50 protein-coding genes, 1 tRNA gene, 2 pseudogenes and 1 riboswitch are annotated in these 56,190 nt (G+C 70.4%); of the genes and pseudogenes, 37 read left to right on the top strand and 16 right to left on the bottom strand.

Annotated elements, in window-relative coordinates; genetic code table 11:
- Positions 1-42: 42 nt before the first annotated feature.
- The 8 genes from ACFVXC_RS38330 (at position 43) to ACFVXC_RS38295 (ending at position 7,570) form a co-directional block, all read left to right on the top strand.
- Complete coding sequence (locus ACFVXC_RS38330; RefSeq protein WP_389915510.1) at positions 43-612, top strand: DinB family protein; 570 nt, start codon at positions 43-45, stop codon at positions 610-612.
- 264 nt (positions 613-876) lie between these two features.
- Positions 877-2,202 (top strand): PP2C family protein-serine/threonine phosphatase, encoded by a 1,326-nt coding sequence (locus ACFVXC_RS38325; RefSeq protein WP_389915507.1) that lies wholly within the window; start codon positions 877-879, stop codon positions 2,200-2,202.
- A 70-nt stretch (positions 2,203-2,272) separates the two neighbouring features.
- Positions 2,273-3,838, top strand: coding sequence for a CHASE3 domain-containing protein (locus tag ACFVXC_RS38320; RefSeq protein ID WP_389915685.1), 1,566 nt, complete (start codon positions 2,273-2,275; stop codon positions 3,836-3,838).
- The gene (locus tag ACFVXC_RS38315) at positions 3,835-4,284 is read left to right on the top strand and encodes a response regulator (RefSeq protein WP_389915504.1); all 450 of its coding nucleotides are present in this window, start codon (positions 3,835-3,837) and stop codon (positions 4,282-4,284) included. Before ACFVXC_RS38320 ends, ACFVXC_RS38315 begins: the two co-directional genes overlap by 4 nt.
- Before the next feature lie 75 nt (positions 4,285-4,359).
- Positions 4,360-5,004, top strand: coding sequence for a class I SAM-dependent DNA methyltransferase (locus ACFVXC_RS38310; RefSeq protein ID WP_389915501.1), 645 nt, complete (start codon positions 4,360-4,362; stop codon positions 5,002-5,004).
- 102 nt (positions 5,005-5,106) lie between these two features.
- Positions 5,107-5,226: transfer RNA gene (locus tag ACFVXC_RS38305), tRNA-OTHER, on the top strand.
- A 52-nt stretch (positions 5,227-5,278) separates the two neighbouring features.
- Entirely contained in the window at positions 5,279-5,767 is a 489-nt protein-coding gene (locus ACFVXC_RS38300) for a cupin domain-containing protein (protein ID WP_389915498.1), read from the top strand.
- Between the two features lie 108 nt (positions 5,768-5,875).
- The gene (locus ACFVXC_RS38295; RefSeq protein ID WP_389915496.1) at positions 5,876-7,570 is read left to right on the top strand and encodes an ABC-F family ATP-binding cassette domain-containing protein; all 1,695 of its coding nucleotides are present in this window, start codon (positions 5,876-5,878) and stop codon (positions 7,568-7,570) included.
- On the opposite strand, the gene ACFVXC_RS38290 is transcribed toward ACFVXC_RS38295, so the two are convergent.
- Positions 7,567-8,277, bottom strand: coding sequence for a hypothetical protein (locus ACFVXC_RS38290; protein ID WP_389915493.1), 711 nt, complete (start codon positions 8,275-8,277; stop codon positions 7,567-7,569). The genes ACFVXC_RS38295 and ACFVXC_RS38290 overlap by 4 nt on opposite strands.
- Positions 8,278-8,590: 313 nt before the next feature.
- Between ACFVXC_RS38290 and ACFVXC_RS38285 the strand changes: the two genes are divergently transcribed.
- A complete protein-coding gene (locus ACFVXC_RS38285; protein ID WP_389915490.1) occupies positions 8,591-10,330 on the top strand; it encodes an alpha-L-fucosidase in 1,740 nt (579 codons plus the stop codon).
- A 3-nt stretch (positions 10,331-10,333) separates the two neighbouring features.
- Here the strand turns inward: ACFVXC_RS38285 and ACFVXC_RS38280 are convergent, their stop codons facing one another.
- Both ACFVXC_RS38280 and ACFVXC_RS38275 read right to left on the bottom strand, forming a co-directional pair.
- Positions 10,334-10,999, bottom strand: a complete 666-nt coding sequence (locus ACFVXC_RS38280) for a maleylpyruvate isomerase N-terminal domain-containing protein (protein WP_389915488.1) — start codon at positions 10,997-10,999, stop codon at positions 10,334-10,336.
- A gap of 52 nt (positions 11,000-11,051) precedes the next feature.
- Positions 11,052-11,771: a hypothetical protein gene (locus tag ACFVXC_RS38275; protein ID WP_389915486.1), complete on the bottom strand. Its 720-nt coding sequence runs from the start codon at positions 11,769-11,771 to the stop codon at positions 11,052-11,054.
- A gap of 156 nt (positions 11,772-11,927) precedes the next feature.
- Here ACFVXC_RS38275 and cbiE point away from each other — a divergent pair, with 156 nt between their 5' ends.
- The 3 genes from cbiE to ACFVXC_RS38260 all read left to right on the top strand — a co-directional run bounded on the left by cbiE (position 11,928) and on the right by ACFVXC_RS38260 (position 14,878).
- The gene (gene cbiE, locus ACFVXC_RS38270) at positions 11,928-13,202 is read left to right on the top strand and encodes a precorrin-6y C5,15-methyltransferase (decarboxylating) subunit CbiE (protein WP_389915682.1); all 1,275 of its coding nucleotides are present in this window, start codon (positions 11,928-11,930) and stop codon (positions 13,200-13,202) included.
- Positions 13,199-13,951 carry a precorrin-4 C(11)-methyltransferase gene (cobM, locus tag ACFVXC_RS38265; protein ID WP_389915484.1) on the top strand — a complete coding sequence of 251 codons (753 nt, stop codon included), beginning with the start codon at positions 13,199-13,201 and terminating at the stop codon, positions 13,949-13,951. The genes cbiE and cobM overlap by 4 nt, the downstream gene beginning before the upstream one ends.
- Before the next feature lie 90 nt (positions 13,952-14,041).
- The gene (locus ACFVXC_RS38260) at positions 14,042-14,878 is read left to right on the top strand and encodes a GAF domain-containing protein (protein WP_389915482.1); all 837 of its coding nucleotides are present in this window, start codon (positions 14,042-14,044) and stop codon (positions 14,876-14,878) included.
- A 19-nt stretch (positions 14,879-14,897) separates the two neighbouring features.
- On the opposite strand, the gene ACFVXC_RS38255 is transcribed toward ACFVXC_RS38260, so the two are convergent.
- Positions 14,898-16,013, bottom strand: a complete 1,116-nt coding sequence (locus tag ACFVXC_RS38255; RefSeq protein ID WP_389915480.1) for a cobalt-precorrin-5B (C(1))-methyltransferase — start codon at positions 16,011-16,013, stop codon at positions 14,898-14,900.
- An 11-nt stretch (positions 16,014-16,024) separates the two neighbouring features.
- Between ACFVXC_RS38255 and ACFVXC_RS38250 the strand changes: the two genes are divergently transcribed.
- Positions 16,025-16,780 carry a cobalt-precorrin-6A reductase gene (locus ACFVXC_RS38250; RefSeq protein WP_389915477.1) on the top strand — a complete coding sequence of 252 codons (756 nt, stop codon included), beginning with the start codon at positions 16,025-16,027 and terminating at the stop codon, positions 16,778-16,780.
- Between the two features lie 13 nt (positions 16,781-16,793).
- Here ACFVXC_RS38250 and ACFVXC_RS38245 read toward each other — a convergent pair whose 3' ends face one another.
- The 3 genes from ACFVXC_RS38245 to ACFVXC_RS38235 form a co-directional block, all read right to left on the bottom strand.
- Positions 16,794-18,305: a precorrin-2 C(20)-methyltransferase gene (locus ACFVXC_RS38245; RefSeq protein ID WP_389915474.1), complete on the bottom strand. Its 1,512-nt coding sequence runs from the start codon at positions 18,303-18,305 to the stop codon at positions 16,794-16,796.
- Positions 18,302-18,928 (bottom strand): precorrin-8X methylmutase, encoded by a 627-nt coding sequence (locus ACFVXC_RS38240; RefSeq protein WP_389915679.1) that lies wholly within the window; start codon positions 18,926-18,928, stop codon positions 18,302-18,304. The genes ACFVXC_RS38245 and ACFVXC_RS38240 overlap by 4 nt, the downstream gene beginning before the upstream one ends.
- 63 nt (positions 18,929-18,991) lie before the next feature.
- Positions 18,992-20,317: a precorrin-3B synthase gene (locus ACFVXC_RS38235; RefSeq protein WP_389915471.1), complete on the bottom strand. Its 1,326-nt coding sequence runs from the start codon at positions 20,315-20,317 to the stop codon at positions 18,992-18,994.
- Positions 20,318-20,365: 48 nt separating this feature from the next.
- Positions 20,366-20,518: riboswitch (cobalamin riboswitch) on the top strand.
- A gap of 68 nt (positions 20,519-20,586) precedes the next feature.
- On the opposite strand from ACFVXC_RS38235, the gene cobN reads away from it, so the two are divergent.
- Positions 20,587-24,183, top strand: coding sequence for a cobaltochelatase subunit CobN (gene cobN / locus ACFVXC_RS38230; RefSeq protein WP_389915676.1), 3,597 nt, complete (start codon positions 20,587-20,589; stop codon positions 24,181-24,183).
- Positions 24,184-24,267: 84 nt separating this feature from the next.
- Here cobN and ACFVXC_RS38225 read toward each other — a convergent pair whose 3' ends face one another.
- Positions 24,268-24,921, bottom strand: coding sequence for a YceI family protein (locus ACFVXC_RS38225; RefSeq protein ID WP_389915470.1), 654 nt, complete (start codon positions 24,919-24,921; stop codon positions 24,268-24,270).
- A 252-nt stretch (positions 24,922-25,173) separates the two neighbouring features.
- Between ACFVXC_RS38225 and ACFVXC_RS38220 the strand changes: the two genes are divergently transcribed.
- On the top strand, positions 25,174-26,385 hold the full coding sequence (locus tag ACFVXC_RS38220) for an aromatic acid exporter family protein (RefSeq protein WP_389915467.1): 1,212 nt from the start codon (positions 25,174-25,176) through the stop codon (positions 26,383-26,385).
- Positions 26,386-26,458: 73 nt separating this feature from the next.
- On the top strand, positions 26,459-27,712 hold the full coding sequence (locus ACFVXC_RS38215; protein ID WP_389915464.1) for a cation:proton antiporter: 1,254 nt from the start codon (positions 26,459-26,461) through the stop codon (positions 27,710-27,712).
- Between the two features lie 120 nt (positions 27,713-27,832).
- Here ACFVXC_RS38215 and ACFVXC_RS38210 read toward each other — a convergent pair whose 3' ends face one another.
- Together ACFVXC_RS38210 and ACFVXC_RS38205 are read right to left on the bottom strand one after the other, a co-directional pair.
- Complete coding sequence (locus ACFVXC_RS38210) at positions 27,833-29,176, bottom strand: hypothetical protein (RefSeq protein WP_389915461.1); 1,344 nt, start codon at positions 29,174-29,176, stop codon at positions 27,833-27,835.
- Positions 29,177-29,597: 421 nt separating this feature from the next.
- The gene (locus tag ACFVXC_RS38205; RefSeq protein WP_389915458.1) at positions 29,598-30,914 is read right to left on the bottom strand and encodes a phosphatase PAP2 family protein; all 1,317 of its coding nucleotides are present in this window, start codon (positions 30,912-30,914) and stop codon (positions 29,598-29,600) included.
- A gap of 292 nt (positions 30,915-31,206) precedes the next feature.
- Here ACFVXC_RS38205 and ACFVXC_RS38200 point away from each other — a divergent pair, with 292 nt between their 5' ends.
- Together ACFVXC_RS38200 and ACFVXC_RS38195 are read left to right on the top strand one after the other, a co-directional pair.
- Positions 31,207-32,172 carry a Ku protein gene (locus ACFVXC_RS38200; protein ID WP_389915455.1) on the top strand — a complete coding sequence of 322 codons (966 nt, stop codon included), beginning with the start codon at positions 31,207-31,209 and terminating at the stop codon, positions 32,170-32,172.
- Between the two features lie 172 nt (positions 32,173-32,344).
- The gene (locus ACFVXC_RS38195; protein WP_389915453.1) at positions 32,345-32,764 is read left to right on the top strand and encodes a DUF3592 domain-containing protein; all 420 of its coding nucleotides are present in this window, start codon (positions 32,345-32,347) and stop codon (positions 32,762-32,764) included.
- Here ACFVXC_RS38195 and sigJ read toward each other — a convergent pair.
- Positions 32,761-33,666, bottom strand: a complete 906-nt coding sequence (gene sigJ, locus ACFVXC_RS38190) for an RNA polymerase sigma factor SigJ (protein ID WP_389915450.1) — start codon at positions 33,664-33,666, stop codon at positions 32,761-32,763. The genes ACFVXC_RS38195 and sigJ overlap by 4 nt on opposite strands.
- A gap of 132 nt (positions 33,667-33,798) precedes the next feature.
- On the opposite strand from sigJ, the gene ACFVXC_RS38185 reads away from it, so the two are divergent.
- The 3 genes from ACFVXC_RS38185 to ACFVXC_RS38175 all read left to right on the top strand — a co-directional run bounded on the left by ACFVXC_RS38185 (position 33,799) and on the right by ACFVXC_RS38175 (position 36,490).
- Positions 33,799-34,164 (top strand): hypothetical protein, encoded by a 366-nt coding sequence (locus ACFVXC_RS38185; protein WP_389915447.1) that lies wholly within the window; start codon positions 33,799-33,801, stop codon positions 34,162-34,164.
- Positions 34,165-34,338: 174 nt separating this feature from the next.
- Positions 34,339-35,682, top strand: coding sequence for a fibronectin type III domain-containing protein (locus tag ACFVXC_RS38180; RefSeq protein WP_389915445.1), 1,344 nt, complete (start codon positions 34,339-34,341; stop codon positions 35,680-35,682).
- 142 nt (positions 35,683-35,824) lie between these two features.
- Positions 35,825-36,490 carry a histidine phosphatase family protein gene (locus ACFVXC_RS38175; RefSeq protein WP_389915442.1) on the top strand — a complete coding sequence of 222 codons (666 nt, stop codon included), beginning with the start codon at positions 35,825-35,827 and terminating at the stop codon, positions 36,488-36,490.
- Positions 36,491-36,502: 12 nt separating this feature from the next.
- Here ACFVXC_RS38175 and ACFVXC_RS38170 read toward each other — a convergent pair whose 3' ends face one another.
- Positions 36,503-37,105, bottom strand: a complete 603-nt coding sequence (locus tag ACFVXC_RS38170) for a TetR/AcrR family transcriptional regulator (protein WP_389915439.1) — start codon at positions 37,103-37,105, stop codon at positions 36,503-36,505.
- Between the two features lie 167 nt (positions 37,106-37,272).
- Here ACFVXC_RS38170 and ACFVXC_RS38165 point away from each other — a divergent pair, with 167 nt between their 5' ends.
- Both ACFVXC_RS38165 and ACFVXC_RS38160 read left to right on the top strand, forming a co-directional pair.
- Positions 37,273-38,838, top strand: a complete 1,566-nt coding sequence (locus ACFVXC_RS38165; RefSeq protein WP_389915436.1) for an MDR family MFS transporter — start codon at positions 37,273-37,275, stop codon at positions 38,836-38,838.
- Between the two features lie 92 nt (positions 38,839-38,930).
- Positions 38,931-40,109: an FAD-dependent oxidoreductase gene (locus ACFVXC_RS38160; protein ID WP_389915434.1), complete on the top strand. Its 1,179-nt coding sequence runs from the start codon at positions 38,931-38,933 to the stop codon at positions 40,107-40,109.
- Here ACFVXC_RS38160 and ACFVXC_RS38155 read toward each other — a convergent pair.
- The gene (locus ACFVXC_RS38155) at positions 40,103-41,359 is read right to left on the bottom strand and encodes an MFS transporter (protein WP_389915432.1); all 1,257 of its coding nucleotides are present in this window, start codon (positions 41,357-41,359) and stop codon (positions 40,103-40,105) included. The two genes, ACFVXC_RS38160 and ACFVXC_RS38155, sit on opposite strands and share 7 nt — an antisense overlap.
- 111 nt (positions 41,360-41,470) lie before the next feature.
- Here ACFVXC_RS38155 and ACFVXC_RS38150 point away from each other — a divergent pair, with 111 nt between their 5' ends.
- Positions 41,471-42,031 (top strand): TetR/AcrR family transcriptional regulator, encoded by a 561-nt coding sequence (locus ACFVXC_RS38150; RefSeq protein ID WP_389915429.1) that lies wholly within the window; start codon positions 41,471-41,473, stop codon positions 42,029-42,031.
- A gap of 4 nt (positions 42,032-42,035) precedes the next feature.
- Here ACFVXC_RS38150 and ACFVXC_RS38145 read toward each other — a convergent pair whose 3' ends face one another.
- Both ACFVXC_RS38145 and ACFVXC_RS38140 read right to left on the bottom strand, forming a co-directional pair.
- Positions 42,036-42,908, bottom strand: coding sequence for a class I SAM-dependent methyltransferase (locus tag ACFVXC_RS38145; protein ID WP_389915426.1), 873 nt, complete (start codon positions 42,906-42,908; stop codon positions 42,036-42,038).
- Positions 42,909-43,016: 108 nt separating this feature from the next.
- The gene (locus ACFVXC_RS38140; RefSeq protein ID WP_389915424.1) at positions 43,017-43,607 is read right to left on the bottom strand and encodes a helix-turn-helix domain-containing protein; all 591 of its coding nucleotides are present in this window, start codon (positions 43,605-43,607) and stop codon (positions 43,017-43,019) included.
- A gap of 96 nt (positions 43,608-43,703) precedes the next feature.
- On the opposite strand from ACFVXC_RS38140, the gene ACFVXC_RS38135 reads away from it, so the two are divergent.
- The 9 genes from ACFVXC_RS38135 to mnhG all read left to right on the top strand — a co-directional run bounded on the left by ACFVXC_RS38135 (position 43,704) and on the right by mnhG (position 52,902).
- Entirely contained in the window at positions 43,704-44,750 is a 1,047-nt protein-coding gene (locus ACFVXC_RS38135; RefSeq protein ID WP_389915422.1) for an NAD(P)/FAD-dependent oxidoreductase, read from the top strand.
- Between the two features lie 71 nt (positions 44,751-44,821).
- Complete coding sequence (locus ACFVXC_RS38130; RefSeq protein WP_389915419.1) at positions 44,822-45,685, top strand: class I SAM-dependent methyltransferase; 864 nt, start codon at positions 44,822-44,824, stop codon at positions 45,683-45,685.
- A complete protein-coding gene (locus tag ACFVXC_RS38125) occupies positions 45,682-46,377 on the top strand; it encodes a GNAT family N-acetyltransferase (protein ID WP_389915416.1) in 696 nt (231 codons plus the stop codon). The genes ACFVXC_RS38130 and ACFVXC_RS38125 overlap by 4 nt, the downstream gene beginning before the upstream one ends.
- Positions 46,378-46,538: 161 nt before the next feature.
- Entirely contained in the window at positions 46,539-49,430 is a 2,892-nt protein-coding gene (locus ACFVXC_RS38120; protein WP_389915414.1) for a Na+/H+ antiporter subunit A, read from the top strand.
- Positions 49,427-50,002: a Na(+)/H(+) antiporter subunit C gene (locus tag ACFVXC_RS38115; RefSeq protein ID WP_389915411.1), complete on the top strand. Its 576-nt coding sequence runs from the start codon at positions 49,427-49,429 to the stop codon at positions 50,000-50,002. Before ACFVXC_RS38120 ends, ACFVXC_RS38115 begins: the two co-directional genes overlap by 4 nt.
- Positions 49,999-51,624, top strand: coding sequence for a Na+/H+ antiporter subunit D (locus ACFVXC_RS38110; protein WP_389915409.1), 1,626 nt, complete (start codon positions 49,999-50,001; stop codon positions 51,622-51,624). The genes ACFVXC_RS38115 and ACFVXC_RS38110 overlap by 4 nt, the downstream gene beginning before the upstream one ends.
- Positions 51,621-52,229: a Na+/H+ antiporter subunit E gene (locus tag ACFVXC_RS38105; RefSeq protein WP_389915407.1), complete on the top strand. Its 609-nt coding sequence runs from the start codon at positions 51,621-51,623 to the stop codon at positions 52,227-52,229. The genes ACFVXC_RS38110 and ACFVXC_RS38105 overlap by 4 nt, the downstream gene beginning before the upstream one ends.
- Positions 52,226-52,534 carry a monovalent cation/H+ antiporter complex subunit F gene (locus ACFVXC_RS38100; RefSeq protein ID WP_389915404.1) on the top strand — a complete coding sequence of 103 codons (309 nt, stop codon included), beginning with the start codon at positions 52,226-52,228 and terminating at the stop codon, positions 52,532-52,534. Before ACFVXC_RS38105 ends, ACFVXC_RS38100 begins: the two co-directional genes overlap by 4 nt.
- Positions 52,531-52,902, top strand: coding sequence for a monovalent cation/H(+) antiporter subunit G (gene mnhG, locus ACFVXC_RS38095; RefSeq protein ID WP_389915402.1), 372 nt, complete (start codon positions 52,531-52,533; stop codon positions 52,900-52,902). The genes ACFVXC_RS38100 and mnhG overlap by 4 nt, the downstream gene beginning before the upstream one ends.
- 160 nt (positions 52,903-53,062) lie before the next feature.
- Here the strand turns inward: mnhG and ACFVXC_RS38090 are convergent.
- Positions 53,063-53,437, bottom strand: a pseudogene (locus ACFVXC_RS38090) (carboxymuconolactone decarboxylase family protein); the annotation flags it as partial.
- Between the two features lie 96 nt (positions 53,438-53,533).
- Here ACFVXC_RS38090 and ACFVXC_RS38085 point away from each other — a divergent pair.
- The 4 genes and pseudogenes from ACFVXC_RS38085 to ACFVXC_RS38070 form a co-directional block, all read left to right on the top strand.
- On the top strand, positions 53,534-54,442 hold the full coding sequence (locus ACFVXC_RS38085; protein WP_389915400.1) for a pirin family protein: 909 nt from the start codon (positions 53,534-53,536) through the stop codon (positions 54,440-54,442).
- 8 nt (positions 54,443-54,450) lie between these two features.
- A pseudogene (locus tag ACFVXC_RS38080) lies at positions 54,451-54,819 on the top strand (transposase); the annotation flags it as partial.
- Positions 54,820-55,410: 591 nt separating this feature from the next.
- A complete protein-coding gene (locus ACFVXC_RS38075) occupies positions 55,411-55,830 on the top strand; it encodes a p23/wos2 family protein (protein WP_389915398.1) in 420 nt (139 codons plus the stop codon).
- A 146-nt stretch (positions 55,831-55,976) separates the two neighbouring features.
- Positions 55,977-56,190 (top strand): hypothetical protein (locus ACFVXC_RS38070; RefSeq protein WP_389915395.1); only part of this gene is annotated, 214 nt, incomplete at its 3' end.

Here is a 56,190-nt window from a genome sequence, read left to right as displayed (position 1 = left end):
GGCCGCGAAAGTCAGTGGCGCGCCCGCTCCGCGCGGACGACCATGGCGCGCATGAGCGACGAACCTGAACGGTGGAGCCGGGCAACCACCTACCCCGACATGTGGGCCGACCCGGACGACGACCCCCGCAACAGCGACGGAGTCAGCCCGGACGGCGAGCTGGCCACGCTGGAAGACTTCCTGACGAACTACCGCATGACCCTGCGGATGAAGTGCGACGGCCTGGATGCCGAGCAGCTGGCCCGGCGGTCGGTTCCGCCGTCGACGATGTCGCTCCTCGGCCTGCTCCGGCACCTAGCCGAGGTGGAACGGGACTGGCGCAACTGGATCAGCGACGGAGACCCGCTGCCGAAGCTGTACGGCAAGCGCGACGCGGACTTCGACGGAGCTGTCGGAGAGCAGGCCCAGGTCGACGCCGCATACGCCGATCTGGCGCGCGAACAGGCCGCGACGGACGCCGCGCTGGCCCGGCATCCGGATCTGGGTGAGCGCCTGGGGAAGGACGGATTCGCCGTCCGGGAGCTGATGGTGCACAGGATCGAGGAGTACGCCCGTCACTGCGGGCAGGCCGACCTGTTGCGCGAGTGCATCGACGGCAGGGTGGGCCAGTGACGCATGGGCCGCTGGGCCGGTGACGGCGGGTCAGTGGCAACGGCCCGGGTATCGCCCCCGCCGGACACGTCCTTCCCGTAACCCTCACGGCACATGCCTCCGATGAGACCCCCACGCACGTCCGCCGCTCGGTGACTCCCGGCTTGCGGGTTCGCTAACGAGCGGTGTGCGCGTTGTGCGAAGATCCGGTGACCGCAGTGGTTGGCGTCGGCAACGGCCGCACAGCCTGGCGGACTTACCGGGTGGGGAAGGCGGGAGCTGGCGGTGGCCTCACAGCCGTGGACTTCAGGCACGCGTTCAGCCGCCGAGAGCGACACCGCAGCGGACCGGCAGGTGCCGCAGCCGTCGGTGCTTCTGGTCGAGGACGACCCCGGCGACGCCCTCCTGGTCGAGGAACTCGTCGCCGACAGCGCTTTGAAGATGCGCCTTCAGTGGGTGCGTTCCATGTCCGAGGCGCGTGAGGCGCTGGCCTTCCGGATGCCGGACTGCGTGCTGCTCGACCTGCATCTGCCGGACGCCCGAGGGCTGGAAGCCGTCTCCGTGATCCAGTCCCAGGCCGAGCACGTCGCCGTCGTCGTGCTCACGGGCCTCGCGGAGGAGGAGACCGGCCTCGCCGCCGTGGCCGCGGGGGCCCAGGACTACCTCGTCAAGGGCCGTGTCGAGCCGGAGCTGTTCGGCCGGGCCGTGCGCTACGCGATCCAGCGCAAGCAGGCCGAGCAGGCGGCCGTCGCCCTGCAGGCCAGCCAGATGCAGGCACAGGAGAACGCCAGGCTGGAGCGGGGACTGCTGCCCAGGCCGCTGCTGAGGAGCGCGGGTGTCGACGTCGTGGCCCGCTACCGGCCCGGTCGCGCCCGAGCCCTCCTCGGCGGCGACTTCTACGACATCGTGCAGAGCGCGGACGGCACCGTGCACGCGCTCATAGGGGACGTCTCCGGCCACGGGCCCGACGAGGCGGCCCTCGGCGTGGCACTGCGCATCGCCTGGCGCACGCTGGTGCTCAGCGGCATCACCGGCCCCGAACAGGTGGTTCGGCTCGAGGAGATCATGCTGGCGGAGCGGGTGAAGCCGTACGTCTTCGCCACGCTGACGAGTCTCTCCGTCCCGGCGGGGGCACAGCACGTGCGGGTGACGCGCGCCGGCCATCCCGGGATGCTGCTGCGCACCGTCGATGGCCGCGTCGAGTGGGTGGAGGCGGCCGGTGGACCGGCCCTGGGCGTCGCGCCGGGCGTTCTGCTCTGGCCGGTCGAGGAAGTGCCTCTTCCTGTCGGCTCGGCACTGGTGCTGTTCACCGATGGTCTCTTCGAAGGGCATGTCGGCAATGGCCGCGAGCGGTTGGGCGAAGCAGGACTGCTCGGCCTCGCGAGGGAGTTGACCACGCTGGCACCCGAGGATTTCGTCGACACCCTGATCCAGCGGGCCGAGGACCTAGCCGAGGCACAGGGCGGTCTGGCCGACGACGTGGCCGTGGTCCACCTGCGCTGGAGTGGCGCCGAAGAGGGGAACGACGGGAACCCGGACGCGGACGGGCGGACGGAAACCGTGGTCGGGGGCCGACACAGGAACAGCATCGGAGAGCAACGCCGTGGCTGAGACGACGAGCAGGGCACGGATCGGCCGGCGTCTGACGGTGCGGGGCTGGTTCCAGCTGGTGCTGGCTCTCATGGTGCTCCTGGTGGTGATCGGCACCGTGGTCGGCGCCCGCCTGCTGGGGCAGACCGCGGAGGTGACCGACCAGTTGGTCGACCGCCTCCAGCCGGCCCGCACGCAGGCGTACCGTCTGCAGACCGCTCTGGTGAACCAGGAGACCGGCGTCCGGGGCTACGCCATCACCGCCGACCGCCAGTTCCTGGATCCCTTCACCCAGGGAAAACGGGACGAGGCCCGCGCTGCCGCTCGGCTGCGCGACCTCGTCGGAGACCGGCCCCGGCTGATGGCGGACCTCGACGCGGTCCAGCGGGAGGCGGCGGACTGGCGGCGAGCGTACGCCGAACCGCTGGTGTCCGAGGTCACGCCCGGTGAACCACGCTCGGTCGCCGAGGAGAACGCGGGGCGCGGCAAAGAAGTATTCGACGGAATCCGCACGGTGTGGTCCGCGCAGAACGCCGACCTGGCCCGGGCCGTCGAGGTCGGCAACGACGAGTTGGACCGCACCCGCTCGGTGCGGACCGTGATCCTCGGCGCCATGGTGGCGGTCTTCGTCCTCGCCGGGGCCGCCCTGGCGTTCCTGGTGCACACACTGGTGGCCCGTCCCCTGGCGGCTCTGCGCGTCTCATCGCGTCAGGTGGCGCGCGGCGACTTCGACCACGTCATCACGGTCGAGGGACCTCCTGACCTCAGGGCGGTGGCAGCGGACGTGGAGGACATGCGGCAGCAGATCGTGGAAGAACTGGGAGCCTCACGCCGCCAGCAGAACACGCTGACCCAGCAGGCGGCCGACCTCGACTCCCAGGCCGTGGAACTCCGGCGCTCCAACGCCGAACTGGAGCAGTTCGCCTACGTCGCCTCCCACGATCTGCAGGAGCCGCTGCGCAAGGTCGCCTCCTTCTGCCAGCTCCTCGACAAGCGGTACGGAGACGCGCTCGACGACCGGGCCAAGCAGTACATCGACTTCGCGGTCGACGGCGCCAAGCGCATGCAGGTCCTCATCAACGACCTCCTCACCTTCTCTCGCGTCGGGCGCCTCAACGACGCCCGGGTGCCCGTCGACCTCGACCAGTCCCTCAGTAAAGCGCTGGCCAACCTGGACGCCTCCGTCCAGGACACCGGCGCGCTCGTCGAACGCCCCGGGAACCTGCCCGAGATCATCGGCGACCCGACGCTCCTCACGATGCTCTGGCAGAACCTCGTCGGCAACGCCGTCAAGTTCCACCACCCCGAGCGCCCGCCGCGGATCCGGATCACCTGCGAGGAGGACGAGAGCTCGGGTACCTGGAACCTGCGCGTCACCGACAACGGCATCGGAATCCCGCAGGAGTTCGCGGAGAAGGTCTTCGTGATCTTCCAGCGACTGCACGGCCGCGACACCTACGGGGGCACCGGCATCGGCCTCGCACTGTGCAAGAAGATCGTCGAACATCACGGCGGCCACATCTGGGTCGACAGCGGATATGCCGGAGGAACGCGTATCTGCTTCACCCTGCCGTCCGGCACCGACATCGACGCTGACACCGACGCCGACACCGCGGAGGACACCGCACCCCGCACCGAGGAAAAGGCCCCGACATGACCACTCCTGCTGCCACGCCGATCGATGTGCTTCTCGTGGAGGACGACCCGGGCGACGAGCTGATGACGCGCGAGGCGTTCGAGGACAACAAGATCCGCAACAAGCTGCACGTGGCCCGGGACGGCGAGGAAGCGCTCGACTTCCTCTACCAGCGCGGTGAGTACGCCCGAGTACCGCGTCCCGACCTCATCCTGCTCGACCTCAACCTCCCCAAGTACGACGGGCGCCAGGTCCTGGAGAAGATCAAGTCGGACCCGGACCTGAAGGACATCCCGGTGGTGGTACTCACCACGTCGGCGGCGGAGGAGGACATCCTGCGCAGCTACAAACTGCACGCGAACGCCTACGTCACCAAGCCGGTCGACCTCGACCAGTTCATCGCGGCGGTACGCCAGATCGACGACTTCTTCGTCCAAGTGGTACGCCTGCCACGCCGCCACGCCTGAGGGGCCACGCCACCACCCCACGTCCTCGGAATCCACGTAGCCACGGAGGTACGGGCGGGACTAGATTCCTCGCTCGTGACTGAGATTCCCTCCTACCTGAGTACGACGGCCGATGCCTACGATGCCGTCGCCGTCCTCTACGACGAATTGTTCCGCGATGCCCTCGACGCCCATCCGCTGGATCGTTCGCTGCTCGCCGCGTTCGCCGAGCTAGTGCTGACCAACGGGGCCGGACCCGTGGCCGAGTTGGGATGCGGCCCTGGGCAGGTGACGGCGCACCTGAGAGATCTGGGCCTGGATGTCTCCGGTGTCGACCTGTCGCCGGTGATGATCGATCTCGCCCGTGGGAACTTCCCGGACCTGAGGTTCGATGTCGGTTCCATGGACGCCCTTGACCTGGCCGACGGTGCGGTGAACGGCATCGTGTCGTGGTATTCGATCATCCACACGCCGCCCCGGGACCTGCCCGCGTACTTCACCGAGTTCCGGCGGGTACTCGCACCCGGCGGTCACCTCCTGTTCGCCTTCTTCGAGGCTGATGAGGAGCCGGTCACGCCGTTCGACCACAAAGTGGCGACCGCGTACCGGTGGCCGATCGACACCCTCGCGGGAATGGCCCGCGACGCCGGGTTCGCCGAAGTCGGCCGGATGCTGTGTGAGCCGCAAGAGGGCGAGCGGCAGTTCCGGCAGGGGCGTCTGCTGATGCGCGCGAGCGAGTGATCCAGGCGGACGCGTGGCGATCGCGCGGTGATAATGAACTCGCCCGCGGCGGGCGCTGAAACTATTCTCACCGGAGCGGGATCGCGAGGTCCCGTAGGTTGCGGCGCCGTGGCAGAGCGGTCCATTGCGATCGGCGTGGGGGAAGCCCCTCTCACGCCGACTGACGGGAGCCGGGCGGGCCTTGCCCTTCCCTGTCCGCGGGTTCGAATCCCGTCGGCGCCGCGGCCGACCCAGAGTCTGAGTCCGTCGCTCGCCTCCGCTGACTGGAGCCCGCATGAGCACCCCCGCCGCCGCTCCGGTGTTCGTCGGGCCCGAACAGACCGCGGCCGTCGGGCGAGGGCAGATCAGTGTCCTGTGGTCGCTCGGCGACCGTACGCGGGATCTCGACGCCGCCGTCGTGCGGCTGGCTCCGGGCGCGAGCATCGGCGAACACGCGCAGGACGACTCCGGCGTCCTGCTCACCGTGCTGACCGGCACCGGTGAACTCCGCACCCAGGAGGCGAACTGGCAGCTCGCTCCCGGTGCCCTCGCCTGGCTTCCCGCGGGGATCACCCGCCGCGTGGACGCGGGGGAGGAGGGGCTCGTCTACACGACGGCCCACCGCCGCCGCCCGGCCCGTGGTACCGGTAGGGATACCGCCGGTGGCTTCGACGGGGGAGAGCCGGTGTGTCTGCTCGGCCGGGTCTGTCCCGAGTGCGGCCGTCTCGCCGCCGAACGCGATGCCCTCTACTGCGCCCGCTGCGGAACACCGTTGGCCGACTGACGGGCCCACGCGAAAGGCGACAAGTCGACCGGTGGCGCGACTCTCCGCCCGCCCACCCATGGTCCTCCTCCATCGGTTCTCGGCAACGTAAGACAGGAGCCCCTCACGATGTCCGAAACGAACGCGGGTCATCCCGGCGCGCAAGACGTCCTCTCCGGTGACCACCGCTCCGCGCACCTCCTCGCCGAGAACGTGCACTGCGTGCTCGGCGACCGGACGGTGCTGCGCGATGTCTCGCTGAAGGTGTCCCGGGGCGAGCGGGTAGGCCTGATCGGCGAGAACGGCCGGGGCAAGTCGACGTTGCTGCGCGCCATCGCCGGTGAACTGCCGCTGCAGCGAGGTCAGGTCGTGCGGGCGGTCGCGGGACAGGTGGGGTTCCTGCCGCAGGAGCCCGGCTTCCTGGCCGGTGCCACCGTCGACGACGTGCTCGCGCGGGCGACCGCCGAGTTCCGTGACATGACCGAACGCATGCGCGCAGCCGAACAGTTGATGTCATCGGGCAAGGACGACCTGAGCGAGGTGCTCGGTGAGTACGGGCGGCTCCAGGACGAGTTCGCCCGACGCGGTGGCTGGGAACTCGACGCCCGGGTCGGCGAGGTGTTGGACGCCTTCGGTCTCGGCGCCCTGGACCGGCTACGGCCCACCGAGACCCTGTCGGGCGGTGAGCGATCCCGCCTGGCGCTCGTCGAACTGGTCCTCGCCGAACCGGCCGGGCTGCTCCTCGACGAGCCGACGAACCACCTCGACGACCGCGCGGTGGACTGGCTCGTCCCGTGGCTGGCCCAGTACCAGGGGCCCTGCCTCATCGCGTCGCACGACCGCGTACTGCTTGACACCGCCGTCACCGCCATCGTCGACCTGGACGGCCCTCGCGGCACCACCGTGCGCTACGGCGGCGGCTACCGCGACTACCTCGACGAACGCGCCGCGGCGCAAGCACGCTGGTGGCAGCAGTACCGCGACTGGCGCCAGGAACTGGCGGAGACCCGGCGACGGCTCGACAAGGCCGGCAGGTCCGGCCGCACCTTCGGCGGGATGCGGGACAGCGACAAGCTGTCCTACAACCTCGCCGGAGGCGCTGCCCAGGCCGCCGCGGCCCGCGCGACGCGCGCGGCTCGGCAGCAACTGGGGCGGCTCCTTGACGAGGAAGTGCGGCGCCCGCCCCAGCCACTGGCCTTCACGGCGCCGGAGAGCGAGGGTGCCGAGCCGCCCGGCGGCGTGCTTCTGCGGGCCGAAGGCCTGGTCGTCGGCGATGTCGTGCGTGGCGTGGACCTGGAGCTCGCTCCTGGTTCGCTGCACGTGATCACGGGACCGAACGGCGCGGGCAAGTCCACGCTCCTGTCCGTCCTGGCAGGCCTTCGGGCCCCCGACGCGGGGACGGTCGTACGTGGACCGGGGCTGCGCATCGGGTACTTGCCACAGGAGAGCGACTTCTTCCACGAGCGGCGCGGCGTACTGGACACCTTCGCCGCACACCGCGCCGCCTACGTCGACGACGCCGCGCGGGAACTGACCCGGTTCGGTCTGTTCGGGATCGCGGACTTCGACGTTCCGGTGAACCGGCTTTCCGTCGGCCAGCTGCGAAGGCTCGAACTCGCGCTGCTGTTCTCACGGCGCCCCAACCTCCTGCTGCTCGACGAGCCCGGCAACCACCTCAGCCTGGCGCTCGTCGAGCAACTACAGGAAGCCGTGCGGCGGTTCACGGGACCGGTGGTGATGGTCACTCACGACCGAGCCCTGCGCGAGCACCATCGCGAGAGCCTGCTGGAGCTGGCCGAAGGGCGGCTGATCCGGCCGGTCTAGTTGTCCACGTCCCCGTAGGCCGTGCCGACCTTGAGTCCGTCGACCCAGTTGATGACGCGCTTGTCCTTGACCTCGGAGCCGTAGGAGCCGAACCGGGTGTCGTTGCCCAGATCGTCCCAGGTGCGACCGGAGAACTCGGCGACCTTGGTGCCGTTGTAGAAGGCCGTCACCCAGCCGTCGGTGGCGTCGGACGAGGTGTGGATGCCGAGCACGATGCGCTTGTACGTACTGGTCGTGACGGGTGTCGACCACTTGAGCGTCCACTTCTCGCCGACCTCGATGTGGAACAGCTTGAGCACGCCGCCCTCGACCTTCATCAACACCGGGTAGTTCTGCTGGTGTTGATCGTTGGTGCCGTACGACTTCCACTGGAAGATCGTGCCCGCGTCCGGGGTGTTGGTGGAGGTGTCCCAGCCGATCCAGTACGTCGAGTTGTTCTTGAACGTGTACCGCGAACCGCCGACGCTGATCCCGTGGGCCTCGCAGCGCTGGAGGCCGAGCGGCTTGTTGAACTTGAAGACCTGGCCGCGGCCGTCGCCGTTGTCCTGTGTGGAGACGCTGCCCGGGGAGTCGCAGAGGGTCGATGAGAACACTCCGGTCCCTCCCGAGGCGTCCCCGTCCCAGATGACGGAGGCGTCGGCGGGAGCGGCGGTGAGCAGGACCAGGGAAGAGGCGGCGGCCGTGAGCGCGCCGTTTCGCTTGCGCATGTGGGGGCTCCTTGCGAGTGGGGGGAAGGGGCTCGCGTGGCTGTGTGCCATCCGTGCGACGGGTGGAGGGTAAACGGTTTCTAGCATGGCTGTGACTGAACACTCAATAGGGAAGTGCCAGTTGAGCGTCGTGACATAGAAACCGGTATCTGTCGCAAGCCGGTCCGTCGGGGGTGGTGACGTCGCGCCATCGTGCCTCTAACATCCGATGTACCCGTCCCCATGTCTCCCTCGTGACGCGCAAGCCGCTCAGAAGGGCTCTTAACGTCCGATGAATCAAGCGAACCTGGGGCAGTTGCAGAGGAGATTCGTGATGCGCAAGGTGATCGGCGTCATGCTCGCCCTCCTGCTCGCCGCCGGAGCAGCAGTGGCAAGCCCTCCCCCCGCGGTCGCCACGCAGGCGGACCGGGCCGGCGGCCCACATACGCAAGGCATCCCCGGCGAGATCGAGCCCAGCGACGACAAGGACCTCGCGGCCTGGCAGCGGCTCCAGTTCGGGATGTTCATCCACTGGGGGCTGTTCTCCGAGCTGGGAGGCGTGTGGAAGGGTGAGCCGGTCACCAAGGGCTACAGCGAACAGATCCAGATGTGGGCCGACCTCTCCGAGAAGGAGTACCTGGAAGTGGCCGAGCGGTTCCGGCCCGACCGGTTCGACCCCGCGGAGATCTGCTCCCTCGCGAAGCAGGCGGGGATGCGCTACGTGGTCATCACCAGCAAGCACCACGACGGATTCTCCATGTTCGACACCGACACCACCGGCTACGACGTCGTCGACGCGACCCCCTACGGCAAGGACCCGCTGAAGGCGCTCGCGAACGAATGCCGCAGCCAGGGGCTGAAGTTCGGCTTCTACTTCTCGCTCGTCGACTGGCACCAAGGCCATGACTTCGACGGCGACAACAACAATCCGATCCCCGCATCGATGGAGCCGGTCATCGAGGGGCAGCTCCGTGAGCTGATGACGAAGTACGGCGACATCGCCGAGGTGTGGTTCGACATGTCCTCGCCCACCGCCGCTCAGAGTCGGAAATTCGCCGGGATCGTCCGTGAACTCCAGCCGAAGGCAGCGATCAACAGCCGGGTGTGGAACAACAAGGGCGACTTCCGCACACTCGGCGACAACGAGATTCCCGCGGTGGCGCTCGACGGCGCCTGGCAGACGCCCGCGTCGATCTACCACGACACCTGGGGCTACCGCAGCTGGCAGAAGCGGGACGACCTGCCCGGCAAGATCAGGGACCTTATCGGCGGACTGACCGGCGTGCGCGCCCGTGGCGGCAACTACCTGCTCAACATCGGCCCGCGCGGCGACGGTTCGGTCGTGGAGTTCGAGGCGGACGTCCTGCGCGGCATGGGCGACTGGCTGGAACGTCACCCCGACGCCGTACTCGGCGCATCGGCCACCCGCTTCGGGGGTCAGCCCTGGGGCGAGGTCACTGTCAACGACCGCGATCTGTTCCTGCACGTGTCCAAGTGGCCCAAGTCCGGTGAGCTTCGGCTGCCGGGCCTGGCCACCTCCGTACGCGAGGTCCACGAGGACGGCTCGAAGGACCGGCTCGACTGGCGTCGGGACGGGGACGACCTCGTCGTGACGCTGCCCAAGAGCCCGCGCGACGATGTGCTGCCCGTCGTGAAGGTCGAACTCGGCGGCAAGCTTCGGATCATTCCGGAGCACACGGTCGCCCTCGGCCCGGACAAGGCCGCCGTCCTGGACGCCGCCGACATCGAGCACGGCTACAGCTACGCGGACGACGGCAGCTATTCGAGCACCCACCGGACCACAGTGCGGCACACCGGCCACATCAGCGCCACCCGGGCCGAGCGGCTTTCGGTGGCGGTCCGGGGCGAGGCGAGGCCGGAGGCGGTCTACCGGGTTCAGGTCGGCAGGCACTCCCGGGTGGTGAAGGGCGCGGACCTGACCCGGCGCGCCGTCGGCCCCTTCGCCGTACGAGGAGGGAAGGTGACCCCCGTGACGATCACCCTGGCAGCGCCGGAGCACGCGGGGGAGGAACTCGGCCTGCGCCTGGACTCGTTGCTGGTCACAGCCGGGTGAGGGTCATCCGAGTACGAGTGGGAGTTTCGCGGCCAGGCCTTCAGGGCCGCCCAGTTCGGTCTGTTCCGCGTCGGTGGGGGCGCGCCGTCCGGTGCCGATGAGCAGCGCGTCCGTGTCGGAGAACGACGCGGGGAACGCGGCGCCGGCGATCTCCTCCAGCATCTCGCGGCTCCGGGCGAGGCCCTCCGCGGGCGGTCCGGCCACGTGCGGGAGGTGCGCGATCAGGTCGAGGTGGTGCAGGGTCCATTCCATGACGTACGTCATGAGGTAGTCGCCCGCGGTGAGGACCTCGTCGCGGGTGCTCACCCGGGCGCCGGGATCGGCGAGTTCGGCGGCGCGGCCCGCGGCGGAGCCGACGTCGTCGAGGTGGAACTTGAGCAGCCAGGGCTCCTCGTACGCGGCGGCGAGGCGGACGGTCAGCGCGTCGAGCGGGTCCTCACCGGTCGGCGGCGTAGTGGTGACGTCCCAGTAGGTCAACGCGGTACGGGTCGGCTCCCTGTCGGCGGGGGTCACGAGGGTGATCAGAACGTCCTGGGCGTCGATGACGAGATGGCACGCCAGGTCCCGCACGAGCCACCCGGTGCAGCCGGAGGGGCGTGCGAAATCCGCGTCCGGGAGTTCGGCTACGGCCGTGCGCAGTGCCGTCCATGAGCGCGAGAAGAGATCCACGCCGCAAAGGTAGTGCGGTGCCACAGAGCCGGACAACCGCATTTGAGGCGCCTCACGTGGCCGGGCCGGGCCGTTCGGTGCCGGACTCGCCCCTCCTTCCATGGGGAACGGTCCCGCCGAGCCACGGCTCCAACTCGCGCCGCGTGACCCGTAGCACCTCCTCCCTGGACAGCTCGTCGGCCCGCTCGACCACGGCGAGCCCCCACCCCTTCCGACGGACCGCGCCAAGTGCCACCGCACGCTCGCGCAGTAGGTACCGCACTGCCGAAGCGACGTCGGTCACCGGAGGGGTCACCTCATAGCGGGAGAGCTTTCCGACGAACCAGTCGAGCCACTGCTCGCCTTCTCTGTTCGCGGCCCGGGGGAGCGCGGACGCGGCATTCCCATCGAGGAAGACCATGACCGGGCCGACCGGCGCGAGCACCTCGGTGAGGTCGGTCATGAACGCGTCGATCGCTTCTTCGCCGTGCCCCATGGCCAGCAGTGTCGGTACGTACGGCACCAGCGCGTCCGCGACCACCACGTCGTCGCCGCTCGCCACGACGGCGTGGACGAATTCCGCGGTCGCCGCGGTCAGCGTCCCCAGGCCGACCGTGCCGGTCGCCTTGAATTCCTCAGCCACCGCGGCGTACTGCGGCCGGGTCAGGATCTCCTCCTCGTGGAAGTGGTCCACCCGCAGTCCCGTATCGCTCAGCCAGCGGGCAAGCCCGCCACACAGCGTCGACTTGCCCATTCCGGGAGATGCCCCGCACACCGAGATCAGTAGCGTCATGCCCGCCGACCCTACGCCGACGGCCCCCGGCCCCCATGGGGCCACCTGGCCGGTGCCCGAACGCGGCCGGACAGTAGAGTTCGAGTGCGCCAGCCCCCGAAGACCGAGGTACCGTCCGTGACCCCCGCACCCACCACACCCCCCCTCCCGCCTGCAGTGAGCGTGGTGGGCATCGGAGCCGACGGGTGGGCGGGACTGCCCGACGCGGCGCGCACGGAACTCACCGGGGCCCAGGTCCTGATCGGCGGTCGGCGCCAACTGGACCTACTCCCTTCGCGGTGCACGGGACGGCGCGTGCCGTGGCCCTCGCCGCTGAGGCCCGCGGTTCCGGGCCTGCTCGCCGCGCACGCGGGCAGCAAGATCGCCGTCCTGGCCAGCGGCGATCCGATGTTCTACGGAATCGGCCGGGCTCTCACCGAGGTCCTCGGCCCCCAGGGGCTGCGCATCCTGCCCCACCCGTCCTCCGTGTCCTACGCCTGCGCCCGCGTCGGCTGGCCGCTGGAGGACACCGAGGTCATCACGCTGGTCGGGCGGCCCGCCGCCCGCCTCGCCGCGGCCCTGCACGACGGCCGACGGCTCCTTGTGCTCAGCGCCGACGCCTCCACACCCGCCGTGGTCGCCGCGCTGTTGCGCGAACACGGCTTCGGACCGAGCCCGGTCCGCGTCCTCGAACAGCTCGGCGGCGAGGGCGAGGCGTACGTCGAAGGAATCGCGGGCACCTGGGCACATCCGCCCGGGGACCCGCTGAACGTCATCGCGATCGAATGCCGACGCGCCCCCGACGCCCCGCGCATCGGCGCCGTCCCCGGACTGCCGGACGACGCGTACGAGAACGACGGGCAGCTCACCAAGCGCCACGTCCGGGCCGCCACCCTCGGCGTCCTCGCACCGGCACCCGGAGAGCTGCTGTGGGACATCGGCGGCGGATCGGGGTCCGTGGCGATCGAGTGGATGCGGACCCACCCCTCCTGCCGGGCGGTCACCGTGGAGCGCGACCCGGCACGGGCGCGGCGCATCGAGCGCAACGCCGCGCACCTCGGGGTGCCCGCCCTGCGCGTGATCACCGGCCGGGCACCTGACAGTCTGGCCGAACTGCCCACGCCCGACGCCGTGTTCATCGGGGGCGGCCTCACCGCTCCCGGCCTTCTCGACGCCTGCTGGGAGGCGCTGCCCGTCGGTGGCCGCCTGGTCGCCAACACCGTCACGCTGGAGTCCGAGGCGCTGCTCGCCGAGCGGTACCGCCGACACGGCGGTGACCTGGTCCGCCTCGCCGTCGCGCACGCCGTGCCCGTCGGCGGCTTCACCGGCTGGCGCCAGGCCATGCCGGTCACCCAGTGGTCCGTACGCAAACCGTCGACGACCCCGAGCCCGACCCCCACCGCGGAACGCTCAGCAGAAGCCCCCGCGGAACCCTCAGGAGACAACAGATGACCGTGTACTTCATCGGCGCGGGGCCCGGCGCGGCCGACCTGATCACGGTGCGCGGCGCCCGCACGCTCGCCGCCTGCGGGGTGTGCCTGTACGCGGGCAGTCTGGTGCCCCGCGAACTGCTCGCCGAGTGTCCGAAGGACGCCCGCCTGATCGACACCGCGCAACTGGACATCGACCAGATCACCGCCGAGCTCGTCACCGCGCACGAGCAGGGCCACGACGTGGCCCGTCTGCACTCGGGCGACCCTTCCGTCTTCAGCGCCGTCAACGAGCAGATGCGGCGCCTCGACGAGGCGGGAGTGCCCTATGAAGTGGTGCCGGGCGTGCCCGCGTTCGCGGCCGCCGCGGCGGCGCTCAAGCGGGAGCTGACGGTGCCGACCGTCGGCCAGACCGTCATCCTCACCCGGATCGCCAACCGGGCCACCGCGATGCCCGAGGGCGAGGACCTGGCCACGCTGGGACGCAGCGGTGCCCTGATCGTGCTCCACCTGGCCGCCAAGTACGTGGACCGCGTGGTCGAGGAACTCCTGCCGCACTACGGGGCCGACTGTCCGACGGCCGTCGTGGCCCTTGCCTCCCGGCCGGACGAGCTCATCCTGCGCGGGCCCCTCGACGAGATCGCGGAGCAGGTGAAGGCGGCGGGTGTGATCCGTACCGCCGTCATCATGGTGGGCCGCACGCTGGGCGCCGAACAGTTTCGGGACAGCCATCTCTACTCGCCGGGGCGCGAGCGCCACGCCTGCCAGTGACCTTTCGTTTCTGGCCGAATCGGTGCCATCGCGGACCGGTCCGGTGAAGCGCCCCCGGCGCGAGCGGCCTCGGCCATACCGTGGGCGGACATGTGCAGGGGGAGCGGGCTCACGGGTGGGGCGGGCGTGGAGTGGCCCCAGTCGTCGCGGTCCGTGCGGGTCGGCGTCGCCAGGATGGACGGCCGGAGCACGATCCGCGTGGCCGGGGAGCTGGACGTAGCCTCCGTGCCGGTCCTGGCCCGCGAGCTGGACCGCGCCGTGGAGGAATCCGCCGGCCGCGTGCTGCTGGACCTGAGCCGGGTGACGTTCTGCGGGACGGAGGGAGTGGCCCTGCTCCTCGACACCCGCCTGCGGGCCGCCGCCGCGGGCGGCGGCCTGGTGGTGGAGCGGGCCCACAGTTCGGTGCTGCGCCCGCTTCTGCTGAGCGGGGACGAAGAGGGCCGCCGGATCGCCCGGGAACTGGCGACGACGCCGCTGTCGGAGAACGACCGGCGCCTGCGGCTGTCCGTGGTGTCGGCGGCGCTTTCGGCCGCGTTCGAGATCACCGGGGCGCCGATGGGCAACGCCCAGCTCTACGAGCCCGCGGGCGGCGTGCTGCGGATCGTGGCCCAACACGGCTTCCACCACCCGTTCCTGAGCTACTTCGAGACGGTGGCCGACCGGGAGACCGCCTGCGGGGTGGCCGCACAGGACGGCAAACCAGTCCTCGTCGATGAGGTGGCCGCCTCCCCGGTCTTCCTCGGCACCCCGGCCCTTGACGTGCTGGAGGAGGCCGGTGTCGGCTCGTGCGTCTCGGTACCGATCGCCTCCGGAGCCGGCGCGCTGATCGGTGTGGTGTCCGTGCACCACGAGCAGGCGAGGCGGTGGACGGACGAGCAGCGCCGCGCCCTGGAAGGACTCGCCCGCGCCGCCCTCTTCCTCTGCTGACAGCGGCCACCGGACTCCCTCAGCGCACGCTGCTGCGCCCGACGACCGTACCCGCCCGGTCGATGCAGATGACGTCCACCTCGACCGGCGCGCCCCGCAGCACCGCCAGCGCCTCGTCACGCGCCGCCACGGCCACCAGATCCCCGAGCGGGACACCTCGCGCCTGGCACAACTGAAGCGCGGCGAGACCCGTGTTGGCGACTTCCACCTCCGCCGCCAGGGCCTCGTCCGCGCCGCCGCGCCGGGCGAGGGCGGCCAGGAACGGCTTGTCGACCTGGGAGCGGGCCGAGTGCAGGTCGAGGTGTCCGGCGGCGAGCTTCGACAGTTTCGCGAACCCGCCGCACACCGTCAGGCGGTCCACCGGGTGCCGCCGCACGTACTTGAGCACCGCGCCCGCGAAGTCCCCCATGTCAAGGAGCGCGATCTCAGGAAGGCCGTACTCGGCCACCACCGTCTTCTCGGAGGTCGAGCCCGTGCAGCCCGCCACGTGCGCATGCCCGGCGGCGCGTGCCACGTCCACGCCGCGGCGGATCGAGTCGATCCACGCCGAGCAGGAGTACGGCACCACGATGCCGGTGGTGCCCAGGATCGACAGGCCGCCCAGGATGCCGAGGCGAGGGTTCCAGGTGGAGCGGGCGATCTCCTCGCCGTGGTCCACGGAGACCGTGATCTCGACGTCTCCCGAACCCCGGTGCTCCGCGGCGACCCGAGCGATGTGGTCGCGGATCATCTGGCGCGGCACGGGATTGACGGCCGGTTCGCCGACGTCGAGCGGCAGCCCCGGCAGGGTGACCGTGCCCACGCCGGGCCCCGCCCTGAAGACCACACCCGAACCCGGCGGAAGCCGCCGCACGGTGACCCGTACGAGGGCGCCGTGCGTCACGTCGGGGTCGTCGCCCGCGTCCTTGACCACTCCCGCCGTCGCCCGCCCCTCGGCCAGCTCCTCCACCGCGAGGGCGAAGGCCGGTGTCTGGCCCTTGGGCAGGGTGATGGTGACCGGGTCGGGGAAGTCGCCGCCGAGCAGGGCCGTATAGGCGGCCGTGGCCGCCGCGGTGGCACAGGCACCGGTCGTCCAGCCGGGCCGCAGACCGGTGTGCTTGAGTTGGGCGCTGCGCCCGCCCTTCGCCTCACCCATGGATGGATCCGATGCACGTACTGGTACTCGGCGGGACGACGGAGGCCCGCCACCTCGCCGAGAGCCTCGTGGAGGCTCTTCCCGCCACGGCGAGGGTGACCAGCTCACTGGCCGGACGGGTGGCAAGCCCGAAGCTGCCGCCGGGCGGCGTGCGCGTGGGCGGCTTCGGCGGAGCCGACGGCCTGGCCGCATGGCTGCGTACGCACCAGGTGAGCGCGCTCATCGACGCCACCCATCCTTTCGCCGAGACGATCAGTTTCAACGCGGCCGCTGCCGCCGCTGCCGCCCATGTTCCCCTGCTCGCGCTGCGTCGGCCCGGCTGGGTGCCGGGCGGAGGCGACGCCTGGCACACGGTCGGCTCCCTGGCCGAGGCGGCCGACGCACTGCCCGCGCTGGGGCAGCGTGTCTTCCTCACCACGGGGCGCATGGGCCTTGCCGCCTTCGCCGCTCTGGACCAGCTGTGGTTCCTGATGCGTTCGGTGGACGCCCCGGACGCACCGCACCCCGCGCGGATGGAGGTCCTGCTCGACCGCGGCCCGTTCACCTTGGAGGGTGAGCGTGACCTGATCCGCCGCCATCGCATCGACGTGGTCGTCACGAAGGACAGCGGCGGCGCCGCCACCGCCCCCAAGCTGGCCGCGGCCCGCGAGGCACGGATCCCGGTGGTCGTGGTGCGCCGGCCGCCGGTGCCCGATGGCGTGACCGTGGCCGGCACTCCGGAGCAGGCCCTGGCCTGGCTGCGCGCGCCCGGCGGCGGCCGGGCCTAGCAGCACCGAAGGCTCAGTCCTCCGGGTAACGGCGGGGCGTCCATACGATCTGCTGTCCGTCGCCCCGATGCTCCCAGCGGGTCTGCGAGGACCCGACGAGCAGGACCGTGCGCATGTCGACTTCGGCCGGATCGAGATCGGCGAGCCGCACGGTCCGTACGCTCTCGGTCGGTCCCCCGACATCCCGGCCGAGCACCACGGGCGTGTCCGGCGAGCGGTGTTCGAGCAGCAGATCCCGGGCCTTGCCGACCTGCCAGGTCCGGCTGCGGGAGCCCGGGTTGTACAGCGCGAGCACCAGATCGGCTGCCGCCGCTGCCCGCAGCCGCCGCGCGATGACCTCCCACGGCTTGAGCCGGTCCGAGAGCGAGATCGTGGCGTAGTCGTGGCCCAGCGGAGCACCCGCGCGGGCGGCGGCCGCGTTGGCCGCCGTCACCCCCGGCAGCACCCGCACCGGCAGATCCGCGTACTGCTTCTGCGAGGCCACCTCAAGGACGGCCGTCGCCATGGCGAAGATGCCCGGGTCGCCGCCGGAGACCACGGCCACGCGCCGTCCGCGCCGCGCGAGATCCAGGGCGAACTCGGCGCGCTCCGACTCGACCTTGTTGTCCGAGCCGTGCCGCACCTGGCCCGGACGGACCGGCACCCGGTCCAGGTAGGTGGTGTAGCCGACCAGGTCGTCGGCGGCGGCCAGCACGCCACGGGTCTCGGGCGTGAGCCACAGCGGCCCGGCGGGACCGGTACCGACCACGGCCACCTCGCCGGCTTCCGGGGCGCGCTCGGGCCGGGGCGCGTCGATCCTGCTGGGCAGGACCGCGACCGCGAAGTACGGCACCGTGTCGGCGTCGACGGCGGCCAGCTCGTCGGTACGCTCGCCTGCCATCGTGGCGCGCTCGACGTAGTGGGCCTCGGGCAGCCGCCCGGAGGTCTCGAAGGCGCGGCGCACCGCGGGGAACGTACGCCCAAGCTTCATCACCACCGCCGCGTCGGTGGCGGCGAGACGGGCGGTCAGCTCCTCCTCCGGCAGGGTGCCGGGCAGGATGGTGAGGACCTCCTCGCCCTCGGCGAGCGGAGTGCCGAGCCGGGCGGCGGCGGCGCTGACGGAGGTGACTCCGGGGATCACCTCGGTGGGGTAGCGGTCGGCGAGCCGCTTGTGCATGTGCATGTACGAGCCGTAGAAGAGCGGGTCGCCCTCCGCGAGGACGGCGACCGTACGTCCCGCGTCGAGATGCACCGCGAGGCGGGCCGCCCCCTCGGTGTAGAAGTCCTCCATCGCACCCCGGTAGCCACCGGGGTGGTCGGTCGTCTCCGTCGTGACGGGGTAGACCAGCGCTTCCTCGATGTGGTCGGCGCGCAGGTGCTCGGCCGCGATGGACCGCGCGATCGACCGTCCGTGCCGGGCGCTGTGATAGGCGACGACATCGGCCTCGGCGATGACCTCCACCGCGCGCAGCGTCATGAGGGCCGGATCGCCGGGGCCGAGCCCGACGCCGTACAGGCGGCCTGTCTTGTGCTCGCTCACGCTCATTCTTCCTCGCTGGCGATCGCGTTGAGTGCGGCGGCCGCGATGGCGCTGCCGCCCCGGCGGCCCCGCACGATCATGTGTTCAAGGCCCGACGGGTGCGCGGCCAGGGCGTCCTTGGACTCCATGGCGCCGACGAAGCCGACGGGCACACCGATGACGGCGGCGGGGCGCGGTGCGCCCTCCTCGATCATTTCGAGCAGGCGGAACAGGGCGGTGGGCGCGTTGCCGACGGCTATCACCGCGCCCTCCATCCGGTCGCGCCACAGTTCGAGGGCGGCGGCGCTGCGGGTGGTGCCGAGCTCGGCGGCCAGTGCGGGCACCGACGGGTCGGACAGGGTGCACACCACGTCGTTGTCCGCGGGCAGCCGCTTGCGGGTGACGCCGCTCGCGACCATGGCCACGTCGCACAGGATGGGGGCGCCGGCACGCAGGGCCTCGCGGGCGCGGGCCACCACGTCCGGGGTGAAAGCGAGGTCGCGTACGAGGTCGACCATGCCGCAGGCGTGGATCATGCGGACCGCGACCTGGCTCACGTCGGCGGGCAGGCCCGCCAGATCCGCTTCCGCGCGGATCGTGGCGAAGGACTGGCGGTAGATCGCCGGTCCGTCCTTCTCGTACTGGTGCACAGTGCGTTCGCTCTCTTGATAGGGCATGGAACAGTCAGGTGTCGCTGGGTCGTTCATGTCGTGTCAGCCGCGGGCCGCGGCCACGGCGGCGGCGAGCCCGCCGGAGCTGCCGGGGACGGCCGCCGCAGCGCCGCGTTCCGCGCCGTGTACGCGGGAGATCTCATGGCCGTCGGGAGTGGCGACGACATCGACCCACTCCCCGTGGGGGTGACCGCACCGACGTTCGCAGCCGGACCAGTACACGGGCAGCGCCCCCACCGGCCCCAGGGCCGCCGTCGCCGCCGCGCGTACGTCGTCCAGGGACTTGGCGCAGCCCGGCCGACCGATACAGGCCCCCACCCCGGTCCAGGGCGAGTCGGATCCGACGATGAGCCCGGCGGCCCGCAGATCCTCCAGGAGTCGCGCGGCCTCTCGCCGCTCGACTCCCGGCAGGACGACCCCGCGCCAGGGGGTCAGCCGCAGCTCGCCGCTGCCGAGGTGGCGGGCGGTGTCCGTCAGCGTCTGCCACTGGGGTGCGCTGACGCGTCCCAGGGGGAGGCCGAGGGACAGCGCCGCCCTGTCGTGCTCGTCGCGTTTGCCGCGGGGGCCGGGCACGATGCCGAGGGCGGGGGCGCCCGGGCCCTGGGGGAGCGGGGCGGTGGCGAGGGTGGGGCTGAACCCGGCCTGCCGCAACCGGCGTACGACCGTGTCGAGGAGGGGGCCGGTGCCTCCGGGCAGATCAGTCACCCGCCAGGCGCCCGCGTCGGGTGCCTGCTCCAGGAAGGACTCCGCCGCTATGAGGGCGGCTCGCGGTGCCGGCGCGGCAGGTATCAGGACCGCGTCCCGCGCCGGGCCGATCCGCAGCAGTGCGCCTTCGTCGCCGCGCGCCGTCAGCGTCACGTCACCGCCCAGCGCACCCACGTCGCCCCGGCCGTCGTCGAGCGCGAACAAGAACCGGCCGGACAGAGCGGCGGCCTTGTCGCTGGTGCACAGCAGTTCGTCCAGAGCGGACAGCCACGGGCGGATGTCCCGCTCTCCTTGACCGTCGAGCCCCGAGAGCGGTGAAGCCACCACGTTGCGCGCCCGCTCATGGCGTTCGGAGGGCAGAAGACCCGATCCGCCCAGGAGATGGGCCAGTTCGCTCCCGCGGTCCGCGCGCAGACCGCGCAGCTGCACATTGCCGCGTGATGTGAGATGCAACTCGCCATCTCCAAGGCGCTCGGCCAGATCCCGCAGCACGTCCGCCTGCCCCACGCCCAGCAGCCCGCCCGGAACGCGGACACGGGCCAGCGCCCCGTCGTCCGCCCGGTGCAGCCGAAGCGTCCCGGGGCAGGAGTCACCGCGGCTGCGGGCAGACTCGTGGCCCGGGAGCGCTGGCGAGGGGACCGATGGGGGCATGGCGGCGAGCATACCGACCTATCGCAGCAGGTCCGCCTGCCCCCCGGTAGTTGCCCGGCCCTTAGTATTCCTAGCGACGGGCCAACCGGCCCGTCGTCGCCACAGACGGCGACAAGGGGAGGAAGCCCGGTGCGAATCCGGCGCGGTCCCGCCACTGTGAGCCCGGTCCTGGTGCCGGGTGAGTCAGGAACTCCCTTCCCCGAGCTCTCGTCCGCTCGAGCAGGGGAGACGCCATCGACACCACCCGGGGCGTGGACACCCCGAGGAAGGCCCGACGCCGCATGATCCTGCTCCTGTCGACGTCCGACACCGACCTGCTCAGCGCCCGCGCCGCAGGCGGACCGATCGCCTACCGCTACGCGAACCCCTCCCGGCTCCCGCTCGAGGACCTTCCGCAGCTCCTGGACGGCGCCGACCTGGTCGTCGTACGTCTGCTCGGCGGAGTGCGCGCCTGGCAGGAGGGCCTCGACCAAGTCATCGCCACCGGACGCCCCGTGGTCGTCCTGACCGGCGAACAGGCCCCCGACGCCCAGCTGATGGCCGCATCGACCGTCCCCATCGGCCTTGCCGCCGAAGCCCACGCCTACCTGGCCCACGGCGGCCCCGGCAACCTGGAGCAGCTGGCCCGGTTCCTCTCCGACACCGTCCTGCTGACGGGCCACGGCTTCGAACCGCCCGCCCCCGCGCCCTCGTGGGGCCCGCTGGAGCGCACCGCCCGTCAGGTCCAGGGACCGACCGTCGCGGTGCTCTACTACCGCGCCCACCACATGAGCGGCAACACCGCCTTCATCGAGGCCCTGTGCCGCGCCGTCGAGGACGCCGGAGCCCGCCCGCTACCGCTGTACGTCGCCTCGCTGCGCACCCCCGAGCCCGAACTCATCGACGAACTGCGGGCCGCCGACGCGATCGTGACCACGGTCCTCGCGGCAGGCGGCACACGGCCCGCCGAGGCCTCGGCGGGCGGCGACGACGAGTCCTGGGACGCGGGCGCCCTCAGCGGCCTCGACGTCCCCATCCTCCAGGCGCTCTGCCTCACCAGCTCGCGCAGCGACTGGGAGGACAACGACGAGGGCGTCTCCCCGCTGGACGCGGCGAGCCAGATCGCGGTCCCGGAGTTCGACGGCCGACTGATCACGGTGCCGTTCTCGTTCAAGGAGATCGACGAGGACGGACTTCCCGCGTACGTGGCAGACGCCGAGCGCGCGGCCCGCGTGGCCGGCGTCGCCGTACGGCACGCGCGGCTGCGCCACATCCCTGCCGCCGACAAGCGCATCGCGCTCGTCCTGTCCGCGTACCCGACCAAGCACTCCCGGATCGGCAACGCGGTCGGCCTCGACACCCCCGCGAGCGCCGTCTCGCTGCTGCGCCGGCTCCGGGCCGAGGGATACGACTTCGGTACGGACGAGGTGCCGGGGCTTGCCTCCGGCGACGGTGACGAGCTGATCTACGCGCTGATCGAGGCCGGCGGCCACGACCAGGAGTGGCTCACCGACGAGCAGCTGGCCCGCAATCCCGTCCGCATCCCGGCGGCCGACTACCGCCGCTGGTACGCCACCCTCCCCGCCGAGCTCCGCGAGTCCGTGGAGCAGCACTGGGGCCCCGCCCCCGGCGAGATGTTCGTGGACCGGTCCCAGAACCCGGAGGGCGACATCGTCCTCGCCGCCCTGCGCCGCGGCAACCTGCTCATCCTCATCCAGCCGCCGCGGGGCTTCGGCGAGAACCCGATCGCGATCTACCACGACCCCGATCTGCCGCCCTCGCACCACTACTTGGCCGCCTACCGCTGGATCGCCGCCTCCGCCGACGACAACGGCTTCGGCGCCGACGCGATGATCCACCTCGGCAAGCACGGCAACCTCGAATGGCTGCCCGGCAAGAACGCGGGCCTGTCCGCCGCCTGCGGCCCCGACGCGGCGCTCGGCGATCTGCCCCTGATCTACCCGTTCCTGGTCAACGACCCGGGAGAGGGCACGCAGGCCAAGCGGCGGGTCCACGCCACCCTCGTGGACCACCTCGTACCGCCGATGGCCCGCGCCGACAGCTACGGCGACATCGCCCGTCTCGAACAACTCCTGGACGAGCACGCCCAGATCGCCGCGATGGACCCGGCGAAGCTGCCCGCGATCCGCGCCCAGATCTGGACCCTGATCCAGGCCGCCAAGCTCGACCACGACCTGGGGCTGAAGGACCGCCCGGAGGACGAGGGCTTCGACGAGTTCATCATGCATCTCGACGGCTGGCTCTGCGAGATCAAGGACGCCCAGATCCGCGACGGCCTCCATGTCCTGGGCGGCGCCCCGGCCGGTGCCGACCGCGTCAACCTGGTCCTCGCGATCCTGCGCGCCCGTCAGATCTGGGGCGGCACGGCATCCTTGCCCGGCCTGCGCGAGGCGCTGGGCCTCGACGAGTCGGCGGCCACCCGCACCAGCGCCGACGAGGTCGAGGAGCAGGCACGCGCGCTGGTCCAGGCGATGGAGGACGCGGACTGGGCCCCGGACGCGGTGGCGGGAGTTGCCCAAGGCCACCCGCGGTCCGTCGCCGACATCCTCGACTTCGCCGCGAGCGAGGTCGTACCGCGCCTAGCAGCCACGACCGACGAACTGGACCACGCCGTCCACGCGTTGGAGGGTGGCTTCGTCCCGGCAGGGCCCTCGGGATCCCCGCTGCGCGGCCTTGTCAACGTCCTGCCGACCGGCCGCAACTTCTACTCCGTCGACCCCAAGGCGGTGCCGTCGCGCCTCGCCTGGGAGACCGGCCAGGCCCTGGCCGACTCGCTCCTGGAGCGCTACCGCACCGACAACGGCGACTGGCCCACCTCGGTGGGCCTCTCCCTGTGGGGTACGAGCGCCATGCGCACCGCCGGTGACGACATCGCCGAAGCGCTCGCCCTCCTGGGCATCCGCCCGGTCTGGGACGACGCCTCGCGCCGCGTCACGGGCCTCGAGGTGATCCCCGCGGAAGAGCTCGGCCGCCCGCGCATCGACGTCACCCTGCGCATCAGCGGCTTCTTCCGCGACGCCTTCCCGCACACCATCGGCCTCCTGGACGACGCGGTCCGCCTTGCCGCGTCGCTGGAGGAGCCCGACGAGGCGAACTTCGTCCGCGCCCACGCGCAGGCCGACCTGGCGGCCCACGGCGACGAGCGCCGCGCCACCACCCGCATCTTCGGCTCCCGCCCCGGCACCTACGGCGCGGGCCTGCTCCAGCTCATCGACTCCCGCGACTGGCGCACCGACGCCGACCTCGCCGAGGTCTACACGGTGTGGGGCGGCTACGCCTACGGCCGTGAGCTCGACGGGCGTCCGGCGCGGGAGGAGATGGAGACGGCGTACAAGCGCATCGAGGTCGCGGCGAAGAACACCGACACCCGCGAGCACGACATCGCCGACTCGGACGACTACTTCCAGTACCACGGCGGCATGGTGGCCACGGTCCGCGCGCTGAAGGGCAGCGCCCCGGAGGCGTACATCGGCGACTCGACCCGGCCCGAGACGGTCCGCACCCGCACCCTGGTCGAGGAGACCTCCCGTGTCTTCCGGGCCCGCGTGGTCAACCCCAAGTGGATCGAGGCGATGCGCCGCCACGGCTACAAGGGGGCCTTCGAGCTGGCCGCGACGGTCGACTACCTCTTCGGGTACGACGCGACGACGGGCGTGGTCGCCGACTGGATGTACGACAAGCTCACCGAGACGTACGTCCTGGACCCGACCAACCGTGAATTCCTTCAACAGGCCAACCCCTGGGCCCTGCACGGAATCGCCGAGCGCCTTCTGGAGGCGGAGTCGCGCGGCATGTGGGCCAAGCCCGATCCGGCCGTGATCGAGGCCCTGCGCCAGGCGTACCTGGAGACGGAAGGCGACCTGGAGGGCGAGGACTGAGCACCGGCCTCCGGCCCGTGAACGAGGGGAGGGCCCCGTCCCGGCACCGGGACGGGGCCCTCCCCTCGTCGTCATCGCTCTGTACTACTGCGGGAGCGTGGCCCGGATCGCGGAGATGTCGAACTGCAGCCGGACCTTCTCGCTCACCATGGCGCCACCCGTCTCTAGGCGCTGGTTGTAGACCAGTCCCCAATCGGTGCGGTCGATGGTGGTGGTGCCGTCGAAACCGGCCCTCTCGAAGCCGAACGGGTCCACGACCGAGCCGAGGTAGTCGAGTTGCAGCTCGACGGGCCGGGCGACACCTCTGATGGTCAGCTCCCCGGCCATGCGGAAGGTCTCGCCGCCCTCATGGACCGTGGAGGTGCTGCAGAACGTCATCTCCGGGTGGCGGCGCGCGTCGAAGAAGTCGGCGCCTATGAGGTGCGTGTCCCGCTGTTCCACACCGGAGTCGACGCTGGCGACCTTGATGACGATCTCGGCCCGCGATTCGGAGGGCCGGGCACCGTCGAAGTACAGCGAGCTTTCGTAGTCGGCGAAGGCACCTCGCACCGTCGTGACCATCGCGTGCCGTACGGAGAACCCGATGCGACTGTGCGGGCGGTCAATGGTCCACTGCCCGGTCAGCGCACGGAGCGCCGGATCGAGCGCGGCATCGCCCGCCGCTGGGAGAGGCGAACCGGGGCCCATTGAAGGCGTCGGCTCGAGGGTCGCGGCCTGGCGACGGCTGAAGATACCCATGATGCGTCGTCTCCTTGGATTTGATCACTCCGTGTTATCACGCCGTTGACAGGTGGCGCTCAGCAAGATGGGAGGTCTCGTCCGGGTTCCATGGCACTGACTGCAAAGATGCACAAGATCGGCACGGATGTGGAGGCACGGGTGGATCGCCCGGCATCACTCAGGGTCACAGCGATGTCGGTCCGCATGCGGACGGCCGTGCCGGGTACCAGGCTGGGCTCGATGACCTGCTGATCGGAATGGAGCCGCTGCATGGCCGGCGAGGGCGGAGGGCAGGGGGCGGAAGCCGCGGCCCAGGGGCGGTTCGAGCGTGCGCGGCGATGGTGGCGACGGGCGCGGGGGATCCCTGGCTACGAGCGGCACACGCTGCTCCTGGCCCTCAAGAGCACGTTGGCCGCGACCCTGGCCTGGGTGGTCTCCTACTACCTGCTCGACGCACCGTCCCCGGCGTTCGCCCCGTTCTCCGCGGTGCTGATCATGCAGGTGACGGTGTACCAGTCCCTGCTGCAGTCGCTGCGCTACCTGGCGGCGGTGACGGCCGGCGTGGCCATGGTCGCGGTCCTGGGGTTCCTGGGCGGACCCGATCTGCTGACGTTCGTCCTCGTCGCGCTGGTGGGCCTGTCCATCGGGCGCTGGCCCGCGCTCGGCGCGCAGGGGGCGCAGGTCCCCACCGCGGCGTTCTTCGCCTTCTCCACCTATGCCTCCGCCACGTCCGTGACCGAAAAGGCCACCCAGCTCGGGCAGATCGTCCTGCTGGTCCTCATCGGCTGCGCCATCGGCGTCGTCGTCAACGTCACGGTGGCCCCGCCGATGCGCTACCGCAGCGCCGAATACGGGATCCGCTCACTGTCCACCGCTCTGGGCGAGCTGGTGAGCGACATGTACCCGGTGCTGCGCGAGGGAGAGTTGAACGAGGAGACCTGTCGGCAGTGGCGTTGGCGAGCCGAGCAGACCGGAGGGCTGATCACACAGGCGCGGGACGGTTTCCGTACCGCGGAGGAGAGCCTCTACTTCAACCCGCGCCGCCTGCTGCGCAGATACCGGGGCCGGACTTCCTTCGAGGGGTACGGAGCGGTCCTCGAAGCCCTCGAACGTTCGCTGTACCAAGTGGCGTCGCTGACGCGCAGCCTGCACCAATGGCACGAGGAGGAGGGGGACCGGCACGACGACCTGGCCTTCCTCCGGGGCTACGCCGACTTCCTGGAAACCCTCACGAAGATCGCCCAGGTGCTCGGCGAGCTGGACGAGGACTCCCTCTCCGAGCAGGCCCGACAGATGTGCCGCCTGGCCGACCAGGCCCAGGGATGCTGTCGGAACGTGGCCGACGGAGCGAGCAGGGCGGGCCTGCCGCTGACCGACCCGGCTCGCCCGTACGGAGTCCTCGTCGTCGAGTCCAGCCGCCTCATGGAGGAGTTCCAGCACGTCTGCGATGTGCTTCAACGGCACGTCGACCAGAACGCGTGACTCGGTTAGGGCTGATCCAAGTGGGAACCCCTCAGCACGGGATCACCACGAGCAGAGGTACAGGTGCCGGTAGATGGAAGTGACAGCCGCGGACGTCGGGTACGCCTGCGTGGGGATCGGCGCCCTGCTCGCGGCGGTCCTGCCCAGACTGGTGGCCCGGCAGCCGATGTCCATGCCGATGGTCTTCCTGGCCGTGGGGTTCCTCGTCTGTCTGCTGCCGACCGGACTGCCCGAGCTGGATCCCCACCAGCACCGGGCGTGGGTGGAGCACCTCACCGAGGTGATCGTGATCGTGGCCCTGATGGGGGCCGGTCTCGCGATCAACAGACCGTTCGGCCGCCGGTCCTGGTCCACCGCCTGGCGCCTGCTTGGCATCACCATGCCTCTGACCGTGGTGGCCACCGCCCTGGTCGCCCGGGGTCTTGTGGGCTGGCCGCCGGCCGTCGCCCTGCTCCTCGGCGCCGTTCTCGCACCGACCGACCCCGTGCTCGCCGCGGAGGTACGGGTCGGTGAGCCGACGGATGCCGAGAACGACGAGGACGAGGTGCGCTTCGCCCACACCGGTGAAGCGGGCCTCAACGACGGCCTCGCTTTCCCGTTGGTCCTCGCGGCCCTCGCGATGTTCGCGGCGCCGGAAAAGGGCTGGTCCGGCGAGTGGGTGGGCCACTGGCTGTGGAGCGACGTGGCGGTACGCGTCACGGTGGGCGTGGCGGTCGGCCTGCTGATCGGCCGGCTTCTCGGCTGGATGTTCTTCCGGGCGGGCTGGGAAGCGCTCCGTCTCTCCGAGCACAGGGAGGGTTTCGTCGCGCTTGCGGCGACCTTCATCTCGTACGGCCTCACGGAAGTGCTGCACGGTTACGGGTTCCTCGCCGTGTTCACGACGGCTTGCGCGATCCGGTCCGCCGAGCGCGCGCACGGGTACCAGGTGGTGATGCACACCTTCATGGAACAGGTGGAGCGGCTGCTCACGGCCGGTGTGCTGTTCCTCATCGGGGGGTTCATCGCCGGCGGCGGTCTCTCCGCCCTCACCTTGGGCAGCGCGATGACGGCCGTCCTCGTACTGCTCGTGATCCGTCCGCTGACGGGCTGGCTGGCCCAGTTGCGGGGGAGGACCACCCTGAGGGAACGCGCGATGACCTCCTTCTTCGGCGTCCGGGGGATCGGCTCCGTCTTCTACCTGGCGTATGCGCTGGGAGAGGGGGAACTTCAGTCGTACGACGAGGAGTTGTGGTCGGTGGTGACGTTCGTCGTCCTGCTGTCGGTGATACTGCACGGGGCCGCGGCCTCGCCCGTGCTGAGGCGCCTGGACAGATCCGGCTACCGCTGACGGCCGGGCAGCGGCGCCCGCGTCCTGCCAGGGGCCGGGCCCGGTGCCGTCGAGCCAGGCACCAGGTCCTCGCCGTTCACGCACACGATGCCGCACTCAGTGCCTCGGCGGCGGAGTACGTCAGCGCGGCAGACGCAGGAACACATCGGCCGCGCCGTTGGTGTCGTCGGGTACGAGGTTTCCGGCGGGGGAGTCGAACACCACCGCGCCGCCGTCCTCGCTGACGCCGGTCCGCGGCCCTGGTGCGGTGTCCTCGGACGTTGGCTCGCTCTCGTCGCTGATGAGGTGTACATCGCCGGTCACCATGTCCCGCAGGAAGACGTCCGCACTGCTGTCGCCGTCCTCCTCGGGGGCGAGGTTGGAGGCGGCAGAAGTGAAGGCCGCGTAGCGCCCGTCCCGGCTCAGCGAGACGTCGTCGCTCTCGCCATTGGCCGGAGTACCGTCCGGGGCGGCGCTGACCAGCCGCACACGCTTCGATTCGCGGTCGTAGAGGAAGACGTTGTGCGAGGCGGTCGGGGCCGGTCCCTCGGGGCTGAGTGCCCTGGAGGCCGAGGTGAACGCCACATAGCGGGCGTCACCGCTGAGGGCGGGGTCCCAGGACGGGGTCTTGCGGTTGTACTTGTGCGGAACGGTGATGAGTTCCGTGGTGCCCTTCTCCCGGTCGCGCAGGAAGACGTCCGTCGCGAGGGAGTGGTCCTCCACCCCGGCCAGGTTGGCGGTGTTGGAGGTGAAGGCGAGATACCGGCCACCCGAGTCGCCCGCGAACGCCGGGGCGAACGCGTCGCCTTCACCCTGCCCGCCCTCGTTGGTGAGCTGCGCGAGCTCCGTGGTCTTCTTCTTGCGGTCGTAGAGGAAGACGTCGTCCCGCTTGTTGGCGTCCCCCGCGACGAGATCCTCGGCGCCCGAAGCGTAGGCGACGTAGCGGCCGTCGCCGCTGACCACGGGGTCGTACGTCAGGTGGCCGCGCAGCCCGTCGTAGGACGCGCCGGTGGGGCTGATCCGTGTGGTCCTACCGGTGTTCCGATCGTGCAGGAAGACGTCGTCGAGGTCGTTCGGGTCGCCGCCCGCGAGATCGTCGGCGGTGGAGGTGAAGACCACATACCGCCCGTCGGGGCTGAGCGAGACCTCCCGTACGACACCGTGGCTCGCTTTTCCGTTGCTCTTGACGCTGACGCGCTCCGTCTTCCCGGTGCGCAGATCGCGGACGAAGGCGTCGGGAGTGCCGTTGGTGTCGTTCGCGACCAGGTTTCTGGACGCCGACACGAACGCGACGTAGTGACCGTCGGCGCTGATGGAGGGGTTCGTGGAAGCGGCGTTGCCCTGAACGCCTCCCGGACCGACGCTCAGCCGCTCGGTGCGCGGCGCGGCGGTGTCGGCGGACGCGCCCGCGGGTGCCAGGACGGTCACGGCGCAGAGGGCGGCGAGCACGGCGCTCGCGGCCGTCGCGCGCTGATGAACGGTCATCGGTTCCTCCTGTGTCGACAGCGGTCTGCGTGTGCCGTCCGGGCCCGTTCGTGAAGGGGGGCATGGCAGAGCGTGTCGATCCCCGTGCGCAGTTCCCGCCGTGCGCGGTTCTCGCCCGTGTGCAGTCCCCCGTGCGTGGTCCCCCGGGGCTTGGGCCCCGGCCGGTGCGAGCAGGCCGGCCAGGGAAGGCGGCAGGATCGCACCGGAGACCCCGGTCAGCAGTCTCTGCGGTGATCGGTCGTGACCAGGTGCACCGTAGCGAGCGAACACCGAGAGACCCCGGGGGTCAATGTGTCGCATGCCCTCCACGATGCGGATGCGTCGGTTACATCAGTGGGGGCAGGTCGCTACGGCGGACTTTTGTGCCGTACTCGCGCGCGACGGGCAACCATCGGCGCGGGTGCGACATGCCTCAGATGCCTCAGACCAGCTCGGGTTGCGGTTCCGGCTTCGGTGCCGGTGCGGCTTTCGGCTCCCACAGCTTGCTGGTCCGCACGTATCCGTGGACCACTGAAATCATCGCCAGGACAAGAAGCGGTCCAAAGACCCACGGGTGTTCGGCCATCTGCACCGGCAGATAGCGATACGACACCAGGAGCAGAGCGAAGACCGTTGTGCCGTAGGCGACCAGTTGAATTCCTGCCCGGTCCCAGCCACGGTCCAGCGCGCGCAGCGCCGCGTCGATCGTGAACGCGAACACCACGCCGGCGATGAGGTCCACGCCGTAGTGGTAGCCGAATCCCAGCGTCGCGGAGAGCGTGGCGATCAGCCAGAACACGCCCGCGTATCGCAGAAGTCGTGGGCCCTTGCGGGAATGAATGAAGATCGTGGTGGCCCACGCCGTGTGCAGACTGGGCATGCAGTTGCGCGGGGTTATCTCGTCGAAGGGTATGGCGTGCGGGTTCGCGATCGGCGGTGGCGTGTGCGGCCACAGGTTGGCAAGGGCCCACTGCTCGCCACCGGTTCCGAAGGCGCCGGTGCCATAGGTGAAGATCGGCCCGACCACCGGGAAGATCATGTAGATGGCGGGACCGAGCAGGCCGATGACCAGGAAGGTGCGCACCAGATGATGGCCAGGGAAGCGGCGCTCGACCGCCACGTTGCGCAGTTGGTAGAGCGCGACGATGACCGCGGCCACCGCGAGCTGGATGTAGACGTAGTCAAGGACATGGGCGCCGATCGAGCCGGTGGACGAGACCACCCGGCCCGCCAGCCATGACGGGTTGCCCAGCGCGTGGTCGGCGGTCGCCACGTACTGGTCGAGCACGGTCGGGCGGGTCTTCGACGTGATGAGCAGCCAGGTGTCACCGGTCTTGCGGCCGGCCACGAGCAGCAGGCTCAGGCCGACGCCCTTCAGGAGCAGGACGCGTTCCTGGCCGGTGCGGCGTGTGAGAGCGATGACCGCACAGCCCAAGATCACCCACAACGCGCCGTTGCCGAACATCATCTTGGCGTCGACAGCCCACCGCACCAGGAAGAAGACGACGTCGATCCCGACCGCGACACCGAGCGCGATGAATCGCTGCCGCCAGGTGAGCGCCACCATCATCAACGCCATACCGGCGTACAGCAGTGGCCCGGACTTGGGCGCGAAGATCACCTCTTGCGCCTGATTGGTGATCGGCCCCGCCACGCCGTAGTGGCGCGCCGCGATCTCCAGAGCGATGAGGAATCCGAGGGCCACCACGCTCACCGCGGTCCACAGCATCGCCCGTGGCTGACGCCACGCGACGAACATTGTTCTGACGTTTTCTCGCGAAAACATTCGAGATGCTATAGATATCAATGCTTCAGCCGATTTGTTAGGTGTCAGTTAAATAGCTCACTCTTCGTGCTAGATGGCATGGTTTTCTGGTGAAGGACGGCGATCACGGCACTCGTTGTGAGTTCGATCATGTTAGCGGAGTGCTGCGGATGGGTTTCGCGGGTTACGTGTAAGTGACACTGCCCCTTACCGGTCGGCTCTGCGATGGTGAAGTGATCGCTGAGACCTCACACTGGTGTTCTCGGGGCTGTCACGGAGGTAGCGCATGCCCCGCCCCGTCTGGTCCGGTGCGATCTCGTTCGGCCTGGTCACGATCCCGATCAAGGTTCTGCCCGCCACCGAGAACCACTCGATCTCGTTTCACCAGTACCACCTCGAGGACATGAGCCGGGTCCGTACCCGGAAGGTCTGCGAGATCGACGGCAAGCAGCTGACGAGCGCCGAGATCGGCAAGGGCTACGAGGTCAGCAAGGACACGATCGTCGCGGTCACCGACGCTGAGCTCGACGAGATGCCGCTGCCGACCGCGAAGGCCATCGAGATCGCCGCGTTCGTGCCGTACGAGAGCGTGGACCCGATCCGCATCGGGGAGGGGTACTACCTCCAGGCCGACGGGCAGGTCGCGGCCAAGCCCTACACGCTTCTGCGCAAAGCCCTCGAACGGAACAGCAAGGCCGCCGTCGCGAAGTTCGCGTGGCACGGCAGAGAACGCCTCGGCCTGCTCCGGGTGCAGAGCGGTGTGATCCTGCTGCACGCCATGAAATGGGACGACGAGGTCAGGGATCCGCAGCAACTGGCGCCCAAGGCGGTCGACGTGAGCGACGAGGAGATCGACAGGGCGGTACTCCTCATCGACTCCATGACCGCCGACGGCATCGCCGGTCAGGACTGGGCCACCGACCGCTACACCGAAGCCCTTGAGCAGCTCATCAACTCAAAGGCCGGAGGGAAGAAGCCGCCGAAGCCGGACGAGGAGGAAGCACCGGCCGGTGGACAGGTCCTGGACCTGATGGCGGCACTCCAGGAGTCCGTGTCCAAGGCGCAGGCCGCCCGCGGCGAGAGCGGGGGCAGCGGGGACAGCGGGGGCAGCGGAAAGAACGCGACCGTCCACGAGATGCCGAAGAAAAGGGCCGCCAAGAAGACGACCGCGAAGAAGTCCGCCGCCAAGAAGTCCACGGCGAAGAAGACGGCAGCCGGAAGAAAGACGGCACCGAAGAAGCGCGGGGCCTAGCCAGGTCTCGGGCCCTCGGGTGCAGATGCTGTGAAGCCCGTGGACCCCAAGGGGCTGGAGCATGGCGGCCGGAGTGCCTGGGATACCGTCCCTCTGACTTTGGGCAAGTGAGAGGGATGTAGTGCGGGTTCGGGCGCGTGGGTGGGGTGCCGGACGGTGGGCCACGTTCGGGGTGATCACGGTCGGTACGTTGTTGATGGTCGGCGCGTTGATCGCGGTGGGGGTGTCGGTCTCGTTCCTGGCGGATGCCGAGCGTGCCCCGGGGACGGTGGTGTCGCTGGAGTGGCGGGACGACATCCACGGCGTATCCCGTAAGCAGCGGGCGAACGACGGGCCCACGGCGTACCCGGTCGTCGAGTTCACCTCGGCGGACGGCACGCCGAGGACGTTCCGGGGCTCGGCGGGCTCCAATCCGCCGTCGTACGAGAGGGGGGAGAAGGTCGAGGTCCTGTACCGCGCCGATTCGCCCGAGGACGCGCGGATCAACGGGTTCACCTCGCTGTGGCTGCTGCCGGTCGTCCTGGGCGGGATCGGCTTGGTGATGGCGGGAATCGGGACGGCCATCGAGGTGGTCAGGCGCAGGCGTTCTTAGGCGTCCCGCCCCCACGGCCGCAGCTTCTCAGGATTGCGGACCGCCCAGATCCGGGTGACGCGGCCATCGGTGACAGCGAACGAGGCTACGGTCATGACGGTCCCGGCGCGCTGGGCCACCAGGCCCGGCATGCCGTTGACCGACCGCTCCAGGAGTTCGAGCCCCGGAGCCTTGTCGGCGATGGCGACCATGTACTGGGCGATGCGCGCGCCGCCCTCGATCGGGCGCAGGGCACTGCCGACCATGCCGCCCCCGTCGGCGGTCATGACGGCGTCCGGATCGAGGAGGTCGACGAGGGCCACGATGTCCTTGGACTCCCATGCCTCTTTGACCTGGCGTACCGCGTCGGCCTGCCCGCCCGCCGTCACCGTCTTCGGAGCCCGCGCGGCGCGCACCCGCCGTCGTGCGGAGGCCGCGAGCTGCTTGCAGGCCGCGGGGGTCCGGCTGAGGACGCGGGCGATCTCGGCGAAGGGGTACCGGAAGACGTCGTGCAGGACGAATGCCACCCGCTCGGCGGGTGTCATCGACTCCAGGACGACGAGGAAGGCCATGGTCACCGATTCGTCCAGGATCATCTGGTCGGCGAGGTCGGTGGCATGTCCGTGGTCGCGCTCGGCGTGGTCGGGCAGCGGATCGGGCAACCACGCGCCGACATAGCGTTCACGCCGGGCCCTAGCGGAGCCGAGCACGTCCAGGCAGATGCGGCCGGTCACCGTCGTGAGCCAGGCGCCGGGGGACAGGATCGCCTCCTGCCGGTTTCGGGGCAGCGCGTACCAACGCGCGTAGGCCTCCTGTACGGCGTCCTCCGACTCGGCCAGTGACCCGAGCAACCGGTAGGCGACATTGATCAGTTGGCGCCGCTCACCGGCTATCTCGTCGGTGCTCGCCCCTGCCGTCCCCATGCTCCTGACCGCCCCCTCGCCCTGCCTTCGGCCTTACCTTTGGCGGGCCCGCGTCGTCGGCCCTGTGAGACCTTATCGATCTACTGCCCGCAGGCGGGAAAGCCGCCCCCGGGCGGAAATGGGGACCGTTACATGGCAACCCAGGTGACGACGGCACAGCACCGCTTCTCGTTTCTGCAGATCGCGATCACCCTGCAGACCCTGACCATTTTCCTTCAAGCGGTCTCCGCCGGACTGCTGTTGACCGCGTCCTACGGAGAGGCGCTGCACAGTGTCGGAGCCCGCGTGATGTACGGGGCGTCGATGCTGTACGTGCTCGCGGCGGTCCTCGCGTGGAAGCCGGGTGGCGGCTCGCCCCGGCCCGTCTGGCACGCGTCCGGCTTTCTCGCCCTCGCCTCGGCCCAGGTCGTGCTCGGCATCGCGCACATACCGTCGGTCCATCTCCCCCTGGGTGTCCTGATGTTCGGACTGAGCGTGCTGGCGCTTGCGCGACGCTGAGGTCCGATACGGCTGAGGTCCGCTACAGAGGCAGCGCCGACGCGCGCCGCCTCCCATCCCCTGGCCATGAACAGTTACAGTTCCTTGCCCCCACGGCACCATCAACTCCCCCCACGACTGCATCCCGAACTCCCGTACACCCGTACGTGGTTCCACCGAAAGGGAACGTCAGCCGTGTCTCAACACCACCGTCTCAGACCGGCAGCTGTCGCCTCCGCGGCAGCTGTCGTCGTCCTCGCTCTCGGGTTCACCGGCACCGCGCACGCCGCCGCACCCGCCACGGCTGCCACCCACTCGGCGGGCAGCGCGAGCGGCGACCCGGGCCAGCCCGACAATCCCCTGTACGACGCCCCCGAGAGCTTCCGCGCCGACTCCGGGCGCGAGGCCGTCTCCCTCTCCTGGAGCTCGCTCTCCGCGGCCACCGCCTACGAGGTCCACCGCGCCGAGGCCGAGGGAACCGAGCCCGACGAGGTCGGCCCGTACGCACTGCTCGACACCGTGTCCACGAGTTCGTATGCGGACAGTGACGCCGACCCCGACGTCGAGTACGCCTACAAGGTCCGCGCCCTGGACGACGCCGGACACGTCTCGCCCTACACCGAACCCCGCCGCGGCACCCGGGACACCGTCGCGCCCTTCGCGCCGCGGGAACTCACCCGCACTGCCCAGGACGAGCGCGGTGTGACGCTGACGTGGCGCACCGGCGATTCGGACGCGGTGAAGTACGTGGTGTACCGCGCCGAGTCTCCCAACGCCCAGCGCGTCAAAGTCGGTTCGACGACGTCGCTGACCCTGCGTGACACGAAGGGTGAGCCAGGACGCCTGTACTCCTACGAGGTGCGGGGTGTCGATGCCGTCGGGAACGAATCCACGCCGTCGAACTACGTGATGGGCACCAGAACCGTCACCGCCGGTACGCCGCCCAAGGCCCCCGCCATCGGAAACGCACAGCTCGTGGGCAAGCGGCTCACTCTGTCGTGGTCACAGAGCCCGTACGTACCGATCTCCTCCTACACCGTCTACCGATCCAAGACCTCCCCGGTCGACATGACCGACCCGGCCAACCGCGTGGCCACCACGACACGTACCGAGTACACCGGCACGGTGGGAGAGGGCGAGGGCGAGCGGGACTACTACTACGCCGTCGTCGCCACGTCCCAGCACTCCGTCGCCTCGCCCGCCTCCGCATCGGTCAAGCCGGCGTACACGGAGCCGCGCCCGCCGGGCGCCACGCAGATCTACGAGGTCACACCGGGCGCGGGCAGCGTGCGGCTCAGCTGGTACGTCCCGCCGTCCGACGGCGGCGACGCACCCGTGGCCGGTTATCGCGTCTACCGGTCCACGAAGCCCCAAGTCACCAAGGAGAACGCCGAGGTCAGTTACACCACGAGTAGCTCGCAGTACCTGGACCGCGGTCTGACGGGGGGTACGAAGTACTACTACGCCGTCGCCGCCTACAACGAGGACGGCCTTGAGGCCGCCCTGTCGCCCGAGGTGTCGGCCTCGCCGACTTCCTGACGGACGAGGGGCCCGGAGGCCGCTACCGGCCTCCCGGCCCACTGCTGTCGGGAGAGGCCACGGTCGTGGCGCCGAGCGCGGGCCCGAGGGCGGTGGTGGCAGAGTGGAGGGGTCTGTTCCATCCCATGGAGGTACTCCCCGCATGCGCCTGCTGCTCATACGTCACGGTCAGACCCCGTCCAACCTGAAGCACCTCCTGGACACCGGGGCGCCGGGACCGGGTCTGACGCCGTTGGGGCAGGAGCAGGCCGCCGCGCTGCCGGAGGCCCTGGCGGGGGAGAAGATCGACGCCCTGTACGCCTCCACGCTGCGGCGCACCCAGCTGACGGCCGCGCCTCTGGCCGCCGCGACAGGCCTTGAGGTCCGGATCCGGGACGGGATCCGGGAGCTGATCGCCGGAGACCTGGAGATGCGCGGCGACGACGAGGCCGCCGCCCTCTACCTCGACACGGCCTTCGCCTGGTCCGGGGGCGACACCGAGCGCCGGATGCCCGGTGGTGAGACCGGCGTGGAGGCACTGGGCCGCTTCGATGCCGTCGTCGCCGACGCGGCCGCGACGGGAGTGGAGACGGTGGCCATGGTCAGCCACGGTGCCGCGATCCGGATGTGGGTGGCCGCCCGGGCCGCCAACGTCGACGTGGCGTACTCGGCCGGCCATCCGCTGGCCAACACGGGCGTGGTCATCCTCGAGGGGTCACCCGACAAGGGCTGGCATGCCCTGGTGTGGGAGGGCCGCCCGCTGGGCCCGGAAGGAGACTCGCCCGAGGACAGTGGCCCGGCAGGGGAGGCCACGGTTCCGGCCGCCTGAACCCCTCGGCGTTCAGGCGAGGGCGCGCCAGCCGTTCTCCAGTAGGTCGAAGGCGCGCGTGATGGCCTCGCGGGGGTCGTCGTGGCCGCGAGCGGCGCGCGGGGCTTCGAGGGCGAAGTGAGCCAGGGCGGTACAGGCGGGATCGTCCGCGGGCAGACCGCTCTCCTCGGCGATGACCCCGGCCAGCGCCGCGGTGTGGCGCAGCCACATGTTCTGGACGTAGTCACGCAGGGCCGGCGTGCCGTTGACCAGGTCGAAGAAGGGCGTGAAGCGGGCGTCGGCATCCGCGGCCGCCATGCGATGGAGCAAGGCGTGCCCGTACAGCGCCGCCGGGACGGACTGGCCGTGGGGCCGCTCGCGCACGGCGGCGAGCAGGCGGGCTTCCTGCGCGGCGTCCTCGTCGAAGACGAGGGCCTCCTTGACCGGGAAGTGCTTGAACAACGTCGTGGTGGACACGTCCGCGGCGTCCGCGATCTCCCGGATACCGACATCGTCGTATCCACGCTCCAGGAACAGACGTAGTGCCGCATCCGCGATGGCTTGGCGGGTTGCGGCCTTTTTGCGTTCGCGGCGCCCCATCGGAGCCGGCGGGGCTCCGGTCTCGGTGTCGGTCATACCAACACCCTACTCCTCGGTTGCCCAGCTTTAAAAGTTGAGTCGTTGCACTTATTGAGCTGGTGTGCTCTTCTGAAGTAGCGGCCGACCGTGAGCCACCGCCCGGCCCGCTCTCTCCTCGTTCTTCTCTCTTAGTCACCTCCGATCTCCGAAAGGAGCGATCAGTCATGTCCACGTCTGCGTCTCTCCCCGCCACCGCCCCCGCCGCTGGCCCTGCCACCGGGCCTGCGGGTGTGCCGAAGAACGTGCGCTGGGTGTTGCTCGGCGTCATGCTCGCGATGCTCCTTGCGATGCTCGACAACATGGTCGTGGGCACCGCGATGCCCACGATCGTCGGAGATCTCGGCGGGCTCGAGCACATGTCCTGGGTCGTGACCGCGTACACGCTCGTCACCGCGGTGACCACCCCGATCTGGGGCAAGTTCGGCGACCTCTACGGCCGAAAGCCCCTGTACCTGGCCTCGATCGCCGTATTCATCGTCGGCTCCGCGCTGTGCGGCGCCGCGCAGTCCATGACCGGTCTCATCGCCTTCCGCGCCCTACAGGGCGTGGGCGCCGGTGGCATCGGCGCGGGCGCCTTCACCCTGATCGCCGCCCTCGTGCCACCCCGGGAGCGGGGCAAGTATCAGGGCATGACCGCCTCGGTCATGGCCATCGGCACCATCGGCGGCCCGCTCCTCGGCGGATTCATCACGGGGCACTGGGACTGGCGTTGGGCCTTCTACGTCAACTTGCCGCTCGGCCTGCTCGCCCTGGTGTGGCTTTGGCTGATGCTTGACGTGCCCGCCCGGCGCATCAACGCGAAGATCGACTGGGCGGGGATCGCCCTGCTGACGATCTCCATCGGCGCCGTCGTCCTTGCCGCCACCTGGGCCGGCACCACCTACATGTGGGGCTCCTGGCAGATTCTCGCGCTCGGAGCCGTCGCCGTGATCGGCCTCGCCCTGTTCGTCCGCACGGAGAAGCGGGCCGACGAGCCGCTGTTGCCCCCGTCGGTGTTCACCAACCACCGCAACTATCCGCTCGCGGTGGCCATGATCCTGGCCGCGGGCGTGGTCATGTTCGGTACAGGGCTCTACCTTCCGCTGTTCCAGCAGACCGTCCAGGGCGCGTCGGCCACCAACTCCGGGCTGCTGATGCTGCCCATGATGATCCCGGTGGTGATCGTGTCCACCCTCGCCGGGAAGGTCATGTCCGCCACCGGCAAGTACAAGATCTTCCCGATCCTCGGCACCGCGTTCCTGACCGTGGGCCTGGCACTCCTTGCCACCATGGACACCGGCACCTCACGGCTGCTGACCGCGCTCTACATGGTCCTGGTCGGCATCGGTCTGGGCTTCACCCTGCAGATGGCCGGCACCGTCGCGCAGAACAGCGTCGCCATGCGGGACATGGGTGCGGCGATGAGCTCGGTGAACCTCTTCCGCACCCTGGGCGGTTCGCTCGGTATCGCTGCCTTCGGCTCGCTGTTCACCCGCGCCGTCCAGTCACACCTGCCAGGCGTCGGCCCCGCGACCGGCCCGGCTGCCGTGTCGAAGCTGCCCGCCGGGGCCAAGGACGCCTACCTCACCGCGGTCACCGACGGCACCCACCAGATCTTCCTCATCGGGGCGGTCCTGTGTGCTCTCGCCTTCGTCGCCGCGCTCCGCGTCATCGAAGTTCCCTTGCAGAAGGCGGGCCCGCCGCCCATCACCGATAAGGCCCGGAACGCCCCCGCCCCCACGACCGGCTGACGCCACCACCGCGCACACCTCGCCGGACAACACCGCATCGCACCGCACCACAGTGCGGCACTTCCGTGCCGCACGAACGGAGGACCACCACCATGAACACCACCCACACACCCCGCATCGCGATCATCGGGGCCGGTCCCGGCGGCCTGACCTGCGCCCGCATCCTGCAGGAGCATGGCATCACCGCCACCGTCCACGACGTCGACGCCTCCCGCACCGCCCGCGACCAGGGCGGCACCCTCGACATGCATCCGGACTCCGGTCAGCACGCCCTGCGCGCGGCCGGGCTGCTGGACGAATTCCTGGCCGCGGCCCGCCCCGAGGGCCAGCAGATGCGACTGGTCGGCCGGGACGGCCGGATACTGTTCGGCGCGGTCCCGCCCGAGGCCGACACCACTGAGGGCAACCCCGAGATCGACCGCGGCCAACTGCGCGACCTCCTCCTCGATTCCCTCAAGCCGGACACCGTACGCTGGGGCAACAAGCTCACCCGCGTCGAACCCCTGGGCGATGGCGTCCACCGGCTCCATTTCGCCGACGACGGCACGTTCGCCGATGCCGACCTCGTCATCGGGGCCGACGGAGCCTGGTCGCAGGTCCGCCGAATGCTGTCCGACGCGAAGCCGGTCTACACCGGCGTCACCTTCGTGGAAACCGGCCTCAGCGACGCCGACCGCCGCCACCCCGGCCTCGCCGAACTCACCGGCGCGGGCACGATGATGGCTCTCGACAACAACCAGGGCTTCGTCGCCCAGCGCAACAGCAGTGGACACATCCGTATCTACGTCGGCATGCGCACCGACGAGAACTGGCACCGGCAGGCGGGCCTCGACTTCTCCGGCACAGACACAGACACAGAACCCGACACCGCCGCCGTGCGCGAAGCCCTCCTAGGGGAGTTCACCGGCTGGAGCCCTGCCCTGCTCGGCCTCATCACCGAAACAGACACCGGATTCACGAACCGTCCCCTGTACGCCCTTCCGGTCCCGCACACCTGGCCCCACACGCCCGGCGTCACCCTCCTCGGCGACGCCGCCCACCTCATGTCCCCCTTCTCAGGAATGGGCGCCAACCTCGCCATGCTCGACGGCGCCGACCTCGCCCGCGCCCTCATCGACAGCCCCACCATCGATCAGGCCATCACCGCGTACGAGAAGACCCTCATGCCGCGCTCAGTCGAAGCCGCCGAAGGAGCAGCGGAGGGCATCGACAGCGCCTTCGCCCCCGACAGTGCCGTACAGACCCTCGCCCATATGACGCAGCGTCACTGAAGCTCACGATCGGCGGAGGTGGGGGCGTCCGGGCCGCTGGACGGCGTGTCCTGCGGGTATCCGCCGCCCGCCACGGCGGGGGCGCGGGTGCCGGCGGCAGGGGCGATGGCGATGGCCGCGGCGACGAACACCAGTACCACCACCATGGCGGACCGCAGCCCGTAGTGGTCGCCCAGGAATCCGAGGGACGGCGGACCCACCAGGAAGGCGACGTAGCCGATGGTGGCCACCAGGCTCACGCGCGCGGTCTGGTCGGGACCCGAGTCGCCTGCCGCGGACAGAGCGACGGGGAATCCCAGAGACGCCCCGAGTCCCCAGAACAGTACGGCCGCCGCGGCCACGACGGCACTGTCGGAGAAGATGACCAGCACGAGCCCGATGGCACCGGAAACGGCACTCGCGCGTACGACGGTCGCCCTTCCGAAGCGGTTGAGGAAGAACGTGCCGCTGAAACGCCCCACGGTCATCGCGGCGGCGAACCCCACGAAGACGAGCGAACCCAGGGCGGCGTCCAGGCCGTGGCCGTCGACCATGAGGAGGGGGAGCCAGTCGTTGGCGGCGCCCTCGGCCAGGGCCATGGCCAGGACGATGCCGCCGATCAGCAGAAGCTTGCGGTCCCTCCACACCGCGGGTCCGGCGTGCTGGGCCGCGCCCGCGGCGCGGGGTGTGTCACTGGTCCCGATACCGGCCGGGACGGCGCGCAGGGCGTAGACCAAGATCCCTGCGGAGACCGCGGCGACGGCGACCAGGTGCCAGATGACGGGGAAGCCGACGGCGGTGGCGATCATGCCGGCAAGGCCGCCGATGACGGTGCCGAGGCTGAAGCAGCCGTGCAGGGTGGGCAGGACGGTCGTTTCGGTGAGGCGTTCCACGTCGGCGCCGTCCACGTTGACGGCCACCTCACCGGCTCCCATTCCCGCCCCGAACAGGCACAGGCCGGCGGCGACCAGCGGCGCGGACGGCAGGGAACCGCCGCCTCCGATCACGGCCATGCTTGCGATGATCAGGACGGTGCCGAGCGCGATCACGGGCCGGGTCCCGAACCTTGAGACGAGGCGCCCGGAACACAGGATGCCGCCCATGGAGCCGACGGACAGGCCGAACAGGACGAGCCCCATCTGTCCGGTGGACACGCCCAGTTGATCGCGGACGTCAGGGGTGCGGGTGACCCAGGAGGACATGGAGATGCCCGGCAGGAAGAAAAAGAGATACAGAGCCTGACGGCGTCGGCGCACGGCGCGGTCTATCAAGGGGAAGCTCCACGGAATCCGGAAGAATGCTCGGGGCGGCGACAGGGCCGACGTCGGGGTATGTACAAATGTACACACTCGGATACGGGAAGAAGAAGGCAGACGACAGGGATGACTGGCAGCACCCGCGGCCCCAACGACCCCCGGCGGCGTGAGCGCATCCTCGATGCGGCGCTCGACGTCATCGCCGAGCACGGCGCCATCAAAGTGACCTTTCGCAAGATCGCCTCGGCGGCCGGGGTGCCGCTCGGCTCGCTGACCTACTACTTCGACGACATGCAGCATCTGCTCACCGAGGCGTTCACCCGCCTCGCCGAGTCCGTGTCCATGCGCTACGGGGCGTTGCTCGCTGCGGCGCGCACACCCGAAGAGGCGCAGGAAGCCGTCGTCGAGATCATCTGCGGCAAGGTGTGGGGCACCGACCGCAACCTGCTGCTCAGCTACGAGCTGTACGCGTTCGCCGCCCGTCACCCGGAACTGCTCGAGGTGGTACGCGCCTGGATGCAGGCCAGCCGTCAGTCCCTGGCCCGGCACTTCGACCCCCTGACGGCGCGGGCGCTCGACGCGCTGGTGGAGGGCTTCTCCATCCACAACTCCGTCGACTCCCAGCCCACCGACCGGGCGGGCGTGGCGGCCGTCGTCCGCGCCGTCGCGGCCGGTCGCGCTTCCTAGGAGGTCAGGCTCGGCGCGCCGCCCACACGGTACGTTCGGTGCGTACTGCGACATCGCTGCGGCGCAAGAGGCTGAAGGGGCTCTCGGTGTCGAGCAGTCGGTCCAGGGCGCCGAGGTCCTCAGAGGCTAGGGCGTGGGCGGCGCTGCCGCGCAGGCGCTTCAGGCTGCTGAGCGCGTACCGGCCGACCGACTCGTCGCGTGAGCCGTCGACGTTCACGGTGATCGTGCGCTCGCCCTCGACGGTGAATTCCGCGGCCGCCAGTTTTGGCCCCCAGTCGGCGCCGCGGTGCGGCACGTGCGCGGCGGCGTCGTGCGCGAGGGCGGCGTGGCAGCGTTCCTCAAGGCCGGGCCGCTCCTCCGGAGCGTCGGCGGGCAGGAAACGCGGGAAGTCCGCCAGCTCGACGACGGCGAACAGGCCGCCGGACGCGAGCAGATCATGGACCTTGCCCAGGGTGCGGTCGGGGTCCGCCATGTGGTGCATCGACGCCGACGCCCACACCAGCTCGGGTCGGCCGAGGTCGGGCCAGGCCGCGTCGAGATCGGCCTGCACCGTGCGCACCCGGTCGGCCACCCCGAGCGCCTCGGCCCTTGCCCGCAGGCGGTGGAGATGACTGGCCGACGTGTCGACGGCGGTCACCCGCGCGTCGGGGAAGCGCGAGAGCAGGGCGAAAGTGCCTGCCCCCGTTCCGCATCCCAGGTCCACGATGTGGCGCGGCTTCTCCTTGAGGGGCAGCCACTCGGTGATGGACGCGGTGTGCGCGCCGAGCACTTCCGCGTCCAGATCGAGGATCTCCGCCTGGCCGTCGGCGTCCGGCTCGTGTGGGGAGAGGTGGTGGTCGGCGCCGCCGTGGGCCGGGTGTGAGGAAGCGTGGGTCATGACGGCGACGCTAAGTCGACCATGCTGTGGCGGCACCATGAATCCCGGAGCGCGCAAGAAGATGGTCGGCGGCTGTGCCGTACGCGCAACGGGCGGCCGACCGGTGCGTCAGGAGCCGGGTCGGCCGCTCTCGCCCTTGTCCTGGCGTTGGTGGCCGCGGCGGGCGTCGCGGTCGAAGATGCCCAGGATCTCGCACGGTCCGCCCTCGGCGCCGATGGCGTGGGGGAGCATCGTGGGGAACTCCGCGGCCTGGTTGGTCTCGACGCGCAGGCGCCGGTTGCCGAGCAGCAGGACCGCGGTGCCGGACAGGACGACGAGCCATTCGCGGCCCGGATGGGCGCGCATGCGTGAGGGGTTGTCGGGCGGCGGGTTCGTCATGCGCTGGCGTACGACGCTCATGCCGGGCTCCGCCTTGATCGGCCAGCGCATGAGCCCATGGGCCGTGTCGATCGCCGGGCTGGTGATGACATCGTCGGTGGCGGTCTCGACGAGCTGGTCGAGGGAGGTGTCCAGAGCCCGGGCGAGCGTGACGAGCTGGTCAAGGGCCAGGCGGCGCTGGCCGTTCTCGATGCGGCTGAGCGTGGACTGGCTGACCTTGGCGCGGGCGGCCAGTTCCTCCAGGGACCAGCCCTGCGCCACCCGCAGGGCCCGGATCCGTTTGCGTACCAGGCTGTCCATCTCGCCATTGTCTTGCGTCATAGGCAATAGCGTATGCCCTATCGGCAAAGCGTGCCTATCGTCGTGACCGAAGCCCCCGAACCGCGGGTGCTCGCGTGAAAGGAAGGACGCGACGCCATGTCTGTGACCACTGCCGCGTATGCCACTGACGAGCTGCCGGGCGAGACCGTCGATGCCGTGGTCATCGGCGGCGGCGCCGCGGGCTTGAACGGCGCGCTGATGCTCGCCCGCTCCCGCCGTTCGGTCGTCGTGATCGACAGCGGCACCCCGCGCAACGCACCCGCCGAAGGCGTGCACGGCCTGCTCGGCCTGGAGGGCACGCCGCCCGCCGAACTGCTGCGCCGAGGGCGCGAGGAGGTACGCCGCTACGGCGGTCTTGTCGTGACCGGGGAAGTGACCTCCGCGGCCCCCGCCACCCCCTTGGCCGATGAGGGCGAACCGCGCTTCACGGTCACCCTCGTCGACGGCAGCACGCTGTCGGCGCGCCGCCTGCTCGTCGCCACCGGACTGCGCGACGTCCTGCCCGACGTCCGCGGACTTGCCGAGCACTGGGGGCGCGGCCTGGTGCACTGCCCCTACTGCCACGGCTGGGAGGTGCGCGACGAGCCCATCGGGATCCTCGCCGTGGGCCCGGCCTCCGTCCATCACGCGCTCCTGTTCCGCCAGTTGACCGACGACCTCGTCTACTTCACCCGCGGCACCGGACTCGACGAGGACACCCGTGCGCGCTTCGCCGCTCGCGACATCCGGGTGGTCGACACCCCGGTGACCGAGGTCGTGGCCACCGAGGACGGCGACATCGCGGGGGTGCGCCTGGGCGACGGACGGCTTGTGCCCCGGCGCGTCCTCGCCGTCGCCACCACCATGCGGGCCCGCACCGAGGGCCTGGACCAACTGAGGCTGCCGATGCGGGACCTGCCCGGCGGCATGGGCCGCCACTTCGCCACCGGCACGGCGGGCGCCACCGATGTGCCGGGGGTGTGGGTGGCGGGCAACGCCACCGATCTGTCCGCCCAGGTCGGCGCCTCCGCCGCGGCCGGCGCCCTGGCCGGTGCCCGCATCAACGCCGACCTGGTCGCCGCCGACACCGAAGCGGCCCTCGGCCCCGCACGGCGCGGCGGAGGTTTCGGGGCCGGGAACGGCACGACGGGAAATCCCAACTGAAGGAGTGATCTATACGCTCGGAGGAGTGACGCTCCTTGCTGGGGCGCCGCCGGTGTTGTGACCATCGCCGGATGGACGGACAGAAGCGGCAGGCCCAGCTGGACGGCGTCGCCGAGACGACGCTATGGACGTTGCACCACCGCGCTCTGGCCGCGAAGGACCCTGGCTCGGCACTGCTCGACCCGAAGGCGATCGAGGTCATCGACACGGTCGACTACCCCTTCGAGCAGCGGTTCGGCACCGGTAACTGGGGCCTGGCACAAGGAATGGCGGTACGGGCGCGCTGCTACGACCGAGAGGTGCGCCGCTTCCTCAGCGACCACCCGGACGGCACGGTCGTCTCGCTCGGGGAGGGCCTGGAGACGCAGTTCTGGCGGGTGGACAACGGCAGGGTGCGCTGGCTCGCGGTCGATCTGCCCGAAGTCGCCGCGTTGCGGCAGCGGTTGCTGCCGGACGCGCCACGCCACCGGACGCTGCCCTGCTCGGCCACCGATGCGCGGTGGATGGACGAGGTCGACGCCTCGCGAGGGCTGCTGATCCTCGCCCAGGGGATGCTGATGTATCTCACACGGGATGTGGTGCACCGGCTCATCGAGGGGTGCGCCGCCCGCTTCCCCGGAGCGGACCTGGTCTTCGACACCCCGCCTGCCTGGATGGCCGCCCGCACCGTACGGGGGCGTTGGAGTTACCCCGCCGGGTACCGTCCGCCGCCGATGCTCTGGGGGATGACACCGGGCGAGCGGCGGAAGCTGCGCACGGTGCACCCGAACATCGCGGCCGTGCGGGGAGTCCGCGAACCACGGGGCCGCGGGCTCCTCTGCGGCTGGCTCATGCCGTTGGCCAACTTCCTTCCTGCGATCCGCACGCGCAAACCGCTCTGGGTCACGCGTGTGTCGTTCGGCCTGACAGAACATCACCAAGGAGTCAACAGATGACGGATCGCCTGGAAGCCGAGCGGGAGCAAGCCCCCCGGTGGGCTCCGCGAGAGCCGCGCCGGGCGCGGGTCGACGAATGGCCACCGCGAGTGTCGGAGGTGTCGGAGCAGCGTTCGGTCCTCATCGAAGGCACCACGCTGCGCCTGCGGGAGTTCGTGCCCAGCGATGTCGAAGGCGTACTCGACATCTTCGGTGACCCTCGCACGACCCGCGAGTTCGGTATGCCGCCCTTTCGGCGCCACGACGCCGCGGCACTCGTCGAGCAGGCGAGGGCCGGTGCTCGGCGGACTCCGCGCTCGCACTACCGCCTCGGCGTCAGCGAGATCGCCACGGGTGAGTTGATCGGCTCGGCGAAGCTGATCGTCGAGGACCAGTCGTCCGAGGGCGGGATGGTCCGCGTCGGCTACCGCAGCGCGGAGGTGGGGCTGGCCCTGCGCGCCGACCGGGTGAGCGTGGGCCACAGCGTCGAGATCGGCTTCCTGCTCGGCGTCCTGGGATTCGACCGGCTCGGCCTGCACCGGGTCTGGTCGGGATTCATGCCGTCGAACGTCGCCGCGCAGCGGGCCATCGAGAAGGCCGGCATGGTCCGTGAGGGACGGTTGCGGCACTACGGCCATGTGGACGGCGTGTGGCACGACATCGTGCAGTACTCCATCCTCGAGGACGACTGGAAGGCACTGCGCGGCCGCTGAGGATCGCGAGCCGCGCTACAGGGACGACGTCGAGGCGAGCCTCGGACGCGCCGCTCGGCGGCGCCCGCCCAAGGACTTCGTCCCCCTGGAGTTGCGTAGCCCTGCACAGCTCCCCGGCGCGCCCACCCTATATGTCGGTTACTTGCCGATATGCATGACTCATGACCGTTTTGGTCCTGGCCCACTTCGTCGTGGCGCTCTGCGCCGCCCCGCTCGTCCGCCGTGCCGGTCCGCGCGCTTTCATCGTGCTCGCGCTGCCGCCCGCGGCAGCGCTCGCCTGGGCGCTCTGCCAGTGGGGCACGGTGACGGGCGGCGGAGCGCGTACCGAGGCGTGGTCGTGGATCGAGGCCTACGACGTCGACGTGGCGTTCCGGCTCGACGCGCTCTCCCTCGTGATGGTGCTACTCGCCGCCGGGATCGGGGCGCTCGTACTGCTGTACTGCGTGAGCTACTTCGATCCTGGGACGCGGCAGTTGGGGGCGTTCGGCGGAAACCTCCTCGCCTTCGCCGGGGCGATGCTGGGGCTCGTTCTCGCCGACGACCTGATGACCCTGTATCTGTTCTGGGAACTGACGACCGTCCTGTCCTTCCTCTTGATCGGGTACGACAGCGAGAAGCGGGGGAGCCGCCGTTCCGCACTTCAGGCGCTGACGGTGACCACGGTGGGCGGACTCGCCATGTTCGTGGGATTCCTGATGCTGGGTCACGCGGCGGGCACGTACCGGATCTCCCGGATCCTTCAGTCGCCGCCCCCGGCCGACGCCACGCTCTCGGTCGCGCTTGTGCTGATCCTGGCCGGGGCGCTCGCCAAGTCGGCGGTGTGGCCGCTGAGCCTCTGGCTGCCGAACGCGATGGCCGCTCCCACCCCCGTCAGCGCCTATCTGCACGCGGCGGCGATGGTGAAGGCGGGCGTGTATCTGGTGGCGCGGCTCGCCCCCGCGTTCGCGGACGTCACGCCGTGGCGGCCGGTGCTCCTCAGCCTGGGCACGGCGACCATGCTGCTTGGCGGCTGGCGCGCGCTGCGCCTCAACGACCTCAAGCTGGTGCTCGCGTACGGGACCGTGAGCCAACTCGGCTTCCTGGTCGTGCTCGCGGGGGACGGCTCGTACAACACCGCGCTCGCGGCCGGGGCGATGATCCTCGGGCACGCGCTGTTCAAGGCGCCGCTGTTCCTGGTGACCGGGATCGTCGATCACGCGTCGGGGACGCGCGACCTGCGACGCCTGTCCGGTGTGGGGCGGGCGCTGCCATGGGTGGCCGTCGTCGCCGTCGTCGCGGGCGCGTCGATGATCGCGATGGTGCCGCTGCTCGGGTTCGTGGCGAAGGAGGCCGCGTTCGAGGCGCTTGTGCACGGCAGTGTCGCCGAGCGGTGGGTGCTTGCCCTGATCGTGGTGGGCTCCGCGCTCACCACCGCGTACACACTGCGTTTCCTGTGGGGCGCGTTCGCCCGTAAGCCGGGCGTCGCCGACACCGCCGTCCACCGCGTCGGCCCCGCCTTCCTCGCGCCGCCCGCGCTGCTCGCCGCGGGCTCGCTGGTGCTCGGCCCCGGGATCGGGTGGGTGGCGCCTCTCTTCGAGGCGTACGCGGCGCAGTACCCCGTCCCCGCGCGCCCCTATCACCTCGCGCTGTGGCACGGATTCGGGCCCGCGCTCGGTCTGTCCGCGCTCGCCTGGGCGGGGGGTGCCGTGCTGTTCGCGGGGCGGGACGGTATGGCCAGGCTGGGGCGGCGGATCGCGTGGCCGAAGGCGGACGAGGGGTTCGGACGGATCGTGCTCGGTCTGGAGCGGACCGCGCTACAGGTGACGGGCGCGGTGCAGAAGGGGTCACTGCCCGCGTACGTGGCCACCATCCTGGGCGTCGTGCTCGCCGGGCTCATCGCCGTCCTCGTCACCGACCGCCCCTGGCACGGCGCCCCCGCGCCCCGACTCTGGGACACGCCGTGGCAGGCCGCGGTCGCCGCGCTGACCAGCGCGTGCGCCCTGATGTGCCTGGTCGTGCAACGCCGCATGAAGGCGGCCGTGCTCGCGGGCCTGACCGGGTACGGAACGGCTCTTCTGTACGTCGTCCAGGGCGCACCCGATCTGGCGCTCACGCAGTTCGGCGTGGAGACCGTCTCGACCGTGGTCCTGATCCTCGTCCTGCGGCGGCTGCCCGTGCACTTCGGAGAGTCGCTGCGGTCCTGGCGTCGCGTGGCCAGCCTGCTGCTCGCGCTCGGCAGCAGTGTCGTGGTCGCCTGCGCCGTATGGCTTGCGGCGGCCGCGCGGACGGCGGACCCGGCGGGGGCCGCCATGACGGAGGAGACGGCGCACCACGGCCTCAAGGACGTCGTGGCGACGATCCTCGTCGACTTCCGTGCCTGGGACACCATGGGCGAGTCGGCTGTCCTCGCGGTCGCCGTCCTTGGCGTGACGAGCCTGTTGTACGTGCACCGCAGACAGGGCCCGGCAGCCGGTCCGCCGCCCGCGCTGCCCGGCGGGGTGACGGCCTGGTCCCTGGCGACGCCCGCCATCCAGGTGCCGCCCGAGTACCGGCAGGCCGCGCCGGAGCGCAGCTGGCTGATGGCCGGTGACACCCTCGCGCCCGAACACCGCTCCGTCGTCTTCGAGGTGATCGCCCGTCTTGTCTTCCACCCGATCCTGGTGCTCTCGGTGTACCTGCTGCTGTGCGCGGAGAACCTGCCGGGCGGCGGATTCGTCGGCGGACTCGTCGCGGGAGTGGCCCTGATGATCCGCTACCTCGCGGGCGGTCGCCACGAGTTGGCGGCCGCGGCCCCGGCGCACCCAGGCTTCTTCACCGGGCTCGGCCTGGCCCTGTCGACAGGCGTCGCGCTCCTGGGGCTCGCCGATGGGACGGTGCTGCACGCCTGGACGTGGCACGGGCATCTGCCGCTGATCGGGGACTGGCACATGGGCACCGCCATCCTCTTCGACCTGGGGGTCTATCTGCTGGTCCTCGGCGCGGTCCTCGACATCGTCCGCGCCCTCGGATCGAAGATCGACCAGCAGACGGAAGCCAAGGCCGGGCTCGCGCTCGCCGGAGAGGGGGAACGGTGACCGTCAGCCTGACCTTGCTGGTCTGCGCCGTCGTCCTGACGGCCGTCGGCGCGGTTCTCATCCACACCCGCAGCCTGACCCGGGTGCTCATCGGCGTCATCGTGTGCGGCAACGGCGTCAATCTCCTTGTCCTGGCCACAACCGGGCGGGCCGGGGCTCCGCCGCTCCTGTACCCGGGTGTCGCCCACGCGCGGGTCACCGATCCGCTGCCCCAGGCCATCGCGCTGACCGCCGTCGTCATCACCCTCGCCACCACGGCGTTCCTGCTCGCGATGGTGTACCGCAGCAGCCAGTTGACCGGCTCCGACTTCGTGCCGGACGACGTGGAGGACCGGCGCGTCGTCCTGCGCGCGGAGATCCGCGAGGAGCGCGCCGAGCTGCGCGAACTGCACCGCGACGAAGGGCCGCGCGCCTGGCGCGACGAACGCCGCGAGCAGCGTCACCGGCTGCGCGCCGACCGTGCCTTCCAGGCTCGCGCCCGGGACGCCACGGGCGACCTGTGGGACGACATCCTCGGCGCGGACCCGCCCCGACCGCCCAGCCCCGCACGGCAGGAGAACGACCCCCGGTGAACGCCCTCGTCCCGCTGCCCGTCGTGCTGCCACTGACCGCCTGCGGCCTGAGCATGTTCATCGGGCCCCGGCTGCGCCTGCTGCACCGCCTGATCGGCATCGGCGTACTCGCCGCCGTCCTCGCCGTCGACATCGTCCTGCTCGTCGAGGCCGACCGAGGGGGCCCGCTCGTCGTCCACCTCGGCGACTTCGCGCCGCCGCTCGGGGTGACCCTGGTCGTCGACCGGCTCGCCGCGCTGATGCTGACCGTGTCCGGTGCCGTCACCCTCATCGTCCTGATCTACGCCCTTGGCCAGGACATGGTCGACCGCGAGGAGCGCGCTCCGATCGCCGTCTTCCACCCCGCCTACCTGGTGCTTGTCTCAGGGGTCTCGCTCACGTTCCTCGCGGGCGACCTCGTGAACCTCTACGTCGGCTTCGAGATCATGCTGATGGCCAGCTTCGTGCTGCTCACGGTGGGCGGCACCGAGCCGCGCCTGCGGGCCGGTTCGACGTACGTCGTCGTCTCCCTCGTCTCGTCGCTGGTGTTCCTCGCGGGCATCGCGGTCGCCTACGCGGCCTGCGGCACCCTCAACTTCGCGCAGCTCGCCGTCCGCCTGTCCGAACTGCCCATGGGCGTACGGGGGTTGATCGAGGCGCTGCTGCTTACCGTGTTCGGTGTCAAGGCCGCCGTCTTCCCGGTGGCCGCCTGGCTGCCCGACTCCTATCCGACGGCGCCCGCTCCGGTGACGGCCGTCTTCGCCGGGCTGCTCACCAAGGTCGGCGTGTACTCGATACTGCGCTCCGAGACCCTGCTGTTCCCCGGCAACCGGCTCTCACTCCTGTTCATGGCGGTCGCGTTCGCGTCCCTGCTGATCGGGGTCCTCGGTGCGGTCGCCCAGACCGACCTCAAACGGCTGCTCTCCTTCACTCTCGTCAGCCACATCGGCTTCATGCTGTACGGAATCGCACTGGGCAGCAGGGACGGCATCGGTGGCGCCATCGTCTACACGGCGCACCACATCACCGTACAGACGACGCTGTTCCTGGCTGCCGGACTGCTCGAAAGGCGCTACGGCACAACGGAGTTGACGCGGCTGGGAGGGGCGGCGCGTACCGCGCCGCTGCTGGCGGTGCTGTGGTTCGTGCCCGCCATGAACCTCGCCGGGATCCCGCCCCTGTCCGGCTTCATCGGCAAGCTGGGGCTGATGCGGGCGGGCGCGGCGGACGGCGGCACCGACGCGTACGTCCTGCTCGGCGCCTGCGCGGTCGCCAGCCTCCTGACGCTGTACGTGATGGTAAAGGTGTGGAACCTGGCGTTCTGGCGGGCCGCACCCTCCCAACTGCCTCTGGAGGGAACAGTGTTGGAGGACGTCGACGACAGCGACGACAGCGACGACAGCGACGACAGTGATGCTTCGGAGAGACCCCGGAGCACCGGCGCGGTGGCCGTCGCCCCCGCGGGCGCCTGCGTCCGCACCACGGCTCGGGTGCCACGCGTGATGGTCGGTGCGACCGTCGCCGCCGTGCTGCTCGGCCTCTCCTACACCGTGCTCGCCGCCCCCCTGACGGGCATCGCCGACCGTTCGGCCGCTGAGATCCTCGCTCGGACCCCGTACATCGCGGCGGTGCTCGGCCCGTGAGTTCTCCTGAATCGAAGAGCCGCCCGCGCCGCCTCGACCTGTCGCTGATCGCCTGGCTCACGGTGATCTGGATGCTGCTGTGGTCGGGGCCGACCTGGGGCAACCTGGTCAGCGGCATCCTCGTCTCCGTCGCGCTGTGCCTGGTCTTCCCGCTGCCCGCCGTCGAACTCGACCTGCGCCTGCGTCCGCTAGGCATCCTGCGGCTCGCCGGTTATCTGGCGTACGACATGGTGGCCTCCAGCGCCACGGTGACCCGCCAGGCCCTGGGCGGCCGCAGGCGCCCCGCCGCGGTGATCGCCGTCCAACTGCGGTGCCGCACCGACCTGATGATCGCGGCGACCGCTGTGGCCGTCTCCTGCGTTCCCGGCGGTGCCCTGGTCGAGGTGAACGGATCCACCGCCACCTTGTACCTGCACATGTCCGACGCCGACGACAACGACGCGGTACGCCGCACCCGCCGCGACGCGTGGCGCCTGGAGTCACTCGTCGTACGGGCCTTCGGTACCCGCGCCGAGATCGCACGCGTCGCCGTGGACCCCGGACCCGTACCTCCAGTGCCTCCCGCACCTCCCGCGTCTCCCGCACGAAAGGACCCCCGGCCGTGACCTCTGTGGACGCCGTCCTGCTCGACGCCGCCCTGGCGGTGATCCTGCTCGCGGGCGCACTCCTGTTGATCCGTATCTGGCGCGGCCCGTCCATGCTCGACCGCGCGGTGGGTTTCGATGTCGCCGCGGCACTGATCGTGGCCGGGATCGGGGTGCAGGCGGCCTCCACCCGTACCCGCTACTACCTGTCGATCATGCTGGTGATCGCCTTCCTCGGGTTCACGAGTTCCGTGGGCATCGCCCGCTTCATCGCCGTACGCGACCGCCCCAAGCTGCCCACCACCCAGCCCAAGGAGGGCCCGTGAGCAACTGGCACCACGCGGCCGATGTCGCAGGGGCGGCCTTGCTGCTCATCGGCGCCCTGGTCTGCCTGACCGGCGTCATCGGCCTGCTGCGCCTGCCCGACGTCCTCGCCCGGAGCAGCGCCGCCACCAACCCGCAGACGCTCGGCATCCTCCTGCTCACCGCGGGCGTCGCGCTGCGGCTGCGCTCGTGGGTCGACCTGGGCACGCTCGCCCTTGTGGTGTTCTTCCAACTCCTGACAAGCCCGGTCGCCGCGCACCTGGTGGCGCGCGTCGCCTACCGCACGGGGCAGACCGGCGACTGCGCCCTGCTCTTCGACGAGCTCGCCGGGGCGCAGTCGGTCGCGGCGAACCGGGACGACGGGTCGTAGAAATTCGAGCCTCCGGGGAGAGCGCCGTACTCGGGGAACACCACCGCCGCCCGGACGCCGACCGCGAACGACCCTCGCCCGTACGCTGCCCGTCGGCCCCTAGAGACGGTGGTCCACTCCTCGTCCACGTCCGGCGTTGCCCGGGGGAGCGTCCTCGCGATCACGGTGCGGGGTTCGCGCGCACCGGGTGTTTGCTCAGAATGGAGACGCGGTTGAAGGCGTTGATGGCGATCGCCACCCAGATGACCGCGGAGAGCTCGTCGTCGGTGAGGAGCTCGCGTGCCGTGTCGTAGGCGCTCGCTTGCAGGGTGCTGTCCGCCGGTGTGATGGTCGCCTCGGCCAGGGCGAGGGCCGCGCGTTCCCGATCCGTGAACAACTCGGTGTCACGCCAGGCCTCCAGCACGCCCAGACGCCGGGTGGTCTCGCCCGCCCGCAGCGCCGCCCGGGTATGGAGGTCGAGGCAGTAGGCGCAGCCGTTGATCTGTGAGACGCGGAGGTTGATCAGTTCCACGAGGATGCGGTCGAGACCGGCCTCGTCCGTCTTCCGGTCTGCTGTGCGCTTCAGGAGCGACAGGACTTAGTATCAGGCGTAGTTGTTGAATATAGAACCACTTTTGAGGAGGGGCGTGCGATGAGCGACGTCGAGGTGCTGTCGGCGAGAGACGTGCCCTTGGGCGGGCCGCGGGCGATGACCGTACGGCGTACGTTGCCGCAGCGGGCTCGGACGCTGATCGGGGCCTGGTGCTTCGTCGACCACTACGGCCCCGACGACGTGGCCGTGTCGGGCGGCATGGATGTCGCCCCGCATCCGCACATCGGCCTGCAGACCGTGAGCTGGCTGTTCAGCGGGGAGATCGAACACCGCGACAGCATGGGCAGCCACGCCATGGTGCGGCCCGGAGAGCTCAACCTGATGACGGGCGGGCACGGCATCAGCCACACGGAGGTCTCCACGCCGAGCACCACGATCCTCCACGGCGTCCAACTGTGGGTGGCGCTCCCCGGGCGACACCGGGACACCGGCCGGGACTTCCGGCACCATGTGCCCGCCCCGGTCCGGGTCGGCGGGGCGGACATACGCGTGTTCCTGGGGTCCCTGGCCGGTGACACCTCGCCGGTGCCGACCTTCACGCCCCTGCTCGGTGCCGAAATCCTCCTCGATCCGGGAGCGACCACGACCCTGGAGACGGACGCCGGCTTCGAGCACGGACTGCTCGTCGACCAGGGGGCGGTCCGCATGGCCGGAACATCGCTGCACGCCGCGGATCTGGGATACCTCGGCACGGGCCACGACACGTTGACGCTGACGAACGAGACGAACTCCCGGGCCCGGTTGGTCCTGTTGGGCGGAGCGCCGTTCGAGGAGCGGATCGTCATGTGGTGGAACTTCATCGGGCGGTCCCAGGAGGATATCGCACGGGCGCGTTCGGACTGGATGAGCGGGACCCGGTTCGGTGAGGTGAAGGGGTATGACGGTGATCCGCTCCCCGCCCCGGAACTGCCGTCAGTGCCGCTGAAACCGCGGGGTCGTGTGCGCTGAGCTGGGCGATTCCCGTCCTCGAAGAGATCCGCGTCCCCCGGCAGGCTGGTGGACGACCGCGCACCCGGCCCGACCATATCGGGCGAAATGAGCGTACTCGTCACGCCGCAACCGGCGGCACCTGCGCAGACGCCAGATCAAGCACACGATCCCCGAGCCGAGAGACCAGCGGGCCAACCGCCGGCCGCCGCGGCAGCCAAGGCGGTCGGCCCACAGAGTTCGACAAGGCGAACTACCGGCGCCGCAACGAGGTCGAGCGGACAATCAACCGGCTCAAGAGCTTCCGCGCCGTCGCCACGCGCTTCGACAAACGGGCGTACGTCTTCCACGGAACGGTCACCGTGGTGGCGATCTGCCTATGGCTCCATCCGGAGTGAAGGGCCCCGTTCAGAGATCCTTGACACCCGGGTAGTGGTGGCGAAGTTCGCTGAGTATGCGCTCGTCGACAGCCCTGACGTCCCACGAGGAGTTGTCGAATTCGGTCAGAACGAGCACCAGTTCGTCCCCGGCGAACCCATACGCTTCGGCATCGATCAGATGGAGGAAGTCGTCAGCGACACAAGGTCAACGTGTCCATGCCGGCGTCGGCGGACTGCCTCTCCATCTCGACACAGCGAGGATCGACGATCTCGTCGAACTCGACGCGCCACGTGAGGTCCAAGCCGAAGCTGCCGAGGCGAACCAGTAGCTCAGCCAGGGACACGTAGTGCTTTCCGTGCCAGCCGGAAACGTGATCCCCTTCATCCTTGCCTCTGCCTCGGCTGTATCGCGTGACATGCGATCCCCCCTTAGTTCCAGCGAACAGCAGGCCACGTCCCTGAGAACCCGTTCGTGAACACGCCGGAAGGTGCCGGTGGGGCACGTTGACTTGGGCGCCAGGGGCCATATTCGGGTGATCCGTACGTATCCCTCCCATTCCGGCTGCTACTTTAAGTAGTCGACCAACTACGAACGTGAAGGGGGCGCTCGTGAGCATCCACCCCGAAGTCCTGTGGGCCCAGCGCAGCAGTGACACCGATGAGTCCAGGAACGTGGTGTTCCTGACCGTCAACCTCCCACACATCGAAGAGGAGACGCTCAGGTTCGATCTGCAGCCCAGGCGGGTCACGTTCAGCGCCTCGGCAGGCCGGGGGACGGACCGCCGCGACTACGCCTTCGACCTGGAGCTCCACGCCGACATCGTCCCGGAGCGGTCGACCAAGAAGCTCAGCACACGCGGCCTGTCGCTCGTGCTACAAAAACGCGAGACGGAGCTGGAGTACTGGCCCCGCCTGACGAGCGAGAAAACGAGGTCCCCCTTCATCAAGACGGACTTCAGCAAGTGGGTGGATGAGGACGAGCAGGGCAATCCCGCCGGCGACGATGACTTCGCCGACGTTCTCCGCTAACTGCCCTGTCGTACGTGGCCCCGTTGCCAGCAAACGGGGCCACGCCTCTTTCTCCCGCAGCGTCCCCGTTCCCCTTCAGCAGCACGGGTTCACGAACGGGTTCTGATCAGCTCATACGACCCATCGGACAGGCCCTGGACCGCTTGGTGAGACGGCCGCGCGGCGGCCGTCTCGGCCGGGCTGACGCCCAGGCGCAGGCTGCTACCGATGCCGTCCTGCTCGACGTGGGCTTCGAAGCCGTTTACCGCCGCCCGATCTCCCTGCTGCTGCGTCCGGGACCGTCGCAACCGGCCCTGACGCAGCAGCGGCACACCACACGGAGCAGGCCCGGACTGCGGTCGGTCCGGGCCTGCTCCGTGT

Origin of the sequence: Streptomyces sp. NPDC058257, assembly GCF_042881845.1 — a bacterium.
Classification (GTDB): domain Bacteria; phylum Actinomycetota; class Actinomycetes; order Streptomycetales; family Streptomycetaceae; genus Streptomyces.
This window is presented reverse-complemented; position numbering and strand designations above follow the sequence as displayed.

Excerpts from the sequence above, each read along its gene's own strand:
- ACFVXC_RS38330 (WP_389915510.1), top strand. The coding sequence starts at position 43 with ATGGCGCGCATGAGCGACGAACCTGAACGGTGGAGCCGGGCAACCACC.
- ACFVXC_RS38320 (WP_389915685.1), top strand. The coding sequence starts at position 2,273 with ATGGTGCTCCTGGTGGTGATCGGCACCGTGGTCGGCGCCCGCCTGCTG.
- ACFVXC_RS38315 (WP_389915504.1), top strand. The coding sequence starts at position 3,835 with ATGACCACTCCTGCTGCCACGCCGATCGATGTGCTTCTCGTGGAGGAC.
- ACFVXC_RS38300 (WP_389915498.1), top strand. The coding sequence starts at position 5,279 with ATGAGCACCCCCGCCGCCGCTCCGGTGTTCGTCGGGCCCGAACAGACC.
- ACFVXC_RS38295 (WP_389915496.1), top strand. The coding sequence starts at position 5,876 with ATGTCCGAAACGAACGCGGGTCATCCCGGCGCGCAAGACGTCCTCTCC.
- ACFVXC_RS38290 (WP_389915493.1), bottom strand. The coding sequence starts at position 8,277 with ATGCGCAAGCGAAACGGCGCGCTCACGGCCGCCGCCTCTTCCCTGGTC.
- ACFVXC_RS38285 (WP_389915490.1), top strand. The coding sequence starts at position 8,591 with ATGCGCAAGGTGATCGGCGTCATGCTCGCCCTCCTGCTCGCCGCCGGA.
- ACFVXC_RS38275 (WP_389915486.1), bottom strand. The coding sequence starts at position 11,771 with ATGACGCTACTGATCTCGGTGTGCGGGGCATCTCCCGGAATGGGCAAG.
- cobM (WP_389915484.1), top strand. The coding sequence starts at position 13,199 with ATGACCGTGTACTTCATCGGCGCGGGGCCCGGCGCGGCCGACCTGATC.
- ACFVXC_RS38260 (WP_389915482.1), top strand. The coding sequence starts at position 14,042 with ATGTGCAGGGGGAGCGGGCTCACGGGTGGGGCGGGCGTGGAGTGGCCC.
- ACFVXC_RS38255 (WP_389915480.1), bottom strand. The coding sequence starts at position 16,013 with ATGGGTGAGGCGAAGGGCGGGCGCAGCGCCCAACTCAAGCACACCGGT.
- ACFVXC_RS38250 (WP_389915477.1), top strand. The coding sequence starts at position 16,025 with ATGCACGTACTGGTACTCGGCGGGACGACGGAGGCCCGCCACCTCGCC.
- ACFVXC_RS38245 (WP_389915474.1), bottom strand. The coding sequence starts at position 18,305 with ATGAGCGTGAGCGAGCACAAGACAGGCCGCCTGTACGGCGTCGGGCTC.
- ACFVXC_RS38235 (WP_389915471.1), bottom strand. The coding sequence starts at position 20,317 with ATGCTCGCCGCCATGCCCCCATCGGTCCCCTCGCCAGCGCTCCCGGGC.
- cobN (WP_389915676.1), top strand. The coding sequence starts at position 20,587 with ATGATCCTGCTCCTGTCGACGTCCGACACCGACCTGCTCAGCGCCCGC.
- ACFVXC_RS38225 (WP_389915470.1), bottom strand. The coding sequence starts at position 24,921 with ATGGGTATCTTCAGCCGTCGCCAGGCCGCGACCCTCGAGCCGACGCCT.
- ACFVXC_RS38220 (WP_389915467.1), top strand. The coding sequence starts at position 25,174 with ATGGCCGGCGAGGGCGGAGGGCAGGGGGCGGAAGCCGCGGCCCAGGGG.
- ACFVXC_RS38215 (WP_389915464.1), top strand. The coding sequence starts at position 26,459 with ATGGAAGTGACAGCCGCGGACGTCGGGTACGCCTGCGTGGGGATCGGC.
- ACFVXC_RS38210 (WP_389915461.1), bottom strand. The coding sequence starts at position 29,176 with ATGACCGTTCATCAGCGCGCGACGGCCGCGAGCGCCGTGCTCGCCGCC.
- ACFVXC_RS38205 (WP_389915458.1), bottom strand. The coding sequence starts at position 30,914 with ATGTTCGTCGCGTGGCGTCAGCCACGGGCGATGCTGTGGACCGCGGTG.
- ACFVXC_RS38200 (WP_389915455.1), top strand. The coding sequence starts at position 31,207 with ATGCCCCGCCCCGTCTGGTCCGGTGCGATCTCGTTCGGCCTGGTCACG.
- sigJ (WP_389915450.1), bottom strand. The coding sequence starts at position 33,666 with ATGGGGACGGCAGGGGCGAGCACCGACGAGATAGCCGGTGAGCGGCGC.
- ACFVXC_RS38185 (WP_389915447.1), top strand. The coding sequence starts at position 33,799 with ATGGCAACCCAGGTGACGACGGCACAGCACCGCTTCTCGTTTCTGCAG.
- ACFVXC_RS38175 (WP_389915442.1), top strand. The coding sequence starts at position 35,825 with ATGCGCCTGCTGCTCATACGTCACGGTCAGACCCCGTCCAACCTGAAG.
- ACFVXC_RS38170 (WP_389915439.1), bottom strand. The coding sequence starts at position 37,105 with ATGACCGACACCGAGACCGGAGCCCCGCCGGCTCCGATGGGGCGCCGC.
- ACFVXC_RS38165 (WP_389915436.1), top strand. The coding sequence starts at position 37,273 with ATGTCCACGTCTGCGTCTCTCCCCGCCACCGCCCCCGCCGCTGGCCCT.
- ACFVXC_RS38160 (WP_389915434.1), top strand. The coding sequence starts at position 38,931 with ATGAACACCACCCACACACCCCGCATCGCGATCATCGGGGCCGGTCCC.
- ACFVXC_RS38150 (WP_389915429.1), top strand. The coding sequence starts at position 41,471 with ATGACTGGCAGCACCCGCGGCCCCAACGACCCCCGGCGGCGTGAGCGC.
- ACFVXC_RS38145 (WP_389915426.1), bottom strand. The coding sequence starts at position 42,908 with ATGACCCACGCTTCCTCACACCCGGCCCACGGCGGCGCCGACCACCAC.
- ACFVXC_RS38140 (WP_389915424.1), bottom strand. The coding sequence starts at position 43,607 with ATGACGCAAGACAATGGCGAGATGGACAGCCTGGTACGCAAACGGATC.
- ACFVXC_RS38135 (WP_389915422.1), top strand. The coding sequence starts at position 43,704 with ATGTCTGTGACCACTGCCGCGTATGCCACTGACGAGCTGCCGGGCGAG.
- ACFVXC_RS38130 (WP_389915419.1), top strand. The coding sequence starts at position 44,822 with ATGGACGGACAGAAGCGGCAGGCCCAGCTGGACGGCGTCGCCGAGACG.
- ACFVXC_RS38125 (WP_389915416.1), top strand. The coding sequence starts at position 45,682 with ATGACGGATCGCCTGGAAGCCGAGCGGGAGCAAGCCCCCCGGTGGGCT.
- ACFVXC_RS38120 (WP_389915414.1), top strand. The coding sequence starts at position 46,539 with ATGACCGTTTTGGTCCTGGCCCACTTCGTCGTGGCGCTCTGCGCCGCC.
- ACFVXC_RS38085 (WP_389915400.1), top strand. The coding sequence starts at position 53,534 with ATGAGCGACGTCGAGGTGCTGTCGGCGAGAGACGTGCCCTTGGGCGGG.